Annotated in this window: 53 protein-coding genes and 3 tRNA genes (1 of these 56 only partly in view); 33 read left to right on the top strand and 23 right to left on the bottom strand. The window is 43.3% G+C overall.

All coding sequences use genetic code 11. The annotated features are described in order from the left end of the window. Positions 1-3: 3 nt before the first annotated feature. The 4 genes from msrB to HCZ91_RS04050 all read left to right on the top strand — a co-directional run bounded on the left by msrB (position 4) and on the right by HCZ91_RS04050 (position 1,466). Positions 4-429 (top strand): peptide-methionine (R)-S-oxide reductase MsrB, encoded by a 426-nt coding sequence (gene msrB, locus HCZ91_RS04065; RefSeq protein WP_057760931.1) that lies wholly within the window; start codon positions 4-6, stop codon positions 427-429. A 137-nt stretch (positions 430-566) separates the two neighbouring features. Further along, positions 567-1,052, top strand: coding sequence for a glutathione peroxidase (locus HCZ91_RS04060; RefSeq protein WP_179798348.1), 486 nt, complete (start codon positions 567-569; stop codon positions 1,050-1,052). A gap of 224 nt (positions 1,053-1,276) precedes the next feature. Beyond that, positions 1,277-1,352, top strand: a tRNA-Val gene (locus HCZ91_RS04055). 37 nt (positions 1,353-1,389) lie between these two features. Continuing rightward, a tRNA-Asp gene (locus HCZ91_RS04050) sits at positions 1,390-1,466 on the top strand. A 340-nt stretch (positions 1,467-1,806) separates the two neighbouring features. Here HCZ91_RS04050 and HCZ91_RS13905 read toward each other — a convergent pair. Together HCZ91_RS13905 and HCZ91_RS13900 are read right to left on the bottom strand one after the other, a co-directional pair. After that, positions 1,807-2,241, bottom strand: a complete 435-nt coding sequence (locus HCZ91_RS13905) for a rhodanese-like domain-containing protein (RefSeq protein ID WP_257019965.1) — start codon at positions 2,239-2,241, stop codon at positions 1,807-1,809. 13 nt (positions 2,242-2,254) lie between these two features. Beyond that, positions 2,255-2,683, bottom strand: a complete 429-nt coding sequence (locus HCZ91_RS13900; protein WP_238050731.1) for an MBL fold metallo-hydrolase — start codon at positions 2,681-2,683, stop codon at positions 2,255-2,257. Between the two features lie 356 nt (positions 2,684-3,039). Between HCZ91_RS13900 and HCZ91_RS04040 the strand changes: the two genes are divergently transcribed. From HCZ91_RS04040 to HCZ91_RS04025, 4 genes are all read left to right on the top strand, one after another. After that, positions 3,040-3,402, top strand: a complete 363-nt coding sequence (locus HCZ91_RS04040; RefSeq protein ID WP_179798346.1) for a winged helix-turn-helix domain-containing protein — start codon at positions 3,040-3,042, stop codon at positions 3,400-3,402. A gap of 44 nt (positions 3,403-3,446) precedes the next feature. Further along, a complete protein-coding gene (gene arsC / locus HCZ91_RS04035; RefSeq protein ID WP_179798344.1) occupies positions 3,447-3,854 on the top strand; it encodes an arsenate reductase (glutaredoxin) in 408 nt (135 codons plus the stop codon). Next, positions 3,841-4,614: an arsenical resistance protein ArsH gene (gene arsH / locus HCZ91_RS04030; RefSeq protein ID WP_179798342.1), complete on the top strand. Its 774-nt coding sequence runs from the start codon at positions 3,841-3,843 to the stop codon at positions 4,612-4,614. Before arsC ends, arsH begins: the two co-directional genes overlap by 14 nt. A 67-nt stretch (positions 4,615-4,681) precedes the next feature. Continuing rightward, positions 4,682-5,989, top strand: coding sequence for an arsenic transporter (locus tag HCZ91_RS04025; protein ID WP_179798341.1), 1,308 nt, complete (start codon positions 4,682-4,684; stop codon positions 5,987-5,989). 558 nt (positions 5,990-6,547) lie between these two features. Here HCZ91_RS04025 and HCZ91_RS04020 read toward each other — a convergent pair. Further along, positions 6,548-6,623 (bottom strand) — tRNA-Asn (locus HCZ91_RS04020). Between the two features lie 256 nt (positions 6,624-6,879). Continuing rightward, the gene (locus HCZ91_RS04015; RefSeq protein WP_057760918.1) at positions 6,880-8,082 is read right to left on the bottom strand and encodes a pyridoxal phosphate-dependent aminotransferase; all 1,203 of its coding nucleotides are present in this window, start codon (positions 8,080-8,082) and stop codon (positions 6,880-6,882) included. A gap of 563 nt (positions 8,083-8,645) precedes the next feature. On the opposite strand from HCZ91_RS04015, the gene HCZ91_RS04010 reads away from it, so the two are divergent. The 4 genes from HCZ91_RS04010 to HCZ91_RS03995 all read left to right on the top strand — a co-directional run bounded on the left by HCZ91_RS04010 (position 8,646) and on the right by HCZ91_RS03995 (position 13,851). Then, on the top strand, positions 8,646-9,383 hold the full coding sequence (locus HCZ91_RS04010; protein ID WP_179798340.1) for an SDR family NAD(P)-dependent oxidoreductase: 738 nt from the start codon (positions 8,646-8,648) through the stop codon (positions 9,381-9,383). Positions 9,384-9,445: 62 nt separating this feature from the next. Next, on the top strand, positions 9,446-11,170 hold the full coding sequence (locus HCZ91_RS04005) for an FAD-dependent oxidoreductase (protein ID WP_179798339.1): 1,725 nt from the start codon (positions 9,446-9,448) through the stop codon (positions 11,168-11,170). A gap of 84 nt (positions 11,171-11,254) precedes the next feature. Further along, a complete protein-coding gene (locus tag HCZ91_RS04000) occupies positions 11,255-12,274 on the top strand; it encodes a DUF1365 family protein (protein WP_179798338.1) in 1,020 nt (339 codons plus the stop codon). Between the two features lie 122 nt (positions 12,275-12,396). Next, positions 12,397-13,851 (top strand): cyclopropane-fatty-acyl-phospholipid synthase family protein, encoded by a 1,455-nt coding sequence (locus HCZ91_RS03995; RefSeq protein ID WP_179798337.1) that lies wholly within the window; start codon positions 12,397-12,399, stop codon positions 13,849-13,851. 116 nt (positions 13,852-13,967) lie between these two features. Here the strand turns inward: HCZ91_RS03995 and HCZ91_RS03990 are convergent, their stop codons facing one another. After that, entirely contained in the window at positions 13,968-15,140 is a 1,173-nt protein-coding gene (locus tag HCZ91_RS03990; protein WP_179798336.1) for an MFS transporter, read from the bottom strand. Between the two features lie 105 nt (positions 15,141-15,245). Here HCZ91_RS03990 and HCZ91_RS03985 point away from each other — a divergent pair, with 105 nt between their 5' ends. The 4 genes from HCZ91_RS03985 to HCZ91_RS03970 all read left to right on the top strand — a co-directional run bounded on the left by HCZ91_RS03985 (position 15,246) and on the right by HCZ91_RS03970 (position 18,610). Further along, positions 15,246-16,151: a LysR family transcriptional regulator gene (locus tag HCZ91_RS03985; protein WP_257019964.1), complete on the top strand. Its 906-nt coding sequence runs from the start codon at positions 15,246-15,248 to the stop codon at positions 16,149-16,151. Between the two features lie 39 nt (positions 16,152-16,190). Next, positions 16,191-16,601, top strand: coding sequence for a DUF2177 family protein (locus HCZ91_RS03980; protein ID WP_057760908.1), 411 nt, complete (start codon positions 16,191-16,193; stop codon positions 16,599-16,601). A 151-nt stretch (positions 16,602-16,752) separates the two neighbouring features. Then, entirely contained in the window at positions 16,753-17,313 is a 561-nt protein-coding gene (locus HCZ91_RS03975) for an acyl-CoA thioesterase (RefSeq protein ID WP_179798335.1), read from the top strand. A gap of 208 nt (positions 17,314-17,521) precedes the next feature. Next, positions 17,522-18,610, top strand: a complete 1,089-nt coding sequence (locus HCZ91_RS03970) for a cation diffusion facilitator family transporter (RefSeq protein WP_179798333.1) — start codon at positions 17,522-17,524, stop codon at positions 18,608-18,610. Between the two features lie 171 nt (positions 18,611-18,781). On the opposite strand, the gene dps is transcribed toward HCZ91_RS03970, so the two are convergent. Then, positions 18,782-19,264, bottom strand: a complete 483-nt coding sequence (dps, locus tag HCZ91_RS03965; protein ID WP_057760902.1) for a DNA starvation/stationary phase protection protein Dps — start codon at positions 19,262-19,264, stop codon at positions 18,782-18,784. Between the two features lie 482 nt (positions 19,265-19,746). Between dps and uvrB the strand changes: the two genes are divergently transcribed. From uvrB to HCZ91_RS03950, 3 genes are all read left to right on the top strand, one after another. Next, entirely contained in the window at positions 19,747-21,858 is a 2,112-nt protein-coding gene (gene uvrB / locus HCZ91_RS03960) for an excinuclease ABC subunit UvrB (RefSeq protein WP_101206411.1), read from the top strand. 311 nt (positions 21,859-22,169) lie between these two features. Next, entirely contained in the window at positions 22,170-23,222 is a 1,053-nt protein-coding gene (locus HCZ91_RS03955; RefSeq protein ID WP_346342179.1) for a histidinol-phosphate transaminase, read from the top strand. Positions 23,223-23,522: 300 nt separating this feature from the next. Continuing rightward, positions 23,523-23,900: a hypothetical protein gene (locus tag HCZ91_RS03950; protein ID WP_101206413.1), complete on the top strand. Its 378-nt coding sequence runs from the start codon at positions 23,523-23,525 to the stop codon at positions 23,898-23,900. A 98-nt stretch (positions 23,901-23,998) separates the two neighbouring features. On the opposite strand, the gene HCZ91_RS03945 is transcribed toward HCZ91_RS03950, so the two are convergent. Both HCZ91_RS03945 and HCZ91_RS03940 read right to left on the bottom strand, forming a co-directional pair. Further along, entirely contained in the window at positions 23,999-24,388 is a 390-nt protein-coding gene (locus HCZ91_RS03945) for a hypothetical protein (protein ID WP_101206414.1), read from the bottom strand. Positions 24,389-24,572: 184 nt separating this feature from the next. Further along, positions 24,573-25,088, bottom strand: a complete 516-nt coding sequence (locus HCZ91_RS03940; RefSeq protein WP_101206415.1) for a hypothetical protein — start codon at positions 25,086-25,088, stop codon at positions 24,573-24,575. Between the two features lie 317 nt (positions 25,089-25,405). Here HCZ91_RS03940 and recJ point away from each other — a divergent pair, with 317 nt between their 5' ends. Then, the gene (recJ, locus tag HCZ91_RS03935; protein WP_179798331.1) at positions 25,406-27,280 is read left to right on the top strand and encodes a single-stranded-DNA-specific exonuclease RecJ; all 1,875 of its coding nucleotides are present in this window, start codon (positions 25,406-25,408) and stop codon (positions 27,278-27,280) included. An 82-nt stretch (positions 27,281-27,362) separates the two neighbouring features. On the opposite strand, the gene HCZ91_RS03930 is transcribed toward recJ, so the two are convergent. From HCZ91_RS03930 to HCZ91_RS03905, 6 genes are all read right to left on the bottom strand, one after another. Then, positions 27,363-28,028, bottom strand: a complete 666-nt coding sequence (locus HCZ91_RS03930) for a trimeric intracellular cation channel family protein (RefSeq protein ID WP_057760888.1) — start codon at positions 28,026-28,028, stop codon at positions 27,363-27,365. 71 nt (positions 28,029-28,099) lie between these two features. Next, the gene (locus tag HCZ91_RS03925; RefSeq protein ID WP_179798329.1) at positions 28,100-28,735 is read right to left on the bottom strand and encodes a trimeric intracellular cation channel family protein; all 636 of its coding nucleotides are present in this window, start codon (positions 28,733-28,735) and stop codon (positions 28,100-28,102) included. Positions 28,736-28,827: 92 nt separating this feature from the next. Further along, positions 28,828-29,985 carry a multidrug resistance efflux transporter family protein gene (locus HCZ91_RS03920; protein WP_179798327.1) on the bottom strand — a complete coding sequence of 386 codons (1,158 nt, stop codon included), beginning with the start codon at positions 29,983-29,985 and terminating at the stop codon, positions 28,828-28,830. Between the two features lie 75 nt (positions 29,986-30,060). Then, a complete protein-coding gene (gene queE / locus HCZ91_RS03915; RefSeq protein WP_179798325.1) occupies positions 30,061-30,792 on the bottom strand; it encodes a 7-carboxy-7-deazaguanine synthase QueE in 732 nt (243 codons plus the stop codon). 225 nt (positions 30,793-31,017) lie between these two features. Then, the gene (gene dapD / locus HCZ91_RS03910) at positions 31,018-31,839 is read right to left on the bottom strand and encodes a 2,3,4,5-tetrahydropyridine-2,6-dicarboxylate N-succinyltransferase (protein WP_179798323.1); all 822 of its coding nucleotides are present in this window, start codon (positions 31,837-31,839) and stop codon (positions 31,018-31,020) included. A 224-nt stretch (positions 31,840-32,063) separates the two neighbouring features. Then, complete coding sequence (locus tag HCZ91_RS03905) at positions 32,064-33,020, bottom strand: alpha/beta fold hydrolase (RefSeq protein WP_102092363.1); 957 nt, start codon at positions 33,018-33,020, stop codon at positions 32,064-32,066. A 368-nt stretch (positions 33,021-33,388) separates the two neighbouring features. Between HCZ91_RS03905 and HCZ91_RS03900 the strand changes: the two genes are divergently transcribed. From HCZ91_RS03900 to HCZ91_RS03875, 6 genes are all read left to right on the top strand, one after another. Beyond that, positions 33,389-34,579, top strand: a complete 1,191-nt coding sequence (locus HCZ91_RS03900; protein WP_179798321.1) for an FAD-dependent oxidoreductase — start codon at positions 33,389-33,391, stop codon at positions 34,577-34,579. A gap of 250 nt (positions 34,580-34,829) precedes the next feature. After that, positions 34,830-35,822: an arsenosugar biosynthesis radical SAM (seleno)protein ArsS gene (gene arsS / locus HCZ91_RS03895; RefSeq protein WP_179798319.1), complete on the top strand. Its 993-nt coding sequence runs from the start codon at positions 34,830-34,832 to the stop codon at positions 35,820-35,822. 150 nt (positions 35,823-35,972) lie between these two features. Next, complete coding sequence (locus tag HCZ91_RS03890; RefSeq protein ID WP_179798317.1) at positions 35,973-36,794, top strand: DUF547 domain-containing protein; 822 nt, start codon at positions 35,973-35,975, stop codon at positions 36,792-36,794. A gap of 45 nt (positions 36,795-36,839) precedes the next feature. Beyond that, complete coding sequence (locus tag HCZ91_RS03885; RefSeq protein ID WP_257019963.1) at positions 36,840-37,544, top strand: TIGR04283 family arsenosugar biosynthesis glycosyltransferase; 705 nt, start codon at positions 36,840-36,842, stop codon at positions 37,542-37,544. Between the two features lie 84 nt (positions 37,545-37,628). Next, positions 37,629-38,264, top strand: coding sequence for a TIGR04282 family arsenosugar biosynthesis glycosyltransferase (locus HCZ91_RS03880; RefSeq protein ID WP_179798313.1), 636 nt, complete (start codon positions 37,629-37,631; stop codon positions 38,262-38,264). 135 nt (positions 38,265-38,399) lie between these two features. Then, positions 38,400-39,443, top strand: a complete 1,044-nt coding sequence (locus tag HCZ91_RS03875) for a methyltransferase domain-containing protein (protein WP_179798311.1) — start codon at positions 38,400-38,402, stop codon at positions 39,441-39,443. 161 nt (positions 39,444-39,604) lie between these two features. Here HCZ91_RS03875 and mtnP read toward each other — a convergent pair whose 3' ends face one another. Continuing rightward, the gene (gene mtnP, locus HCZ91_RS03870) at positions 39,605-40,498 is read right to left on the bottom strand and encodes an S-methyl-5'-thioadenosine phosphorylase (RefSeq protein ID WP_179798309.1); all 894 of its coding nucleotides are present in this window, start codon (positions 40,496-40,498) and stop codon (positions 39,605-39,607) included. Positions 40,499-40,983: 485 nt separating this feature from the next. Between mtnP and HCZ91_RS03865 the strand changes: the two genes are divergently transcribed. The 3 genes from HCZ91_RS03865 to HCZ91_RS03855 are packed head-to-tail and all read left to right on the top strand — an operon-like array spanning position 40,984 to position 44,558. Continuing rightward, a complete protein-coding gene (locus HCZ91_RS03865; protein ID WP_057760864.1) occupies positions 40,984-42,003 on the top strand; it encodes a TAXI family TRAP transporter solute-binding subunit in 1,020 nt (339 codons plus the stop codon). Then, positions 41,981-42,544, top strand: coding sequence for a DUF1850 domain-containing protein (locus HCZ91_RS03860; protein WP_102092890.1), 564 nt, complete (start codon positions 41,981-41,983; stop codon positions 42,542-42,544). Before HCZ91_RS03865 ends, HCZ91_RS03860 begins: the two co-directional genes overlap by 23 nt. Before the next feature lie 10 nt (positions 42,545-42,554). Then, positions 42,555-44,558 carry a TRAP transporter permease gene (locus HCZ91_RS03855; protein WP_102092388.1) on the top strand — a complete coding sequence of 668 codons (2,004 nt, stop codon included), beginning with the start codon at positions 42,555-42,557 and terminating at the stop codon, positions 44,556-44,558. Positions 44,559-44,702: 144 nt separating this feature from the next. Here HCZ91_RS03855 and lipA read toward each other — a convergent pair whose 3' ends face one another. Continuing rightward, complete coding sequence (gene lipA, locus HCZ91_RS03850) at positions 44,703-45,746, bottom strand: lipoyl synthase (RefSeq protein ID WP_057760861.1); 1,044 nt, start codon at positions 45,744-45,746, stop codon at positions 44,703-44,705. 148 nt (positions 45,747-45,894) lie between these two features. Continuing rightward, positions 45,895-46,305, bottom strand: a complete 411-nt coding sequence (locus HCZ91_RS03845) for a carboxymuconolactone decarboxylase family protein (protein ID WP_179798307.1) — start codon at positions 46,303-46,305, stop codon at positions 45,895-45,897. Positions 46,306-46,725: 420 nt separating this feature from the next. Here HCZ91_RS03845 and acnB point away from each other — a divergent pair, with 420 nt between their 5' ends. From acnB to HCZ91_RS03830, 3 genes are all read left to right on the top strand, one after another. Beyond that, positions 46,726-49,329, top strand: coding sequence for a bifunctional aconitate hydratase 2/2-methylisocitrate dehydratase (gene acnB, locus HCZ91_RS03840; protein WP_057760857.1), 2,604 nt, complete (start codon positions 46,726-46,728; stop codon positions 49,327-49,329). A 216-nt stretch (positions 49,330-49,545) separates the two neighbouring features. Then, positions 49,546-49,989, top strand: a complete 444-nt coding sequence (locus HCZ91_RS03835) for a DUF805 domain-containing protein (protein ID WP_257019962.1) — start codon at positions 49,546-49,548, stop codon at positions 49,987-49,989. 206 nt (positions 49,990-50,195) lie between these two features. Beyond that, the gene (locus HCZ91_RS03830; protein ID WP_179798306.1) at positions 50,196-50,636 is read left to right on the top strand and encodes a PACE efflux transporter; all 441 of its coding nucleotides are present in this window, start codon (positions 50,196-50,198) and stop codon (positions 50,634-50,636) included. A 70-nt stretch (positions 50,637-50,706) separates the two neighbouring features. Here HCZ91_RS03830 and HCZ91_RS03825 read toward each other — a convergent pair whose 3' ends face one another. Continuing rightward, on the bottom strand, positions 50,707-51,504 hold the full coding sequence (locus tag HCZ91_RS03825) for an enoyl-CoA hydratase-related protein (protein WP_179798304.1): 798 nt from the start codon (positions 51,502-51,504) through the stop codon (positions 50,707-50,709). A gap of 339 nt (positions 51,505-51,843) precedes the next feature. On the opposite strand from HCZ91_RS03825, the gene HCZ91_RS03820 reads away from it, so the two are divergent. Continuing rightward, positions 51,844-52,656: an alpha/beta fold hydrolase gene (locus tag HCZ91_RS03820; RefSeq protein WP_179798302.1), complete on the top strand. Its 813-nt coding sequence runs from the start codon at positions 51,844-51,846 to the stop codon at positions 52,654-52,656. 152 nt (positions 52,657-52,808) lie between these two features. Here HCZ91_RS03820 and HCZ91_RS03815 read toward each other — a convergent pair whose 3' ends face one another. The 5 genes from HCZ91_RS03815 to HCZ91_RS03795 all read right to left on the bottom strand — a co-directional run. After that, on the bottom strand, positions 52,809-53,873 hold the full coding sequence (locus tag HCZ91_RS03815; protein ID WP_257019961.1) for an HpcH/HpaI aldolase/citrate lyase family protein: 1,065 nt from the start codon (positions 53,871-53,873) through the stop codon (positions 52,809-52,811). A gap of 56 nt (positions 53,874-53,929) precedes the next feature. Next, the gene (locus tag HCZ91_RS03810; RefSeq protein WP_179798300.1) at positions 53,930-55,111 is read right to left on the bottom strand and encodes a cysteine protease StiP domain-containing protein; all 1,182 of its coding nucleotides are present in this window, start codon (positions 55,109-55,111) and stop codon (positions 53,930-53,932) included. 65 nt (positions 55,112-55,176) lie between these two features. Then, entirely contained in the window at positions 55,177-56,007 is an 831-nt protein-coding gene (locus HCZ91_RS03805) for an HAD hydrolase family protein (RefSeq protein WP_179798298.1), read from the bottom strand. Between the two features lie 42 nt (positions 56,008-56,049). Next, complete coding sequence (locus tag HCZ91_RS03800; RefSeq protein ID WP_179798296.1) at positions 56,050-57,351, bottom strand: phosphoribosyltransferase domain-containing protein; 1,302 nt, start codon at positions 57,349-57,351, stop codon at positions 56,050-56,052. A 42-nt stretch (positions 57,352-57,393) separates the two neighbouring features. Further along, a protein-coding gene (locus HCZ91_RS03795; RefSeq protein ID WP_179798294.1) for a serine protease crosses the window boundary here: on the bottom strand, positions 57,394-57,671 show its 3' end. Its footprint extends 949 nt past the window's final position; only the last 278 of its 1,227 coding nucleotides appear in the window; its start codon lies beyond the right edge, outside the window; it ends in the stop codon at positions 57,394-57,396.

Below are 57,671 nucleotides of genomic sequence, written 5' to 3'. Positions count from 1 at the left end.
ATTATGCAAGACAACCAACTAAGCAAAGAAGAAATCAGCCAGTTGACTGAAGCTGACTGGAAAGAGCGTTTAACCGCTGATGAGTATCATATTATGCGTGAGAAGGGCACTGAACGCCCATTTACAGGTGTATATAATGATGCGACAGATGATGGCGTTTACCGCTGTAAGGGCTGCGGTGCAAGCTTATTTGACTCAAGCAATAAATTTGATGCTAGCTGTGGCTGGCCAAGTTTTGACCAAGGTATCGATAACAGCGCGATTGAAGAGCACGTCGATAACTCGCTAGGCATGACTCGTACTGAAGTCACTTGCAGTAACTGCGGCGCACATTTGGGTCATGTATTCCCTGATGGCCCTACTGAGACAACAGGCATGCGCTATTGCATCAACTCAGTATCTATCGATTTAGATAAGTCTGAGAAGTAAGTAGGCTAAGTAGTATTAGAAATGTGAAAGGGAAGTACAAGGTGCTTCCCTTTCAATAGTTTTATTAGGTGTATGATAGAAAAAGAAGTAGCGCATAAACACCCAAAACAATAAAAACCTCAATTTAAGGATAAATAATGAGCACAATTTATGATTTTACGGCTGAGCGCATGGATGGTAACTCACAAGCATTTTCAGATTACCAAGATAAAGTATTATTAATCGTCAATACCGCAAGCAAATGTGGATTTACGCCGCAGTTCGAAGGTTTAGAGTCACTATATCAACAATATAAGAATCAAGGACTGGTGGTTATCGGTTTTCCTTGTAATCAATTTGGTAGCCAAGATCCAGGTAGTAATGATGAGATTGGTGCGTTTTGCCAAAAGAACTATGGTGTCAGTTTTCCAATGATGGCAAAGACTGATGTCAATGGCGCAAATGCTCATCCTATCTATGAATGGCTAAAAGAACAAAAGGGTGGCGTGCTGACAGATGGTATCAAGTGGAATTTCACCAAGTTCCTAGTCGATAGTAAAGGTCAGGTTATTGACCGTTATGCACCAACGACCAAGCCAGAAGCCATTAAAAATGACATCGAGCAAGCATTAGCCAATAAATAAGCATTAAATCTAAAAAACATTGATTTTATATGAAAATATAAAATCAATAAAAACAAATGCTTGCTAGATATTCTAATAAAAATCGAAAAAATATCTAAAAAAGTGGTAAATACTGTTTGACACCCAACAGTAAATCTATATAATACACTCCCACAGCAACGGAGCTTAGTGACAAACTTAAGAGCTCAGTTGCTGTTGAATAAATTGCATAGCAGTTATTCGAAGGGTGATTAGCTCAGTTGGTAGAGCGTCTGCCTTACACGCAGAATGTCGGCGGTTCGAATCCGTCATCACCCACCACTTCTTAGCAAGTGGCTAAACAAGCTAAGAGACCTAAGCAGCGGTAGTTCAGTTGGTTAGAATACCGGCCTGTCACGCCGGGGGTCGCGGGTTCGAGTCCCGTCCGCTGCGCCATATTCAAAACGAATTTAAACGGTTAAGTTTAAGCAAGTTTCGCCTCAAGCATTAGGTTGTTTGGGGTTTTTTTGTATCTATGTTTTATGAGTGATAAGTCAGATAAGGAAATAAAGTAAGAGTTAGAGTCTAGTATTATGACTGATATTTACTTAATTCATATCGCTTAAAGGTCAGCTAAAACGACGACCCTTCTTTTATATCAGTCTTATACTGAGTAAAAGAAGGGTCGTTGTATTTATCCTAGTTATAGCACTTTAAAATGTCTTTGCTTAAAACTCATTGTTTAAAACTTGAGACGCGTTTTAGCTCATTGCAAATTTTATCTACGAATAAAGGGTTAGTCATGCGTTGCTTGCCATGCACCCATTGACCCTAAATAGATATCAATGTGCTCAAAACCTCGACTAGCAAGCCATCCTGCTGCTATTGTTGCCCGAGCACCACTGGCACACATCAAGGTATAGTGACGACTTTGGTCAAGCTCATGCCAACGCTCATTCAGGTGACCAACATAGATATGCTGTGACCCTTCGATCGCATTGGTATTCCTCTCATCGATATCGCGTACATCGAGCAATGTCCAATTTTGAGCACTATTAAGGCGACTCTCTACCTCAGTTGTATCGATCATAGGGGTTTGCTGCATCTGTTCCCCTTTGGCAGCGGCAGGGACGACACCCACATAGCCACCGACAATATTATCAAAAGCAATACGTACCAGATGCTCCATCGCAGTCGCCAGTTGATCTTCATCAGAGGCAATCAGTGCCAAGCTTTGTCCTTCTTCAATCACCTACAAAGAGCGCATCACCGGTAAAAACGCCAACCGCCTTATCTGGGTACGCCGTGTCAAACAGCGCATAAGCAAGATGATCATCGGTATGACCAGGCGTTTCTAAGACATGAATTTCTAATTGGCCAATTGGAAAACAATCACCATTACGTGCGGTCTCAGCGTAGACAACAGGTTGTTCTGGATTGGGTCCATGCAAAACTGTTGCCCCTGTCATTGCAGCCAAGATAGATGCGCCAGAAACCAAATCCTCATTACGATGTGTTTCAAAAATATGAGTAATTTCAAGTCCTGCTGCACGCGCTTTTTCTACATATATCGCACAGTCACGACGTGGATCAATTACCGCTGCTTGACCGCCAGAGCCTACCAAATAGGATAAGTGCGAAAGTCCAGGTGTCTTAATTTTCTCTAGTAGCATGGTCATTTCCTTATTGTTGTTTTAATCATAATAGTTATTTTAATCAGGTTTATTGGCAGTACAGAGCGAGAGCTACCAGCCAAATCTAGTTTTACTCTTGCATAAACTTGCATTCAATCTAGCATGAACTTCTAAGTATCATCAATATACAATAACATATATTAAACTTGTTATTTACATAAGGCCAAACGTAGAGAATTTTAGGTTGAAAAGGTGGGGTGATCATTATTTCCACTATTTGGTTAATCGCTTTTACTCGTTGATGTATATAGTTTAATTACACAGATATATCTTTTTTAGATTAAAAATATCTGTCAAACATTGAATTATTTTAATATGTCTATATTATCGGACATATGGAAATAACTAATGCTATCGCAAGCTTTGCTGCGCTCTCTCAAGATACTCGTTTAAAGGCTTTTAAGCTGCTAGTCAGCCATGAGCCTGAAGGCCTACCTGCGGGCGAAATAGCCCGTCAGCTCTCTGTCCCTCATAATACAATGTCAGCCCACCTATCGGTGCTGGCACGGGCAGGGTGGGTGGTCTCACAGCGTCATAGCCGACAGATTATCTATCGGGCCGCGCTATCACATATGGATAACGTCATTCAGTTCCTGTTGCAAGATTGCTGTGCGGGACATCCAGAACTGTGTGCGTCACTCATGGATAGCCTGAGTGGCTGCAGAGTAAATGAGTCTGCTGAGCAAAGTAATGATTAAACCAATTATCAATTCAATAAATACATAAAATAGGTGTAAATACTATGAAGCCATTAATCTTTCATAATCCTAAATGTGGTACATCTCGTAACACACTTGCCATTATTAAGGCGTCAGGTGAAGAGCCAGAAATGGTGGAATATCTGAAAAATACACCAACGCGCGACCGTTTAGTGGAGCTGTTGGCACAAATGCAGATTTCGCCTAGAGAGCTGTTAAGAAGCAAAGAAGCTATCAATGATGAGCTTGGTCTGGATAATCCTGAGTTGTCTGACGACCAAATTATCGATGCCATGATTGCGCATCCTATTTTAATCAACCGTCCTATCGTAGTGACTGATAAAGGCGCTGCTCTATGCCGTCCGTCAGAGCGTGTGTTTGAGTTGTTAGCAAATCCAGTAAGTAGCTTTACAAAAGAAGACGGCGAGGTTGTTACTCATGACAAACACTGAGGTTGACCAAATAGTAGCAGTTGATCCTACTGTTTCGCCAGAATTTAGCTTAGACGATTTGCCCAATATTGATATAGATAATCTTCAGCCTATCGACATTGATTCTTTGGTTGCGCCAAATGACTCACGTCATCCACCGAAAATATTAGTGCTATACGGTTCTGTCCGTGCGCGCTCGTTTTCTAGATTGGCCGCTGAAGAGTCTAGCCGATTGCTACGTTGGTATGGTTGTGAAGTAAAAATGTTTGATCCATCCGGCTTGCCGTTGCCTGACGATGTAGACGCAGACCATCCCAAAGTGCAAGAGTTACGGGAGCTGGCGCAGTGGTCAGAAGGCATGCTGTGGGTGAGTCCAGAGCGTCACGGCAGTATTACCAGTATCATGAAAGCGCAAATCGACTGGATACCGCTGTCACTAGGTGGCGTGCGTCCAACTCAAGGTAAAACCCTAGCACTGATGCAAGTCAGCGGCGGTAGTCAGAGCTTTAATACAGTTAATCAAATGCGTATTCTCGGGCGCTGGATGCGGATGATTACTATCCCCAACCAATCTTCGATACCCAAAGCGTTCTTAGAGTTCAACGACGACAATCGCATGGATATGTCTCCGTTATATCTGCGTCTTGTCGATGTCTGTGAAGAACTAGTGAAGTTTACCTGGCTCACACGCGGACGTTCAGATTATCTCACTGATCGTTATTCAGAACGCGTTGAGAGTGCTGAAGAAGTATCGAGCCGCGTCAATCAAAAATCGATCTAACCTCCTAATCGATCTAATTTCCTATATTAAATCGCCTGAATAAAATCAGCTTAAGTAAGGTTGTACAATGCTTGCATTTGCTATTTTTGTGGTCACTTTAGTCTTAGTTATTTGGCAACCTAAAGGATTGGGCATCGGTTGGAGCGCCATGGGTGGTGCTTTAGTCGCGTTAGCGCTTGGCGTCGTGCAGTTATCAGATGTGGGTATCGTCTGGAATATTGTCTGGGATGCGACCTTTACTTTTGTAGCGCTGATCATCATCTCGCTTATCTTAGATCGGGCAGGGTTTTTTGGCTGGGCTGCATTACATGTGGCACGCCTTGGCAATGGACAAGGGCGCTTATTGTTTCCGATGATTGTCGTGCTCGGCGCCTTTATTTCTGCCTTTTTTGCCAATGATGGTGCTGCGCTACTACTGACCCCGATTGTCATCGCTATCTTGCTACGTCTGAAATTTTCGCCACCATCAGCGCTGGCATTTATCATAGCGACTGGTTTTATCGCTGATACGGCAAGTCTGCCATTGGTCACCTCAAATTTAGTCAATATCGTCAGTGCCAATTATTTTGATATTGGTTTCGGTCGTTATGCGGCTGTGATGGTACCAGTCAATATAATGTCTGTATTAGCGACGCTACTGGTGTTGTGGATTGTCTATGCACGTCATATTCCAAAAACCTACTCGACTAGCGAGCTAAGCGCTCCAGAGTCTGCCATTACCGATCCATTGGTATTCCGAGCTGCCTTTCCGTTATTAGGTTTGCTACTGGTCGCCTACTTTGCAACAGAGCCGTTGGGGCTACCTATTTCACTGGTCACGGGCATCGCTGCTGTTGCATTAATGGCAATCGCTGGTCGTATATGGCAAGGCGGGCGAGGTTCCGTGGTCTCTGTGAGCGATGTAGTACGTAAAGCACCTTGGCAAATCGTACTATTTTCAATCGGCATGTATTTGGTGGTATATGGTCTGGGTAATGCAGGACTTACTGCCTATGGTGTGCAGGTACTTAACTGGTTAGGACAACAAGGCGCAGTCATTGCTACCGTTGGGACTGGGTTTTTATCAGCGATAGTTGCTTCTGTTATGAATAATATGCCAGCAACCTTAGTCGGCGCGCTTGCGATTGATCAAGCACAAGTGCCTGCCGCAACGCGAGAGCTAATGATTTATGCCAACGTCATCGGTAATGATTTGGGCCCTAAATTTACGCCGATTGGTAGTCTTGCTACTTTACTATGGTTACATGTGTTGGCAGAAAAGGACTACAAAATTAGCTGGGGACAGTACATAAAAATTGGTCTACTGATCACGCCACCTGTGTTGTTAGTGACACTGTTAGCATTGGTATTCTGGCTACCACTATTGCCAAGCTAACTGATGAAAAACTTACTACAGTAATATCCTATCGTGACAATGATATTCATTTTTAAATATTATGGTCATAATCAAGTATGAGACAAAGTAGTGATTAGCGCTTATCAAAGCGGCAAAATAGATAAACAATATTAGGGTCTGTTGAACATTCAAATATTAGGACTGCTGATCGCGAAAATCGCATCAAACTAGGCGTAAACCGACGATAATGTCGAGACCTTAACTAGGCTTACAACAACGTTTGAGGTGATTTTAGCATCAGCCTTGAGAACGGATCGAGTAAAGCACTGCTTTGCCCGTTTGCAAGACGAGAGCTGTGCTCGAGTGGAGGACAGGGCTGTTTTTTGCCAATATATGGCGAAATTGTCTAACCTAGAACGACTAGGCGTCAAAAATTTCACTGCGTATTGTCTAAAAAATAGTCACTGCCAGTACCACATTTGAATGTTCAACAGACCCTAAATGATACGCATAAAAAAACCCTCATCAAATTGATGAGGGTTTTGGCAAATGCCATAATTGAATCAAAATTGACTCAAGAAATTTACTACTAAAATGTGGCTCTCCAACCTGGGCTCGAACCAGGGACACACGGATTAACAGTCCGTTGCTCTACCAACTGAGCTATTGGAGAATAGGCTGTAAGTGTTTAATCGCTTACAACGAGCCTTAGAAGTCTCTAACGAGTTCTTGCTAAGTGGGGCGTATTCTAGCAAAGTTAAAAAATACGTCAAGCCTTTTTTTGCATAATTAGTAAAAATTATCATTTTAATGATGAGATAGCGTGTTTTTCCTAGTTATGCCCAAGACTCGCGTAAAAAAAGACGCCCTATAGAATGTATATGGCGTCTTTTTTATGAACAGCGGTAAGACTCGTTGCTTTTTAAAATTTATTCAGCAACGTCTAAGTCAGCCACTGCTTTTTCGATACGCGATAGGGCATCTTTCAATGTTGCCTCATCAGTAGCGTACGAGATACGCATATAGCCGCCAAGACCGAATGCATCGCCAGGTACAACTGCTACGCCTACTTTGTCCAATAACCATGCTGAGAATTCAGTACATGACGACAGGCCAGCTGCTTTGATTAGCGGTACGATATTTGGGTATACATAGAATGCGCCATCAGGACGTAAACAAGTAATGCCTTTGATGGCATTTAGACCATCTACGACTAGGTCACAGCGTTTCTCAAAAGCGGCTACCATTGGCTCTAGTACACTTTGATCACCACTGATAGCAACTTCGGCAGCTACTTGGCTGATTGACGTTGGGCAAGAGGTAGATTGTGACTGCACCTTTTTCATGGCGCCGATTAGCTTAGCAGGGCCACCCGCATAGCCGATACGCCAGCCTGTCATTGCATATGCTTTAGACACACCGTTCAAGATGATGGCGCGATCTTTTAGCTCAGGTGCCGCGTTTAAGATATTGTAGAACTTATCACCTGTCCAGCGGATGTGCTCGTACATATCGTCTGAAGCTACATAGACTTGTGGATGCTTTTTCAATACTTCAGCGATGGCCTTTAGCTCATCTAATGTATAAATCATACCTGTTGGGTTAGATGGGCTATTTAATACCAACAATTTAGTCTTGTCAGTGATGGCTTCTTCTAGCTGCTCAGGGGTGATTTTGAAGTCTTGTTCAGCTGGGCATTTGACGATGACTGGCACGCCTTCTGCGATGATAACCATGTCAGGATAGCTGACCCAGTATGGTGCTGGGATGATGACTTCGTCGCCAGGATTGATAAATGCCTGGGCAAGGTTAAAGAATGACTGCTTACCACCGACTGATACTAGGATTTCGTTTGGCTCATAGCTGATGTCGTTGTCGCGCTTGAATTTCTCGATGATGGCTGTTTTTAGCTCTGGCGTACCATCGACAGCCGTATATTTAGTGAAGCCATCATTGATTGCATCGATTGCTGCTTTTTTGATGTGTTCAGGGGTATCAAAATCAGGTTCACCAGCGCCCAAACCGATAATATCTTTACCAGCTGCTTTTAGCTCTTTGGCTTTATTGGTAATCGCTAGCGTAGGTGATGGTTGGATGTTGTTGACGCGGTCAGACAGTTGCAACTCGCTCATGAGAGATCCTTTTTTATATGAGTGTGGGGTTGGTGAAAATCTGATATTAATTATATAACGTTTTCATTGCTATCAGGATAAGATGTCAGATAGTTTAAGAAAAGATAGCGTCATCTTACCGTGGTACGGCGCTCATTCGATTATAGATGATGCTGATGATGCTTCGGCAAACGACGCGATTGCTAGTTTTTGCATTAGTTTTTGCATTGTAGCATGCTGATATTGAGCTGTCTTATGACGCTAGTAACAGAATATTGTGTTGTTGCTTGTGATAGCAGGGTACTTGTGGAAATGACAAATAACACGCTGAGCTTAAGCTTAAGCCCATATGATTGCGAAGACACAACAATAAACCTATAGCTGACCACTACAATTATTTAGATTTGTTAAATAAAATGGCTTATAGCTTAATGAAATGCGACCAATGATATCTGCCAAGAATAACGATAATAGATAGCTGTTATCAAAGGTTTGATTTTTTATTAAGCAATCAGTTCAAATGCACTAATTCCATATTATGAAAATACTTAAAAAGATAAGAATACTCAAAAAGGATATTTACGATGACAGATTCTACTGAAAAATTACATATTCTCATTACTGGGGCAACGTCAGGCATTGGTAAGCAGTTGGCAAAAGACTATCTGCTAGCAGATCATTATGTATATGCGGTCGGCCGTGACAATGAAGCGTTGGCAGAGCTTCAGGCGTTAGGCGCAGATACGATTGATTTAGACCTCATGGATCGAGAAAAGGTCATCGAAGCTTTTGAAAAAATCGACAATGTCGATCTAGCTATTTGCGGCGCTGGCATGTGCGAGTACTTAGATATGCCGAACTTTGATAGCAGTGTGTTTATGAAAGTCATGTCAGTCAATATGGGAACGTTGTCTCATGCGATCGAAGGAGTGCTGCCAAAGCTAATCGCTTCAAAAGGTCGCTTGGTCGGTATCGGTTCAGCATCTGCTTATGTGCCTTTTGCGCGCGCTGAAGCTTATGGTAGCTCAAAAGCTGCTATCCATTATCTGATGAAGACCTTACAGATTAGCCTTGCTCCGCATGATGTGTCAGTTAGCTTAGTCGTACCTGGTTTTGTTGAGACACCGATGACCAAACAGAATGACTTTCCGATGCCATTTATCCAGACGCCAGCGCAGGCAAGTCAAGCCATACGTGACGGTATCGAAAGCGGGCATGAGGTGATTGAATTCCCAAAGAAATTAACTATGCCATTAAAAGCCTTAGGTACGTTGCCTGATTTGGTCTGGCAGCAAGTTAGTGAAAAACTTAATAAAAAATAATCTACTATCAGTAGAACTCTCAGCCATCATATCGACAGAAAAATACAGAAGGGAATGCTTTTATGCCGTTTACTCGTTTCAAGCGTGCAAGTAACCAAAAAAATGCTACCGATGCTGCAACAGATTCTGACCATCAGACTGCCCAAAAACGTATTGCTATCATCGGCTCAGGTGTATCAGGACTGACATGCGCCCATTATTTAGGTACGCAACATGATGTGACGGTATTTGAAGCCAATGATTATATCGGCGGGCATGTAAACACGATTGATGTGGTGCTACAAGACGGTAGAAAAGCAAAGAGTAGCAATGTAGAGAGTAGTGCGATAGATACAGGATTTATTGTTTTTAATGAGCGCACATACCCGAACTTCTTTCGTTTGCTTCATGAGTTACAGGTGCCTTTTCAGGCAACGGACATGAGCTTTTCTGTCAAAAACACTGCACGTCATTTTGAATACAATGGGCATACGCTCAACACCTTATTATCGCAGCGCAAAAACGTACTCAATCCGAAATTTTGGCAATTTATCAAAGATATCTTGCAGTTTAATAAGCACATTAAGCAGCTACGTCAAGATTATGATAATGCGCGTGCTGCGGGGCAAGACATTAGCGGACTTACTGAGCAGACACTCGGTGGTTATCTAGCACAAAAAAACTATGGTCAGCTATTGACCAATAATTATCTGCTACCGATGGTCTCAGCCATTTGGTCAACCAGTCTGGATGAAGTACCAGATTTCCCATTGGTGTTTTTTGCGCAATTCTTTGACAATCATGGCTTGCTCGATGTGGTCAATCGTCCGCAATGGTTTACGATCAAAGGTGGCTCAAAACAATACGTTAATAAACTGATCCCACGCTTTATCAAAGCGGGCGGTAAAGTGCGAGTTAACAGTCCAGTACAGTCTGTGACGCGTGATGGTGAGCAAGTGATTTTGACAGTACAGAATGCTTTGACAGTGCAGGATAAAGGTAACGCTGACAATCGTAGCGAAAATCTTGTATTCGATGAAGTCATTTTTGCCTGCCATGCAGACACCGCATTGAAGATTCTAAAAGATGCCAGTACCGATGAGTCAGAGGTGCTGAGTCACTTCCGCTTTACCAAAAACACGGCAGTATTGCACACCGATACGAGTGTCTTACCTAAGAAGCCACTGGCATGGGCAAGCTGGAATTACCTTATCGATGAAAAAACTTCAGCCAATGTGACAGACAAGAATCAAGCTGGCGTAAATACACAACCACCTGAAAAACCAGTGCTAACGTATCATATGAATATCTTGCAGCGTCTGACCAAGAAGCATAATTATTTGGTTACGCTTAATCATGAAGTCGATGATAAGCAAATCGTCAAAAGCATTGATTATAGTCATCCAGTGTTCGATCTAAAGATGATTGAGGCGCAAACCAAATGGTCAAGCATCTCTGGCGCTGGGTTGCACACGCATTTTTGCGGGGCATATTGGTTTAATGGCTTTCATGAAGATGGCGTACGCAGCGGTCTACGTGTATGTCAGGCGCTCGGCCATGATATCGATATAAAAGATGAGGTTGATCCAGCGCATTTGCCTAATACGGATAGTGCACATACGCCGTTTCGTTATAAAGACTTGCCGATAAAGGCTGACACAAAGGCACGCAAACTTGATAAGCGTCAAATTATCACTGCGACTACTAATCAGGAGCTGGTTGAGTATGCTAATCGTTTGCAGAGTTCAACTGCTGAGACGAGCCGATATAAGAAACGTGGCTTATTCGGTCGCCGTAAAACCAAATAATATGACGATTAACGCCATTATGTATTCTAAGTGTTTTGAAAGATTCGCCATACGAAAAGCACACCGTTACCCAAGAGACTATTTATGACCACGCCCGCTCAAGATACCAATACTATGCCAAGTCATGAGTATTCTTATGATACAAATGCATTGCCGCATCAGCTGTTTGAGGGTACGACATGGCACAGTCGGCTGCTACCTAGTGTAAATAAATTCGTTTACCCTTATCGCTATTGGGGCGTTAATATTAGCGTGCTTGCGAAAGGGAAGGAGCTTCCTGAAATTAGCACGGTGTCATTTGACGAGAGTAAGTTTTTAGAAAAATTACCATTGCGTAAAGTATTACCGAAAAAGCTACTAGCGCAAGGTCTGCCTCTATTTTCAACAAAGAAAAAGGCGCTACAACGATTCTGTCCTAATGATTATCTACAGCATACTGACATACAGAGTAATAATAGCCTAAGCAATGATAAAAAACTTGATAGTAATGTAGAGTCTGTTCAAACGCTGAAAAAACGTCTAAGCCAGGCATTTGAAAAACATGCAGGTAGCGCACCTGAAGGCGATATGTTGGGATTGCTCGTCTGCCGTAATGCTGGCATGTACTTTAGCCCAGTCAATTTTTACTTGGGGTTTAATGCGCAGCAAACGCCCACTCATCTATTAGCTGAGGTGTCTAATACGCCATGGGACAAGCGTCATTACTACGGGTTTCTGTTAGAAGGAGAGAATACTGAGTTCTGTCGTGACAAGGACTTTCACGTATCACCTTTTAACCCTATTGACCAGCTGTACCGCTGGCAGGTTACGGTAAAAGGTACTAAAACGGATGAGCTGCCTAATACTGGCTTACAAGTGCGTATCGCTATCAATATCAGCGATGAGCGCGGTGAAGTTCTAAAAACTGGTATAAAGATATCAGGCGTACCGATGACAGAAGAGGCTGTTCGTCATAGCTTGCGAAAAAACCCTTTGATGAATATGACATCATTAACCCGTATTTATTGGCACGCGTTCAAGCTCTATGCGATAAAAAAAGTGCCATATATCAACTACGATGAAAAATTGGCCGACAGTCAACAGAAAAGCAGCCAGCAGTCTTGATCGCAAAAAGATGTCTTACAGTTACAGCAATTTTCAAATATCAACAATCCAAAAATTTTGTCAATGTAATACTAAAAATGAATCACTAAAAAACAAAGCATTTAAACAAGGATAAATACACGATGCCAGCACGACCGACCGATCGAGCACCAGTCACAAAACTAGAAAAATTAACTGCTCGTGTGAGCAAAGTGGTTAATGAAAGTGCTGTACTACAGCCAGTCAGCAATAGTGTGAATAACTTAGCGAGAAAGCTTATATTTCGTGCGTTACAGCATGTTCAGTTTGGTAGCCTCACGCTGATTGAAACGTTTGACGAGCAGGAACCTAAGACAAGAAGTTTTGGTAAAGTAGCTACTAACGATGCTAGTAGCTCGGCGGTTGGTCGCCATTCGCTACATGTGACGCTACAGATTCATGATAGCGCTGTCTATCGTCAGCTATTACTTGGTGGCTCTATCGCGCTAGCAGACAGTTATATCAATGGTGAATGGGATACGGATGATCTAACAGGTTTGATTCGTTTGGCGGCTCGTAACTTAGCAGTGCTCAATAAACTAGAAAATCGTTTTGCTGGTATTAGTAAAGCATTTGAAAAAGCGAAGCATCAGCTTCGTAGCAATGACAAATCTGGCTCCAAATCCAATATCCTAGCGCATTATGATTTGGGTAATGACATGTATGAGCGGTTTTTGGACGATACGATGATGTATTCATCAGCAGTCTATCCTACGCCTGACGTGACGCTTAGCGATGCTCAGCAGCACAAACTGTCGCTTATATGCCAACGTTTACAGCTTAGTGCTGATGATAATGTGATCGAAATTGGTACAGGGTGGGGCGGCTTTGCTATCTTTGCGGCCAAGCATTACGGCTGCCATGTGACTACCACGACTATCTCTGATGCCCAGTATGATGAAGCACAGCGACGAGTCGAGGCGGCAGGTCTGTCTGACAAGATTACATTGCTTAAGCAAGATTACCGCGAGCTGACAGGTCAATATGACAAGTTAGTCAGTATCGAGATGATTGAAGCGGTGGGGCATGAGTACTTACCGACTTTCTTTGCTAAGTGTAATAGCTTACTCAAGCCGACAGGTCTTATGGTATTACAGGCCATCACCTTTAACGATCAGAATTATCAAGACTATATCGATTCAGTCGATTTTATCCAAACGCATATTTTCCCAGGTGGTTGTCTGCTCTCAAACCAAGAGCTGACGACACAGTTTACTAAGCAGACCGATATGGTCGTAAAGCAATTACATGATTATGGCTTTGATTATGCGTACACGCTGCGTGACTGGCGTGCTGCGTTTATGGCGCAGCGTGCAGAGATTCAAGCGCTTGGCTATGACGATGCCTTTATCCGCCTATGGGAGTTTTACTTTTGCTATTGCGAAGGTGGGTTTTTGGAGCGCACGATCGGTGTGGTACAAGTTACAGCGGTGAAGCCTAACAACATTGATACGCTACATTTTTCTGATCTGCCATCTGCCGTCTTAAATCATAAAACGGTTTTGAACGATGAGACTGTCTTCAACGATGCAGATACGTTAGACACAGCATCGGTATAAGTTAGGTGATATAGATATGGTTTGTTTATAACCTTCATAGGATTTCATACTGCACTAACAGTTTGAGACCCATATGTTGAGAGGTTGTACATCGAAAGGTTATATATTGAAAAGTTCTATGATGTTTGTAGGGCACGCTTATCACGCAGACCGGAGTAGCGTGTTACCGCCAGTGCCATTAAAGAGATAACAGCACCGATCCAAGCCGTGTCTTGCAATGACATATTTTCAACCACGCTACCACCGATGATTGAGCCTAGTGCAATACCGATATTAAATGCAGCAATGTTCAATCCAGAAGCAACATCGACAGCGTTTGGCGTATATTTTTCAGCTTGTTTGACCACGTAGATTTGTAGACCTGGTACATTACCAAAGGCGAAAGCACCCCATACCAAAATAGTCAGCACAGCAGCAATCTTGGACTGCATAGTAAAGGTGAACAGTAAAAGAATGACACTTAAGGCGCTAAATATAATGCTAAGCGCACTAATAGGGCCGCGTTTATCTGCAAGTTTTCCGCCCCAGATATTACCAATAGCAACGGACACGCCATATACGAGCATGATAAGCCCAATGGCTGATGGTGCAAATTTGGTCTGCTGTTCTAAGATAGGGGCTAGATAGGTAAATGCCGTAAACGTACCGCCATAGCCAAGGATAGTCATTAGATAAACTACCAGTAGTTGTGGTTTTACAATGACTTGTAATTGTTCTTTGAACGTTGCAGGGATAGATTTCTTAAGGTTTTTCGGTACCAATATTGCGCTACCGATTAAAGCGATTAAACCCAGTACTGAGACGACCAAAAACGTAGCGCGCCAACCGAAATGCTGTCCAATCCATGTACCAAGGGGTACGCCAGTGACGAGCGCCACGGTAAGCCCAGTAAACATAATGGCAATCGCGCTGGCTTCTTTTTCTTTACTGACAAGGCTGGTAGCAATCATGGAACCAATAGAGAAAAACACACCATGCGCCAGACCGGTCAAGATACGGGCAAGTATTAAGGTTTCATAACTTGGGGCTTGCCAAGCCAGCAAGTTGCCGATGACAAACAGACCCATTAGGCTCATCAGTACTATTTTGCGATTCCAGCGGCCAGTGAGTGCGGTAAGTATAGGGGCACCGATGGCAACACCGACAGCATATAGGCTAACGAGTAACCCTGCTGAAGGTAAGCTCACGCCTAGATCTGCGGCAATAGTTGGTACCAGACCAACGATGACAAATTCGGTTGTCCCAATTGCAAATGCGCTTAGAGTAAGCGCCCATAAAGCGAGTGGCATAACGACATCCTAATAATTAAATGATGCGCGTAGTTTGACGGATTTATAGTTTGCAAAAAACAGCACAAATGACAAAATACCTTTGTCGATTTTGTAAAGGTAATCATGATGATGGGACATGCTAAAACAGAAGACATAGAGATATTTTTGACGGTAGTAGACACGGGTAGCTTTACTGGCGCTGCCAACTTACTGAATCAGCAGGTTGCCAAAGTATCTCGTGCGGTGTCCAGACTCGAAGACACGCTGCAATGCACGCTGCTAAATAGAACGACACGGCGCTTGGAGCTGACGGAGGAAGGGCATGTCTTTATAAGATATGCGCGTGAGAGTTTAAATACGTTATATACCGGTGAAGAAGCGATTAAGCTGTTAAAACAAGCGCCGAGTGGGCATTTACGGATTGACGCCGCGAGCCCGTTTGTCTTTCATCAACTGACGCCTTTGGTTGGTGATTTTGTGGCGCAGTATCCACATATCACTCTCGACCTTACCTCGCATGACAATATTATTGATTTGCTTGAGCATAAGACGGATCTAGCTATCAGAATTGGCGACTTAAAAGACTCAAATTTGCATGCACGTCTATTAGGTAAAAGTAAGCTGCGGCTAGTAGCCAGTCCTGAATACTTACACCAGCATAATGAAGTGACTCATATTGATAATTTGAATGTTGATGATTTAAGCACTCATAAATTAATTGGCTTTAACGATGCGTCAAAACTAAATAGCTGGCCACTAAAAACTCCAGTTAAACTGAATTTTCATATGACTGGCAGTAGCGGCGAGACCTTACGTCAGCTATGTTTGAATCATCAAGGTATTGCTTTATTGTCACATTTTATGATTGGTGAAGATTTGGAATCTGGACGATTGGTTGAAGTATTGCCTGAGGCGATAGTCAGACCAAACAACCGTGAAGCCATACAGGCAGTATATTATAAAAACAGTGCTGTATCTTCGCGTATTCTGGCATTTTTAGACTTTATTCAACCACGACTGACATTATAACTTTTATACGTTTTTATTCATTTTATAAGGGATGACATCATGGGTTACGTTTTTATTTATCTCGCTGCTGTGGTTATCTTTTTGGGTGTCGATGCTGTATGGCTGACGACCATGAAAGGCGCCTTTTATGAGTCGCGTATAGGGCATCTATTGGCTGATGAGCCAAACATGATGGCCGCTGGCGTGTTTTATATGTTTTATATATTGGCACTTTGTATTTTGGTTCTGTATCCGCAAATCAAAGCTGGCGCATCCGTTGGTCATATCTTCTTGCTTGGTGGTCTGATTGGCTTGATGGCTTATGGCACATACGACTTTACCAATTTAGCACTGTATAAGGGCTTTACGCTAGATACAGCGTTGGTTGACTTTGTATGGGGTGGTATTTTGACCGGTTCGGTTAGCGCCATAGTAGCGTGGCTTGCGTATCGCTTTCACTGGTTAAGCTAATGCTTATATCTTGGCCTATATAACGCTGTTTAAATAGCCCTGATTTACACAATTTAGACTGTCTAATGACAGAGGTCTGTTTGTGCTATACGGCGACCTGCTGTATAAATGGTAGACATAATAAATAAGTGTCAAACCATTAAGGAATATTATGCCGCAATACAATACCAGCTCCACTGCCAAAAAAGCCCCATTAAACCATGAGCTATACATGTCAGTACTGATGACGCCTGATATGGCGAATTTCATTGGCAATGTGCATGGTGGGGATTTGCTCAAGATGCTTGATCAGGTCGCTTATGCTTGTGCCAGTCGCTATAGTGGTAACTATGTGGTGACACTGTCTGTCGATCAGGTGATGTTCCGTGAGCCGATATATGTGGGCGAGCTGGTTACTTTTGCAGCCAGTGTCAATTATGTTGGTAATACCTCAATGGAAGTAGGTATCCGCGTCGAAGCAGAAGATGTGCGGGGTCGTACTGTTCGTCATACCAATAGCTGTTACTTTACGATGGTGGCTATCGATGACAACGGTAAACCAACCTCTGCACCACCACTCGATATCAAAAACAAGATGCAGCAGTGTCGAGCTGATGCAGCCAAAGAACGAAAGAAACTGCGTATGGAAAGCTCACATCGTCCTAGTTGTGACTTCGAAGAGATTAATAAGCAGTTTGGCGAGAACGAAGAAGATGCCGAGGTGGAAAAGTAGCCCAAGTTATTCAAAGCTATCTAAAGTTATTTAAAACTATCTAAAATTGTATAAAGTTATCTAGGTTTATTGAATTAATAATTTATACAACGACTCACTAAAAAGACACTGATATTGTAGAGCGCTTATTTTAAGCTGATATATATTTCAAGCCATTCATCTACGGCGAAAAATTCTACTATCAATACCTTATTTCAGTGAGTCTAGCATGAGTCTAAAGCCATCTATTGCTAATCCCCAGCGTCATTTACCAGCCTCTCCTAAGGCGCAAACACCTCGCGCGCGTGGGGCGGGCAATCCTAAAATTCCAAATGACCCTGAATTAAAACATACCCTTAATCAAAGCCCTGAAACCAATGATGAGCATTCAGGCTCACTGATCACTGTGTTAATTGCAGTCGGGGCCAATCTAGTTATTGCAATCGCAAAAACCGTTGCCGCCTTTATGACAGGCTCAGCCTCCATGATTGCAGAGGCAGCTCACTCATGGGCAGATGCTGGTAATGGTACTTTGCTCATCGTCGCAGAAAAAAAATCTATCAAACCTGCTGATAAAAGCCATCCGTTAGGCTACGGCAAAGAGTCTTATGTTTGGTCGATGATTGCGGCTTTCGGTGTATTTACGGCAGGTTCGATTGTCTCTATCTATACCGGTATTAAGGAATGGAACGCTACTGAGTCTGAGGCTAACTATACGATTGGCTTTATCGTATTGGCAGTAGCGTTTGTGCTCGAAGGGATCTCATTGATTCAGGCATACAGACAAAGTAAAAAGCATGGTGAAGCGCTCGATATCAGTGCACTTGGCTATGTCGTAGATACGTCCAACCCAACGTTGCGCGGCGTATTCTTTGAAGATTTAGCAGCAGTCATCGGTTTGGTGATTGCCGCTGCTGCTATGGGTATGCACGCTTATACGGGCGAACCATATTGGGATGCGTTAGGGTCTATCATTGTCGGTCTACTATTGGGCGTCGTCGCGATATTCTTGATTAGTCGTAACCGAGATTTCTTAGTCGGGCATAGAGTCACTGACCGGATGCACGAATACGTTTTGAGCGAGCTGCTGAATCATCCAGATATCGATAGTGTGTCTTACCTGCACTTAGAGTGGGTCGGCCCAAAAAAGATATTTATGGTGGCGGCAGTAGATATCGCAGGCAATCAAAAAGAAGAGCATATCGCTCAGAAGTTTGAAGAGATTGAAAATTTATTTAGAGGTAACCCAGTCTTTCAAGAGGCTATCTTGACGCTGTCCGAACCTAACGCTGAGCTGCTAAGTTTAGAGAATATTTAATCTGGGGGTTTGATGGATTGAATATGTAATATGTATGTCATATCGAATGCTTTTAAGTACGTTTGCTAAATTCAAAAACCTAGACACGAAAAAGCCGTCAACTATGACGGCTTTTTTTATAACTCTAGTGCTTAGTGCTTAGTGCTTAGTGACTAGTCAAATTGAATGCTATTATTTCTTTGGTGCGTTTGCACCGATGAACCATGCGTCTTTATCAACGATACGGCTAGCTTCTGTAAATAAGTCAGCGGTGTCTTCATCACCTGCATCGCCAGCTGTGGCAATTGCTTCACGCAATGTCTCTGCGACTTTTTTATAGCGGCTAGTTAGCTCACGCACATGCTGATCTACTTCAGTGATGTCAGTTGGATAATCATCTAAGATAGACTCTTTGACTACGCGACTTGCCAAACCGTTTGGTTGACCCCCTAAAATCACAATGCGCTCTGCGATAGTATCTGATACTTCGAGGATACGATCTGATGTCTCATCTAATAATTGATGCACACCGATAAAGCCAGTGCCTTGTAGATTCCAATGGCACTGTTTGCCATCTAAGGTTAAATCAATAACGTTTGCTAGGTTAGCGTTTAGCAAATCAATCATTTTTTTCGCAGTTTCGTCTGAAATACCACTTGCGTAACGTTCTCTCATATTTTACTCCGTCATTTATTTAAAATTATTATATTGAATGAAAGTTCAATGTATTTTTATTGGTCTTCTATTCGATGACAATCAAGTTAAAGCTAATGATACGAATTGCTATAAAGCTATTTATTCACTAGTACTGCTCACTAATACTCAAAAGTCATCAACTTGTTAATTCAAGAACGATAATAGCAGCTTAACTCAGTGTTGGAACCCTTGAGTGTTAGGCTTTGTTGAGTGGTCGTGTAACGAGTTTGTTAACCGTGAAAAGCTTTGTAAATTTATCGAATACTGTGTGCGTTTTTTATAACGATGTAAGTTTTATCCGCTAATATTAGGCTTTAACTTTTGATAAATTGTACATTTATATACTTATATTTTGGGCAGCGAGAGAGCGTTTCGACTATAGGATAAGACTCCTTATTCTCCTTTAAAAACTGCTGCTCAGACCCCATATTGTTATAAACCTTAAGAAGAAGAAAGCCATTATGCGAATGCCTGAACCGCGCTCATCGCGTCAGTTAAATCAATTGGCCACTCAGCTCCAAGGCGAAGCTGAAATTAGTGGTGTTAATGCGTCAGGGACGCAAATATCAAGTCGTGCCTTTGAGATGGTGACTGACTTTGAGCCAGCAGGCGACCAGCCGCAAGCCATCAAAAAGCTAGTTAACGGTATCAATTCGGACATGGACGAGCAGTTGCTACTAGGTGTGACTGGCTCTGGTAAGACCTATACCATGGCGAAGGTCATCGCTGAAACTCAGCGTCCGACCATTATCATGGCGCACAACAAAACGTTAGCGGCTCAGCTATATGGTGAGTTCAAATCGTTCTTTCCTAATAATGCGGTCGAATATTTTGTCAGCTATTATGATTATTATCAGCCAGAAGCGTATGTCGCTGCTAGTGATACCTTTATCGAAAAAGACAGCGCCATCAATGATCATATTGATCAGATGCGCCTGTCAGCCACGCGTGCTTTGCTAGAACGCCGTGATGCGATTATCGTCGCTTCGGTATCATGCATTTATGGTCTGGGTGATCCAGAGAGCTATCTAAAAATGCTATTGCATGTCGTTGTAGGCGATAACATCGATCGTACAGCGACTATCAAGCGTTTGGTTGAGATGCAGTACACACGTAACGAGCTAGATTTTGGCCGTGGTACGTATCGCTTGCGTGGAGAGCTATTAGATATCTATCCTGCTGAGTCTGAGCAGCTAGCCGTACGTGTGCATTTATTCGATAACGAAGTTGAAAAGATTACGTGGTTTGATCCTTTAACGGGTAAGACGGTGCGCAGTGTGCCACGTATTACCATTTATCCAAAGTCGCACTATGTGACGCCGCGTAATAAGCTAGAAGCTGCTAGCCATACTATTCGTGCTGAGTTAGAGCCGCGTTTAGAGTACTTCCGTGACAACAACAAACTTATTGAAGCACAGCGTCTCAAAGAGCGTACTCAATATGACTTGGAGATGATTCAGCAGCTTGGTTACTGTAACGGTATCGAAAACTACTCACAGCATCTCTCTGGTCGTCCATCAGGAGAAGCGCCGCCGACGTTGTTTGATTATATTCCAGAAGATGCCTTGTTGTTCCTTGATGAATCACATGTGACGGTTTCACAGATTGGCGCGATGTATAAAGGCGATAGATCGCGTAAAGAAAACTTGGTCAATTATGGTTTTAGACTACCCAGTGCGATGAATAACCGCCCGATGAAGTTTGAAGAGTGGGAACGTATTAAGCCCAAAACTATTTATGTGAGTGCCACGCCAGCATTGTATGAGCTTGAGCATAGCGAGCAAGTCGTAGAGCAGGTCGTCCGTCCGACGGGTCTGATTGATCCTGAGATTGAGATACGTCCAGTCTTGACGCAAGTCGATGATGTGCTATCAGAGATTACCAAACGCCGTGAAAAGGACGAGCGTGTACTGATTACCACATTGACTAAGCGTATGTCGGAAGATCTGACCAGTTATCTGAAAGAATACGATGTCAAAGTCGCCTATCTACATTCGGACATCGATACTGTTGAGCGTATGCAGATTATCCATGAGCTCCGTACTGGCGTGCATGATGTGCTGGTCGGTATCAACTTATTACGTGAAGGCTTGGATATGCCAGAGGTATCATTGGTAGCGATATTTGATGCTGATAAAGAAGGCTTTTTGCGTTCAGAGCGTTCACTTATTCAGACCATTGGTCGTGCAGCGCGTCACTTAAATGGTAAAGCCATTCTCTATGCCGATCGCATTACGCCAAGTATGCAAAAGGCAATAGATGAGACGGATCGCCGCCGTGATAAGCAGATTGCCTTTAACCTTGAGCATAACATCACGCCAAAAGGTGCTCGCCGTAGTATCACGGACAAGATTGATACGGGCGAAAGCTTGGATGCCAATGACAATCAAGCTATCCCAGTTAAGAGTAATCTACCTGATGTCGATATCAATATCTTACGTAGTCCTGACTTACTTGCCAAAGAAATCAAACGTCTAGAGAAGCAAATGCAGCAAATGTCGCGTGATTTGAAGTTTGAAGAAGCAGCAAAAACGCGTGATAAAGTGCTGGAGTTAAAAGCACATTTAATCTGATAGCGTAGGTCGAATATTGAAGCTAAAAAGAGGCTAAGTAATATCGAAGGTGGGGTGCTTTTTGAGTACCCCACTTTTTTATGGTTTATTCAATATCGGAATGTGTAGAATACTTGTAATACACCGCATTGCCACTTACCATATCCGCATAAACCTCACCATCCATATAATATTTCAAAAATTTAAGGCACAAGCTAATAAGCCGAGTACGTGTAATGTTCTTGGTAGGCTAGGCTTACTGTTTTTATAGCTCACATTATCAACACAGACTAAATTTTTGGAATGGACATAATCTAGGCGTATTATTCACTGTGCTTACCAATAACTTAATAGAATTAAACTCTAACGAAAACTCACTCGGCATGTCAGATGCTGCCAAACAAGCGGTTATCGACTCTCTAGACATCGGCTTTCGTTATCCCGATGACCAACGTGCGGCTCTGATTACCAAAGTCGCTGAGATAAACGGTGTGACAGAGAGTCAAATTTCACTGGGCAGTGGCTCTAGTGAAAATATTCGTACTGTCGTCCAAATGCTACAAAATCAAGCATTGGTAGCAGGCAAAAAATTCCAAGTTATTGTGCCGCATCCAACCTTTGCCTATGCTGAGTTATATGCAACATCTATCGATGTACCTGTGGTAAAAGTACCGCTGATGACTGAAAATTACGCCTTTGACTTGCAAAGTATGCAAAAAGTGGCTGATGACTTTGACGGTATTAGCTTGTTTTATCTGTGCAATCCAAACAACCCAACGTCGACTATTACTGACACAGTAAAGCTCAAAGAATGGGTAGGAAATGCACCAAGTAACCATTACTTTTTATTAGATGAAGCTTATTCGGAGTATGTGACTGATCCAAGTTTTGAGAGTGGTGTCGCATGGATACGAGAGGAGTACTCAGAAAATATCGTTGTGGTGCGTACTTTTTCAAAACTATGTGCACTCGCTGGCATGCGTGTCGGCTATGCAGTTGCTAGCCCGCAAATGATAGGCAAACTAGAGGCTTTCATCTCGATTGATAATACCAACTTGGCAGGTGCCGTGGCTGCATTAGCGACTCTTGATGATGAAGATTTTCTAGCATTGAGCTTACGTACGGCCAATCAATCGCGTCAGCTGGTTGAGCAAATATTAGATGAGCTTGGCTTACGCTACTTGCCATCGCAGGCAAGCTTTATATTCCATGAAATAAAAGGCGATGTGCAAACCTATATCGATAGAATGCGCGAACATGGTATTGCGGTCGGGCGTGAGTTTGCGCCAATCACTGGCTTTAATCGCTTAACACTTGGCAGACCTGATGAGATGGCAGTATTTGTACAAGTGCTTAAATCATTTCGTGAAAAGGGTTGGGTTTAATTAAGTTAGTTCATGCAGTTCTATAATATAGAAGGGAAGTTGCTTATTGGCAGCTTCCTTTTTTGTTGGGTCTGTTTTTCTGAGCCTGTTTTGCTAGGCCTATATTGAAGCCATGATGAATCGCACATTTTTACCAACATCAAACGCAGTTTTACATATCGCACCTTAAATAATCTAACGCTATCTTATAGGATAACTGAGTAAAGCATGACCCGTTAATCACGTAGATTAATACGGGGTAACAGTCACAGTGCTCGGCATGCTCACGTATCTTATAATTATAAAGTTAGGGATGTACCTATGTTCGATATCAAATCATTTTTTAAACGAGAAGTAGAGAAAAAGCTTATCAATGTAGATGACTATATTTTTATGCCAGAACGCGTAGAGATGGAAATTGAAGGTGGACTATTAAATTGTGTGTTGAATAGTGATGGTCGCGTAGATATTTTTTATAGTAAAGACGGTGTCACTGAGGTGGGTTCAGCGTCGCGCAAGCACCCATTTACAGCATTTGAAAAAGAGCTATATCATGGTATTTATGATGATGTAATCAATGATTTAATTAAGGAAGTAGATAAAATTATAGATAGCACCTCGAAGTATTTCCGTCGCAGCCAATCATTACCTTTTACGGCTTCTATAACGTCTCAAGCATCTGACACAAATAAATTTTAGGCTAATTAATTTAACCAATCTATTAGCAATAAAAAGGGTGCATTATGTATAACGCACCCTTTTTATTATTTTTTATTCTAATAAATAACTTAATTGTTCTATTGAACAAAGCTTGTATAGCAGCTCTGTAGAGATTTGGCGACGACTTGTGCGACTAACTGAGTACGGTACTGAGAGTCAATCGCGGCATTGCCCAGCTCAACAATCGTTACTTGCTGCGGTGCTTGCTCACTGACACAGCCACAAACATTGGTTTTAACAGATTCTTGCTGTGCTTCTGTCATGGCGACGCTTGCAACACGCCATGCGTTTTGTTTTTCAATTTGGCTACGGCATTGGTTGTCGATCGCAGCTCTAAAAACATTCATGCCGATCTCGTTTGCGGTACCGATTGCTGTACCTGTACCGTTGTTTGTAGTACCTGTTGAGGTACATCCCGCCAAGGCAAAAGTCGCTAGCATCATCGTTGAAGCCAAGATTTTTTTCATAAGTTAGCCCTTTAAGGTGTCTGTCATAAATAAAGCTGTATTTTATCAGTAAAACCTAGCAATGACATCATTAACCACAGGCGCATTTTATTTTAGAACTCTATAACCTATATGTATTAACCACAAAAAAGCCAGCTAAGTAATCACTTAACTGGCTTGATATAGACTAAGCTATTCGGCTTATTTATACGTTTTTGCCGTGTTCTTTTTGCTGAATATCTTTCGCCAATTTATAGCATTCGTTGATATGGTCATTAGCGATTTTCTTAAAAATCGTATAGCCCATAGTCGCAGCAACTAATTGACCGCCAAGTGGGATAAACTTAGTCACTTGTTTGGCAGCGATACGACCACCGAAACCTTGAATGGTTTTCTTAACGATACCGCGTGTTGCCATGAGTCCAGCGAAATCTACAGTACGATCTTTTACTGCGCTCCAATGCACTTCGCGAGATTCCAAGTTAATGGCTGATTGACGGTCTTCAATGAGACCAAAACGCTCACTAATCTCTGGAATCAACTGCGTCAACATCCCCGCGTCAACTGCCACATCAAAAAATGGTACTGGCACAACCGCTACACCAGCAGAAACTCTAGCGCGTCTTTTTACCATTCCCTGACATTCTTTTTTAACCTTCTCAAGGTCTAGGTTAGGGTCGATCGTATTTGGAAGTTTTTCAGCAAGTGGCGTGGTTTTCATAAAGTGTCCTTATAAATAATTAAAATATAAATGATAAAAAGTTCAATAAACAACAAATTCTTCAGTTGCTTACTATTTTATGGATTTATGCGTGGCTTACAATCATTGCTTTGTAGCAAAATGAATGAAATTACTCATACTATGCACCTTTTTTGTAAGTGATTAAACGAAGGCAGTTTACATGAGCTATAAAAATGGCAGTATCAATTATTGCTAATTTACAGGCATTATTCATCAGGTTGCACAATGCCTAATGATACACAGAGGTAGTATAAATTGTCATTGTGAGCCTCTGCTAAAGCCAGTAGAATACGCTCATGCTAAATTTAACCCCCCGTTATACCAGCACTCGCATCGACGAGTTGCCCGCCGCGCTGCAACCATTTGCCGCTCAATCATTCACGCTTGCCCGTCTGTATGCAGGGCGAGGTATCACTGCGCCTGATGAGCTGGAGACTAGCCTGTCAGGTCTATTGCCTGCTGAGGCCCTGCACGGTGTCACTGAAGCCGTGCGCTTATTAGATGTGGCCATTGATGAGCGTCAGCGCATCTTGATCGTTGGTGACTTTGACTGTGACGGTGCCACCAGTACAGCCTTAATGATGCGTGCGCTCACAAAGATGGGTGCGGTCGTTGATTTCCTAGTACCAGATCGTTTTAAGTACGGTTATGGCCTGACGCCAGAGATTGTCGAGTTAGGCATTGAGACTTTTCAGCCAGATATGATAGTGACGGTTGATAATGGCATCTCAAGTCATGAAGGGGTAGCGCGAGCCCAAGCTGATGGTATCACGGTGATTATCACTGACCATCATCTCACGACCAAAGAGACGCCACCTGCGGAAGCGGTAGTCAATCCCAATCAGCTAGGTTGTGACTTTGCCAGTAAAGCACTGGTCGGAGTTGGAGTCGCGTTTTATGTGCTCGGACGCTTAGCAAAGCTGCGCCGCGAAGCTGGCAAGTCTACGGTACAGGTTAGCCAATATTTGGATTTGGTCGCACTTGGGACGATTGCAGACGTTGGGGTACTCGATAAAAACAACCGTATCTTGGTATATCATGGATTATCGGCTATTCGTCAAGGCCGCTGCTGTATGGGAATATTAGCATTGCTTGAGCAAGCGGGCCGTAATCCCAAGCAGCTTCATGCGCAGGATTTCGGTTTTGTATTAGGCCCACGTATCAATGCAGCTGGGCGCATGGACAATATGCGCATCGGTATCGAGTGCTTATTAACTGAAGACTGGAGCACCGCACAACGTTTGGCACAAGAGCTTGAACAGCTGAACCGTACGCGTCGTCATGTAGAGGGCGAGATGCGTGCGCAAGCTGATAGTATCGTACAAGCATTGGCTAATAAAGATGATAGCGACGAGAGTGTGAGTGGCGATATCAAGGATAATGATAATACTAGTAACGATGACACAATTACTCAAGCGCTTGTTACTCAGAATATGGCTACTCAAGCTGTCTCTACTGCTAAAGCCAGCAATGCAGGCGCGCGTAGTATTATCCTGTATCAAGATGACTGGCATCAAGGAGTCATTGGCATTGTCGCTGGTCGCTTAAAAGAAAGCCATTATTTACCCAGTATCGTATTTGCACCAGCAGATACTGAACAAACCGATGAAGATAGTGCCATTAAAGGCTCTGCACGTTCTATCGCTGGCGTACATATCCGTGATGCGATTGAACAAGTTGCTGAGCGTTATCCAGACTTAATCAGTCATTTCGGCGGGCATGCGATGGCAGCAGGCCTGACCCTCAAGCGCCGTAACTTTGAGGCATTTGTCACCGCTTTTAATGAAGTGATGGCTCAGATGGATGATGAGGTATTTGCAGAGCAAAAATTCACCGATGGACCTTTGCAAGCGAGTGACTTTAGCTTATGGTTTGCTGAGCATTTAGCCGATGCCAGTATCTGGGGTCATGGGTTTGCGCCACCGATATTTGACGGTGTGTTTGAGGTATTGAGCTTTAAGATTTTAAAAGACAAACATCTTAAGTTATCGCTGCGTTATCCAGACGTTCAATATCCGATAGAGGCAATTTGCTTTAACTTCGATAATGAGGCGTGGGATTACCGTGCTAAGCAAGTCCATTTGTTATTTCAGCTAGACATCAATGAATGGAATGGCAAACAAAGCTTACAGCTGATGGTCAAGGATTTGGCTGTGGTAGAGCAAGGGTAAAGCGACAATGTCAAACCGATAATACTAAACGCGCTCAAATATGGGCGCGTTGGTATTTTTGAAATGAAGACACGCCCTAGTATTAGTATTTCCACTCTAATGTGGGGAACTGCCAATCGTAACGAATAGCCAGCATACGCAAAGTAAAAATCGTACTCATCGTAGAGATGTCAGCTACCCAATCTGTCACGCCTAAATTCTTTAGAGCAAAGTACAGAACCCCACCTGTCAACGCTGCGGTGATATAAATCTCTTGCTGTAGTACCAATGGAATCTCATTGCAAATCATATCGCGAATGATGCCACCAACCACGATGGTAATCACACCTAACAATAGTGCTACAGGCACATTGGCACCCATACTATCAGCGACTTTGATACCGATCAGCGTAAATGCTGACAAGCCAATGGTGTCAGATAGTTTGAGGAATTTATCCACTCGTCTGGAGTTTGGATGAAAAAATATCTGCATCGCTAGCGATGAAATCGTAATGAGGGTCAGATAGCTCATATCTACCATCCAAAATAACGGATGGCGATCCAGAATGACATCACGTACCGTACCGCCACCGATAGCAGTGACAATAGACACGAGCAGACAGCCGAAGACGTCAAAGTTTTTGTGCTTGGCAAGTATCGTTCCGGAGACGCTACAGGCGATGATGCCAATCATATCGAAGAAATATATCAAAGAGCGCGGGTCAAAAGTAGTGATCAGTACGGTAGGGTCCAATACGATAGCCAACATGGGCAGTTCTCACTATTTTCAATTATTGTCAGTCAAACAAAGGCTATCTCAGCAGAGTCTTGCTCAATTAATCAGTTTACGAGCCGAATAGAAGGCAGATGCCAGTCGAATCTGAGCGCGAGCATACGTACCGCGAAGATGACAAACAGCATAATAAATTCGTTGAGACTGGCGCCCACCCCAAAATACTGTAAGCATAAATAGGTCACAGACCCTGCGATACTGGCAGTAATATAAATCTCACGCTGTAGTACCAGCGGAATCTCATTACAAATGATATCACGTAGCAAACCACCAATGATGGCAGTCCAGACGCCCATCATAATAGCAATGAGGGGAGACGTATCTAGGGTTAAGGCCACCTTAAAACCAATGACACTGAAGGCAGCCAGCCCAATAGCATCAAAGAGCTTTAACGCATTATCAATCTTATGATAAAGGTGAAAGAATATTTGTAAGATAAGGGAGGTCACCGTGATAACGATCACGTAATTAAGATCAGTCATCCAAAATAGAGGATGACGGTCGAGAGCCATATCACGCAATGTTCCACCGCCGATGGCATTGACCATCGCCACTAGAATACACCCAGCGATATCAAAGCCTTTATGCTGCGCAAGCAAAGTCCCTGCAATCGCGCAGGCAACAATGCCAACCATGTCCAATAAATATAATAGAATATCAGGAAAAATCAAAGCATTACCCATGGTTATATTGCCAAATCGAGATCATCAAAGTGATAGGTGTTTTTTAGGTGGCTATTCAATGTATAAATTTGACGAAATAGGCGTAGTGTTATTTAGCCATCTTTTGCAAATAATATCAGCCCTACAATAATTAGCCCTATACCGAACAGTCCCATCGCCGAAGGTATGGCGTTATCTAATAATAATATACCCCCAATCAAAGCAAAGATAACTTCACTGGCTTGGGTTGAGTCAACGCCTGCAACCTCGCTTGAAGTAACAGCTTGCTCGCGCGCATACAGAAATATAGTGGTCGCTGCCACGCCTGCCAATAGAGCAACGAGCAACGTATTGATTATTTGTGAGGGGTGGGGCTGGTCAGGGCGCACTATAATGCCCAAAAACAGCCAAAATGGCAAACACCCAAGAGTCATTAGCCACACTTTGTTAAAGGCATTTTGCAGTAGCGTGGTTTCGATAGAAGGAATACGAGCAATTAGATTTTGTAGGGATGAGGTTGCCGCAGTGTTGTTACTTTGAAGTACGCTATCGAGGTCGGTAGCATCATATGTCGTAGCTGGCAAATCATAAGCTTCGGATATGAGTGGTTCATTCTGCTCACTGATATCAATACTAATACTGATGCTAGCTTTTTGATCGTTAAACTCTGCTGCCTTCTGTAATTCAGTATTGCGCTGGCGGGCATTATGAGAAGCCTGCCAAACCAGCTGGTTGCCAATTGGGTAGCTAAAAGCAGCGATAAGAGCAGGTAGCGCACCGTAAAGCAGCATGTCAGACAAGGGGACGGCGTCAGTTATAGAGGCAGCACGCAGACCTTCACTGATATTGACGAGTGCTACACCGATAAAGACAATGACAGCATATACGATGAATTTTTTGTCAAAACGTTGACCAAATGCCGATAGCACAAGCAAACTGGTGACGACGGTAAACATAAAGGTAGCTGCTACTACCCATCCCGCAACATGATCTGCGGCATAGCAAATACCAGTATAAAACAGTCCAAACCCAATACTGCCAGTAATGCACCAAAAGCCCCAATGCTGAAGAAAAATTCTCATTAGCGCTTTAACACGACCAAAGCCATGTTGCATCGTAATAACGGCGGTGATAATCAATAGCATAAAGACATAGCGTAGACTTGCTGACCAAAACCAATGTCCACCTGCGCTACTCATAAGCTCATTTAAGATAAATGTCGAGCTAAAAAACGCACCTGCTAACAAGCCCAATAAAATGAGTTTGATCATACCGCTACCTTATCCATGGCACTCAACGTGTTCATACTTTTTGTTTGTTACTTGCTGATAATTACTTGCTGATAGTTACTTGCCTTTGGCATCTGCCCAGATGATCTTATGCAATTGCAGCTGAAAGCGAACTGGCAAGGCATCAGCCAACATCCATTCTGCTAGCTCGCGCGCCAGTACAGGTACTTCAGGGCTAAGCTGTTCATCGACATCATCTGCGACATTAAACATCGGAGAGAACCACACCGTACCGACCAATTCGTTTAGCTTATACTCGGTCAATTTAGTTTTTGCCCAGTCGTAATCTGTACGATTCATAATGACAAACTTGATCTGGTCGTGCTGAGTGAGATAGTCGAGGTTTGACCATAGATTTTTATCGACTTCGCCTGAGCTTGGCGTTTTGAGATCCATTACCTTACTGACTGCTGTTGGCACGTTTTCTACCGTGAGCGCGCCTGCGGTTTCAAGGGATATCTCATACCCATCGCTCAGCAAACGTTTCATCAATTCAATGGCATTTGGCTGTGCTAACGGCTCACCGCCAGTCAGACAGATGCGCTTGCACGGATAACCTTTGATGGTTTCTATGATGGTTTCTAATGATTGACGTTCGCCGCCAGTAAAAGCATATTCGGTATCACAATAGACGCAGCGCAGCGGACAGCCTGTTAGACGCACAAATATCGTCGGCAAGCCTGAAGTGATTGCCTCACCTTGTAAGGAATAAAAAATCTCAGTCAGACGCAACCCTGCTTCAGGGTCAGTGACAGGGATAGCGGCGGTGCGTAATGATGATTCACTCATAATATTTCAAATACAGTTAAAGGTCGATAAGACGATGAAGCGCTTATCAATCGTAATAAAAAGGCAGGGGATGGTACGAATGATTTTGTGTTTGTATAAAGACAAACTAAAAGAGGATTATAACGTAACGCGTTATATTAAGCTGCAAAAAAGATGCTGGAGTCATCCTCCAGCATCTTCATATAAAACAATATTATGTACCAAATAATGGTACGTACTAAGTATTTAGGCTAGGCGTAATAGCTCGTTTACTGATGTTTTTGCACGAGTTTGCGCGTCAACTTTTTTCACAATGATAGCAGCGTACAAGCTGTGAGTGCCGTCTTCTGACGGTAAGCTACCTGGTACAACAACAGAACCTGCTGGTACACGGCCACGATGAATCTCGCCAGTCTCGCGATCATAGATGCGCGTCGATTGACCGATGTAGACACCCATAGAGATGACAGCGCCTTCTTCAACGATAACGCCTTCAACGATTTCAGAGCGCGCACCGATGAAGCAGTTGTCTTCAATGATAGTAGGGTTTGCTTGCAATGGCTCTAATACACCACCGATGCCAACGCCGCCTGATAAATGCACGTTTTTACCGATTTGAGCACATGAACCAACAGTCGCCCATGTATCAACCATTGCGCCTTGATCGACATAGGCACCGATGTTGACGTATGACGGCATCAATACTGCGCCTGCTGCGATGAATGAACCTCTACGCGCGACAGCTGGTGGTACAACGCGTACGCCTGCTTCTTTAAACTGTGCTTCTGTCCAGTTAGCAAATTTAGTCGGTACTTTGTCATAGAACTGTACGTGTTCGCCAGCGGCTTGGACGTAGTTGTCGTTTAGACGGAAAGACAATAGTACGGCTTTTTTGGCCCACTGATTGACGACCCATTCGCCATCTTTCTTTTCTGCTACGCGCAGGCTACCGTTATCTAGTTTCTCAAGTACTTGATTGATAGCATCACGCACATCTTGTGGCATATTAGCTGGGCTGTATTCGTTGCGATTTTCAAATGCTTGTTCGATGGTTTGTTGTAATGACATAAAGGTTCCTAAAATGAATGAAAGGGAGGGTGATCTTAATGTTATGGTTAAAGACTTATATGACCCAGCCTAAAGAAAATTCAAGGTATGGCTTGGCCCAAAAACTTGCTTGCCGTATTGTCGCTAATTTGACCACTTTTAGCAAACGCGTTGAGGGTCTTATTATGACAATATTGAATGAGTTGTTTTCAGGTATCCTCTCAAAACAACTCATTTATCATGATTTAATCGTCTGTCGTGTTGGTCTCTATCCACTCTAAAATATCTTGATACACAGTCTGCTTATCCTTTTCGTGCAGCACTTCATGGCGCATATTAGGATACAGCTGAATATCGACATGACTGAAATGACGCTTGTCCAAACGTGTGACAACCCTACGTATACCGCGACCCATTTCACCAATCGGATCATCTTCACCGCTAATAAACAGCATCGGGAAGTTTTTGGCGATAGTGGTAGCCCAATTTTTATTCAGCCCAGTATCCATGAGCGTAAACAATGTCATAAAGCCATTATTGGTAAAGTCAAAACCAGTCTTAGGATCGGCTTCATAGGCTTCAATGTTTGCAGTATTTTCACTCAGCCAGGCAAACTGTGAGGACGAATTGCGATCAGATAGTTGGCTGTTCAGGACTTTATTCATTACCTTGGCAAAAACTGTATTCGGTTGTCGTGGGGCGACTCTGGCCAGTAGTTTGTTAATAGGTAACAAAACCTTAGCCAGTGGGTTGGCGTCTGCGGAACCCATTAAGATGGCGCCTGTGAAATTATGCGCATGATGCTTAAGTACATTACGCACGATAAATGAGCCCATCGAGTGACCCATCACAAAATGCGGAACGTCTGGATGACGATCTTTTAGGCTATCGGCCATCACAATCACGTCTTTCAAAAGCGACTGTACCGGATGCTCTTCACCGAAAAATCCGAGATCGGCCTCAGTTTTGATAGTCTGTCCATGACCCAAATGATCGTAAGTGGCCACAGCGATACCATTGTCTGCCAAAAACTGTGCAAAATCGCTATAGCGACCGCTGTGCTCTGCCATGCCATGCACAATCAGTAAAGTTGCGCTAATCTCGACGTCTTTGCTACTTGGTTCAAAAAAGTCATGGTGCAAGTAGTGAATATTGTCAGAAGACAAAATGTGATCGTTACTGGTATCGATATTGGTACTCATGTAATGTTCCTTGATTACTTATAATTTTCATTAACGGTTTTGACGATATTTCTCAAATAATGAGTCAAGTAGCGCAATTTATCCTGCGGCTCTTATACTGTCCTATTGTACTGGGCGATGATAAATAATTTCACCTTATTTTATGATTTTAATTCAGTTATACAAGGTATCGCTCTAACAATAACGGTTAAAGCAGTGACTATCGCTGAGTCTGTATAAACCACATAAGCCATTTACGCTCTTACTGTTCATCCGCAACAGACTGGTCTTATTTATATGATACTTTTAAATGAGTTTTTAAAGTCATTTATATTAATCAACATTCGATCAAACACTAACAGCAACCAACCGCCTTGATAAAATCATCTATGACAAAATTTCCATCGAAAAAGACACTACTATTGGCAGGCGCAGGTCACGCTCACATTGGCATGTTACGCCGACTTAGCACAGCGCGTTTGAAGAATACCGATACGACAGATACAGACATTCACTTAATTAGTGAGCAACCGCAAACCATCTATTCTGGCATGTTACCGGGTTGGATGGCAGGGCATTATCAATTGCATGATATCAGTATCGATATCAAATCGCTTTGTATGCGAGCAGGCGTGCGATTCGTGCAGCAGTCACTTGTGCAAGTAAATGCAGTGTCAAACAAGGTGGTTACGAAAGGAGATGAACAAACGGTTTTTAACTACGATGTCTTGTCTCTAAATACGGGCGCAGATACAGACATGCGTTGGCTATACAATCACAATGATCACAGAAGCGACAGTGATGTTGATGTTGGCGCTGTTAATGCCCATGCTAATACTGACGTGATTGCCATACGACCGTTATCAACATTTATCACCCAATGGCAGCGGATTTTGAAGGATGCCCAGTCATCTGAAAGGTATCAATTGGCTATTATTGGGGCAGGCGCTGCGGCAATAGAGTTGGTGATGGCCGCTCAAGTCGCGCTACGGAACATCAATCGTAATCATCAGGTGACATTAGTATGCGGTGAGAATCTATTGTCAGGGTTTAATTCAGGCTTTCGACAACGGGTCATTAAGCAGTTACATCGTCATGGCATTACGATAATTCGAGAACGAGCGACCGATTATCGTGACGGTAAATTATCGACCACCCATAAATCATTGCCCATAAATGCTGTCATCGCTGCGACTGGCGTCATAGGCTCGGCATGGACGGCTTCTACGGATTTGGAGATAGAAGGTGATGGGTTTGTCGCGGTAAACGATAAGCAACAGAGCGTCTCTCATTCTAATGTGTTTGCGGTTGGTGATGTGGCGACACGAATCGATAAATACGTGGCGCATTCGGGGGTTCACTCAGTGCATGGCGGTGCTGTCGAAGCCGATAATTTGTTGGCTTATCTACAAGAGAGCGTAATGAAGAGTTATCAGCCAAAATCACGCACGCTATATCTACTGTCTTGCGGCGATAAATACGCCATTGGTAGTTGGGGTAATGTAAATCTACAAGGCCGCTGGGTATGGCATCTCAAGAAGTATATCGATAAGCGTTTTATCGAAGTTAATAAGAATTGACGAAGCTGATAAGAACTAACGAAGGTTAATGCTCATTTAGAATAAACCATAAAATCCATATGATTAGTTGTCAATGCTTATTGATAATCAGGTATGATTGATTAGATAAACCGTAAAGTGAGCAATAAGGTTTTACGTTGTAAACCTTATAAATAAACAGTAAAAGCAATGCGCTATCTGTGTTTTCTAATCTTTAATGTCACGTTGCTATCCTTTTTTAGTTGTACTGCTAACAGGATTTTAGACCACCATGAAATCAACTATCGAGTTACTTGAGCATACTGATTTTCCAGCGATAAAACGACGTCAATTGACGATATTGCAAGTCAATATGGGCTACTTATGTAATATGTCCTGCGTGCACTGTCATGTGGCTGCAAGCCCTTATCGTACCGAGATGATGTCACGTGAGTTGGTTGAGCTGATACCGAAGGTATTACAAGCACAAAACATCGATACGCTTGATTTGACGGGCGGTGCGCCTGAGATGCATGAGGATTTTAAGTATTTGGTCAATGCCGCTCGGGCATTAGGTGTCAAAGTAATAGACCGCTGTAATCTGACCATTCTGATGGAAGAGGGTTATGAGGATATGGCGCAGTTTTTAGCAGACAATCAAGTGGAAGTGGTGGCTTCTTTGCCTTGCTATTCCCTAGAAAATGTCGATAAGCAGCGGGGTAAAGGTGCGTTTGATGACAGTATATTGGGATTGCAAAAGCTCAATCAGTTGGGGTATGGCAAGCCTAGTTCAGATTTGACATTAAACTTGGTTTTCAATCCGCAAGGCGCGACGCTACCGCCTAATCAACAACAGCTTGAAGCAGACTATAAGCGTGAGTTAAAAGCGCACTTTGATATTGAGTTTAATCATTTATTTGCCCTAACAAATATGCCCATTCAGCGTTTTGGGGCGGTGCTATTGGCAAAAAACCAGTTCCACCCGTATATGGATTTGCTCAAAGCCAATTATATGGCTGCCAATTTAGCTGAGGTCATGTGCCGTTCGACCATTAGTGTCAACTGGTTGGGTGAGCTGTTTGATTGTGATTTCAATCAGCAGTTAGAGATACCTGTCCCCAACAAGTCACGGCGACACCTAAGTGATTTGTTAACGCAAAACCCTTCTGGTGATGACATCGCCATTGCTGACCACTGTTATGGCTGTACAGCAGGACAAGGCAGTAGTTGTGGTGGCGCGTTAGAAGAAGAGACAGTAGAGCCAGTGCTAGTGGACATGCCTTAGCCGTTCTAATGCAAGTGATTTTAATATAAGCACTTTCAATATAAGCACTTTAAACATAGATTCTTTAAGCCTAAGCACTTTAAACATAAGTGCTTTTAGCATACATAAAAATTTAGGTAAAAAACAATCAGTGTAAACGGAGTAAGTCCTATGTCAGTATTTAACTTTGCTGCGAAGACGTTTTTCGCCCAACCAGTGATTGCCACGACTATTTTATTAGCAAGCGTGGCTGCTCATGCTGACTTCAACCATCAGAGCTGGGATAGCTTATTAAATAAGCATGTGACCATGACCAACGGTGGCAAAGCTTCAGTAGTCAATTATGCTGGTATGAAAGCAGATCAAAGTAAGCTGACAAGCTATCTAGAAGCGACGAGCAAGGTATCTCAATCAGAGTTTAATCGTTGGAGTAAAAATGAGCAGTTGGCATTTTTAATCAACGTTTATAACGCTGGTACGGTAGATTTGGTATTGACGAAATATCCAAACGTCAAATCTATCAAAGATATTGGCGGACTGTTTGGGTCACCATGGAAGCAAGAGTTTGTTTCGCTACTTGGTAAGACGCGCTCACTTGATGATATCGAGCATAACCTGATTCGTGGTTCTAAACGCTACAACGATCCGCGCATTCACTTTGCGGTCAATTGTGCCAGTATTGGTTGCCCTGCACTGCAAGATGATGCCTTTACTGGCAAGCGTTTAGACAGTCAGTTAGAGCAGGCAACGTCTAAGTTTTTAGCAGACAGTAGCCGCAACAGTCTCAAAGGCGATACGCTTAAAGTATCACCAATTTTTAAATGGTATAAAGAGGATTTTGCAACCAACTGGCGCGGCACAAAAGATTTAGCAGGGTTTCTAGGTCGTTATAGCTCGTCACTAGGATTGAGTAAAGCTCAGACAGCGGATCTCAAACAAGGCAAGATAAAAATAAGCTATAACGATTACAACTGGAATTTGAATAAAAAATAAGCCAGTTTTTAATCTTGCTCGCTGATTAACGTGACGGTATATCCATTGAAACTTTCCATCATCATTCCGATATTAAATGAAGCGGATAACTTGCCTGAGCTTATGGCTCAGATTGTCAGTCTCGCTCCGGCACCGCAGCAAGTGATATTGGTCGATGGTGGTTCAGTGGATGGTTCAGTTACTGTCGCCAAAGAGATGCTCAAAAGTATAGAGACTGCTCAATCAATCATTGATTGGCATGTTATCGACTCTACCATAGGACGCGCTCAGCAAATGAATGCGGGCGCTATGTTGGCAACAGGTGATGTACTGCTATTTTTACATGCTGATACCGAGCTGCCAGCTGACGCGATAGATAACGTTCAGCAGGCAGTAGCTCAGTACGATTGGGGACGTTTTAATGTGCGTTTAGATAGTCATGAGCCATTGTTAAACATCGTCGGATTAATGATAAATCAACGCTCGCGCTTAATGGATATAGCCACTGGTGATCAAGCAATATTTATCAAAAAGTCTTTGTTCGAGCAGATTGGTGGCTATCCTGATCAGCCACTGATGGAAGATATAGAACTGTGTAAACGGCTAAAGAAAATTTCTCGACCAGCTTGTCTAAAAAGCAAAGTCACGACCTCAGCGCGGCGTTGGCAGCAGCATGGCACATGGCGGACGATTTTCTTGATGTGGCATTTACGCTTTGATTATTGGCGCGGTGTATCGCCTAAAGTTTTAAAGCAACGCTACCATAAGTAGTGAGATTGTTTGATTTATAAACATGATAGACAACAGAAGAAAGAGTTCGTCCTTGTACATTTGACTAATTGAGAGACCGTTATAGTGACAGCTGATTCATCTGCAAGACAGCAAGATACCTGCATCATTCTGTTTGCAAAATATCCAGCACGCAACAAGGCAAAAACCCGTTTGCAGCCAGCGCTAGGGGTAGATGGCGCTGCACGTATGGCAAGGCAACTATTATTGCATAGTATTGAGCATGCCGTTGATACGGGCTTTGCTGTTGAGCTATGTGTGAGTCCAGCACCAATAGATCCATGTTGGCAGGCGCTTGATTTGCCTGACTCATTACGTTGGTCTGCGCAGGCCGACGGTGATTTGGGTTTGCGTATGTTGATAGCCAGTCAGCTCGCATTGCAACGTTTTGACAAGGTTGTATTAATTGGTACGGATTGCCCTAGTCTTACGACAGCACGTATTCAGACAGCGGTACAGCAGCTAGATCAACACGATGCGGTCATGCTTCCAGCGACTGATGGTGGGTATGTGTTGTTAGGATTTAAACAAGTTAATGACAGCATGTTTTCGGACATTGTTTGGAGTACGCCTAGTGTTGCTGCTGTCACCAAGCAACGCATGGCGGCATTAGGCTGGACACTGGCACTATTCGACCCTTTACATGATATTGATGAGCCTAAAGATCTAAAGCATTTACCGTCAGGCTGGCCAGACTTTTAACTCAATATCAAAGTGGATAACTACTGATAACCGATAAGTGACAACTAGGTTGATAAACTCACTAATGTAGTTGCATATTCTAAGATGATTCACTAAGAATTTTAACTGGATGGCACATTCAATAAGGATATTGTTATGCATGACGTCGTGCAAAATTACTATGGAAAAGAGTTACAGGGTACCAATGATCTAAAGACCTCGGCTTGTTGTGATATCAGCAATATGCCTGAGTGGCTCAAGCCATTACTCGCAAATATTCATGATGAAGTATTGAATCGCTATTACGGCTGTGGTCTGGTGTGTCCAGCACTGCTTGAAGGCTGTCGAATTTTAGATTTGGGCAGTGGCTCAGGCCGAGATGTCTATGCATTAGCGCAACTGGTGGGCGAGAGTGGGCACGTAGTCGGTGTGGATATGACTGATGAGCAGCTAGCCGTGGCCAGACAGCATCAAGCCTATCATGTCGATAAGTTTGGTTATGATAATGTGACATTTTTGCATGGCTATATCGAGAAACTAGATGAACTAGACCTTGAGGCTAATAGCTTTGATATTATCGTCTCAAACTGCGTTATCAATCTATCACCAGATAAAGCTGCGGTCATGGCCAGTGTGCAGCGCTTACTGAAACCTGGTGGAGAGTTTTATTTTTCTGATGTCTATGCTGATCGCCGTATCCCGCAACATCTGATCGATGACCCAGTCTTATATGGAGAGTGTTTGAGCGGCGCATTGTATTGGAAGGATTTTAACCGTTTGTCACGAGATGCAGGATTCTTAGACATACGTTTGGTTGAAGATCGCCCACTTGAGATTACAGATCCTGCTTTGGCGGCTAAAATCGGTGATATTCAGTTTTTCTCTGCAACTTACCGCTTATTTAAAATCGACTCGCTTGAGGATGCTTGCGAAGATCACGGACAAGCGGTGATATATAAAGGCTCTATCGAGCAGTCCCCGCATCGGTTTGATTTAGATAAACATCATGCTATCGAAGCTGGTCGGGTATTCCCAGTATGTGGCAATACGTTTCGAATGCTGCAAGAATCGCGCTTTGCGCCGCATTTTGAGTTTATCGGTGATGACAGTCGCCACTACGGTATTTTTGCAGGTTGCGGTGAATTAATGCCATTTAATCAACCTATGATGCTGGCATCTGGTGCAGGTGGTTGTTGCTAACATTAAAGTGGTGTATTTAGCATAAATTTAAATATACATGCTTAATTATAAAAAAGGCCATTATTTTAGATAATGGCCTTTTTTGATTCAATGGGAAACAGCACGATTAAAATTAGACCGATTAGCAGTAGTCAGTTTAAGATGGAAAATAAGTATCAAGATTACGTTAGCAAGGCGGCCAGTCTGATCTTGGTATGTTCGTCCATCGCATCTATAGGTGTGACCAATGCTTGTGCAAGAGCATTATGGGCGATTGAATCAGGTAGTTCAGCAGCAATCAAAGCCACGGCTTTCTGTATCACTTTTTGAGCATTGTCCGCATTTTTCATTAGGTTCTTTATCGCATAGTCGGCACTGACGGCTTCTTCCGTTGGATGCCAACAGTCGAAATCTGTCACCAGAGCTAACGTGGCATAAGCAATACTGGCTTCACGTGCCAATTTGGCTTCTGGCATATTGGTCATGCCAATAACATCTGCCTGCATCTGACGATACCATTCTGACTCTGCCCGAGTTGAGAATTGAGGCCCTTCGATACAGACATAAGTCGCCTGTGGGTGACTAGTGCCTTCTGTAATATCCGCTTTGTCATAAGCGCGCGTCAAGAGTTCTGCTAGGGCAGGGCATAGTGGGTCTGCCATCGACACATGGGCGACGGCACCTTCACCGAAGAACGTACTCACTCGCTGCTTGGTCATATCAATCATTTGATCAGGCACGACCATATCTAATGGCTTAAGATGCGCTTGCAATGAGCCAACTGCTGATACGGAGACGATATAGCGTACCCCAAGCGTTTTTAGCGCATAGATATTGGCTCGATAAGGTACTTCGGACGGCGTCAGTCTATGTCCCTGACCATGCCTCGTCAAAAAAGCAACGGTCACTCCCTCAAGCTCACCTAAGACAATATCATCAGATGGACTGCCATAAGGCGTCTGTATCGTCACACTGCGTTTGTTGGTCAGTGATGACATTTGGTAGAGACCGCTGCCACCGATGATAGCAATATCAGCAGATAATGTTGCTAGTACTTCCGTGTGAGGTATGGTCATAAGGACTATCCGAATGGGTTAATAAAAGAGAGACACAGACTAGTGCCATGTAATATCCTGAACCAAAAAATAGCTCAGATAAAATATAGCAGAACTTTTGTCCTTATAGTTATAAATTGAGATAGTTATAAATAGAGAATTCTCATTAATTTGCTATATCTAAAGATTCCTAAGAAATAATGCGATATGACAATATTTTTCAGATATCGATAAAGGTTTACAATAGCGACAATTTTTGTTTTAATATTTATTAAATGAAACTTTGTTTCGCATAGCAAAACATACATATATATATTAGTACAATTGATGAATGACCTATATTTTCTCTAATAGCTTTAAATATAAGGTATTGAAAGAAAAATAGAAAGTAAGCTAAGGTTTATTTATTGACAGAATTACTATATTATTACTCGTCTGTAACGTATTTATGTATAAATACGGATATTGTTAAACGTATAAAACCGATTACTTCAAGGATGAATTCAATGCTTAATTCTTTAAAATCCCCATTACTTTTGTCAGCTATGTTGAGTGCTGCGCTAGGTCTAACCGCATGCTCATCTCCAAGCTCAGAGGGCAGTGATACTGCATCTGCAGATAGCGCGGCAACGGATACTGCAGCAGATAAGCTTGATACTAAGTTTTTGACCATCGCTACTGGCGGTGCATCTGGCCCTTACAACATCATTGGTACTTCATTGTCTGAAGTCTATGTCAAAACTTTTGGTGTAAACTCAAAAACTCAAACCACTGGCGCATCGGTTGAAAACGTCAATCTATTAACCCAAGGCAAGGTCGACATGGTCTTGGCACTAAGTGACGTGGTGACGGATGCTGTCGAAGGTAAAAACAACTTTGAGCAGCCAATCACCAACATTCAGCAGATTGCTGTTTTGTACCCTAATGTGGTGCAAATCGTGACCTCGAAAAAATCTGGTATCAAAAACATTGAAGATTTACGAGGCAAGCGTATTGCTGTAGGCGATCAAGGTTCTGGTACAGAAGTGAATGCTCGTACTTTACTTGAAGGGTTTGGTATCACATATGATGATGTCACCGTTGATTATCTAGGCTTTGCTGAAGCTGCTGATGGTATGAAAGCAGGTAAGATCGAAGCGGCATTCTTTAGTAGTGGCCTACCAAACTCATCTTTGATGGAGTTAGAGCAAGGTTTAGATTTACAGATTGTCACTATCAATCAAGACAAGCTAAAAGAAATCATCGCGACCAAGCCTTACTTCAAAACCTTTGAGATTCCTGCTGGCACTTATGGCAACGAAACAGCCGTACCAACTGCAGCAATTATGAATGCACTATTGGTTAGCTCTGATCTGTCTGAAGCGGATGGTTATAAACTAACCAAAGCATTATTTGATAATTTAGATGGTCTAAAAACAGCTCACCAAGCGGCCAATGATATCAGTCTAGAAACCGCTCGTGATGGCATGGTAGCCCCAATCCATCCTGGAGCTAAAAAGTACTATGACGAACAAGCAGCCAAGTAATTCATTATGGTTATCAACTGGCGCGGCATTTATTGCAGCGCTGGTTTTTTTTACGCTATGGTTAGGCTCTACGCTTCAGTCTGTCGTTGAAGTGCGAGTCGCAGGCGTAGACGGTGCTGATGATAAGGTCTGCTATTTCACGGAGCCTGACTTTCAGCTACGTTGGATACATTCTGTAGAAAAACAGTGGTGGGAAGAGCAGTATCAACGCATAGACGGCAGCAGTACAGAAGGTGCGGAGCTGTTACTGACCACGACCTATTTTGAAGCGTTCGGTGCGGGGACACCCTCCACCGAAATGCTCGCTCCTATACAAAAGCCTGGCTATCTGGGTTATCAAATCAACGAAAAACTGCCTCGCCTTAATTGGGTCGTATCTAGACTGACCAAAGGTGAAATGGATTATGGTGGTCATCGTTTCTTGATTCACCAGTGGGTGCCAGACTATTCTGAAGTGGTGATCATGCCTAAGACGTATGATTTAATTGATAGATTTAAAAAGGACTTTTGTCATGAACTCCCAAGTGACGGATCAAGGTAGTGTGACTACCATGCCAGATGCTCAAGTTGATAACGATGCTGAGGCGGATGCGGTCAACCGAGCAGTATTGGAAAAATATGACCGAGAGTCAATCACGCGTCATATCACTCAAGGACCAGTAAAATATTTTATTGCTGGCATTTGTATACTCTATTCACTGTTTCATTTATATATTACTTTTAATCCAATGCCAGCACTGTTACAGCGCTCTGTACACGTGGGTGTTGGTTTTGCATTGATATTCCTAATTTTTCCAGCCAGCAAAAAAAGCAGTCGCAAGCGAGTGGCATGGTATGACTGGATTTGGTTTGCCCTGTCTCTATCCGGTATGGGCTATCTCATCTATGAATATCAAGATATCGTGACCTCGCGTGGCGGCATGGCCAATCAGGTCGATGTGATATTTTCCTTGATTACGGTAGTCTGCGTACTAGAAGGCAGCCGCCGTATCACTGGTTGGATTTTGCCAATCTTGGCAGGCATATTTTTGGCCTATCCATTTGTCAGTCATTTAGATTTTATGCCCGATAGGCTACTGACTCGTCCTTATGATATGGGTGATATCTTTGGTCAATTATTCTTAAAAACAGAAGGTTTGTACTCTGTTGCGATTGGTGCATCGGTCACCTTTATCTTCTTATTCATTCTCTTCGGTGCATTCTTAGCCCGTTCGGGAATGGGGCAGTTGTTTAATGATTTGGCATTGGCCATCGCTGGTCATAAGAAGGGCGGGCCTGCAAAAGTAGCAGTCATCTCTAGTGGCTTTATGGGTAGTATCAATGGCTCAGCTTTATCAAATGTGGTTAGTACGGGTGCCTTTACCATTCCATTGATGAAAAAAGTCGGCTATCACAAAGATTTCGCAGGTGCAGTTGAAGCCAGTGCTTCGGTCGGTGGACAGATTTTGCCACCGATTATGGGTGCCAGTGCCTTTATTATGGCGGAGACCACAGGCTTGCCGTATAGCACGATTGCTTTAGCAGCATTATTGCCAGCGATATTGTACTATTTAGGCGTCATTGCGCAGGTGCATTTCCGTGCTGGACGTCGTGATCTAAAAGGTATTGCTAAAGAAAATCTACCAGCGGTCAAAGAAGTATTGAAAGCCCGCGGTCATATGCTATTACCAATTGTCTTTTTGATTTTCTTATTGATCAGAAACGTACCTGTGGGATATGCAGCAGCTTATACCATTGGTTTTACCGTTGTGATCAGTATGCTACGTGCCGAAACGCGCATGAGCTTTTCTGATATTCTGGGTGCATTGGAAGATGGTGCGCGCCAGTCGCTAGCGGTTATGGCTGCTTGTGCGGTCGTTGGTATTATCATTGGGGTGGTGAGTCTGACCAGTTTTGGTACGGTGATGACGTCATCTATCGTCACGTTAGGTGCAGGATCATTATTCTTTACGCTTATCTTAACGATGTTGGCATCAATGGTCTTGGGCATGGGATTACCATCTATTCCTGCCTATATCATTACGGCGACCATGGCTGCACCAGCATTGGCCGGTTTTGATATTCCAATCTTGTCAGCGCACATGTTTGTTTTCTATTTTGGTATCTTTGCCAATATTACACCGCCTGTGTGTCTCGCAGCCTTTGCGGGTGCAGGTATATCCGGTGGTGATCCGATGAAGACAGGGTTCTTGTCCCTCAAACTTGCCCTCGCAGGATTCATCGTGCCGTTTATGTTTATTTATAATCCAACGATGTTGATGATAGATCCAACTGGCCTAGCAGTTACGGCAAAAGATTTTCCGCTGCCACCTATTGTAGATATCATTACAGTGGTAGTGACTTCGGTGACGGGTGTTATTGCGCTGAGCTCGGCACTTGAAGGGTATTTCAGAGGTGGTATGAATACGGTGACTCGTTTCATCTTAGCTATTGGCGCTTTATTATTGATTTATCCTGAGATTACGACTGGTATCGCAGGTGGTGTGATCGTCCTTGGTATTGCTGCATTCAATATAAAAACAGCTGGAAAGCCGACGCCAACTTTAACCGTGTAAAGCGTTAGGTTTAATCATTCTTAAATCTAACAAAGCTCAAAAAAAGGGTGAATAACAAATTTGTTATTCACCCTTTTTAATATTCTTAAGAAATGTTTTAGCGACTGCTGTTCACAATTACTTTCATCTCACTTGATTGCTAAATTAGCAGCCAAGTTTGCCTTCAGCTTCTAGCGCTTTTTTGCTACGGATAGGTGCTGGGCAGTCTTCGCCGTAGTACTGACGATCTGCAAAGTAGCTTGAGCGTACCATTGGGCCTGCCCAAATGCTAAAGAAGCCGATTTTTTTGCCGTAGTCCATATAGCGTTGGAACTCATCTGGATGGACATAACGATCAACAGGGGCGTGGTTTTTACTAGGCTGTAGATACTGACCAATCGTGATCATATCCACGTCATGCGCTTTTAGATCATCAAGTAGCGCATAGATCTCTTCTTCTGTCTCACCAAGACCAACCATAAAGCCGCACTTGGTGGCGATATCAGGACGACGCTCTTTATAAATCTTAAGCAAATCTAGCGAATGCTGATAATCAGAACCCGGACGGAAAGCTTTGTATAGACGTGGCACCGTTTCGATATTGTGGTTAAACACATCTGGTGCAGTCTCTGTCAATAAATCCAATGCAATATCCATACGGCCACGGAAATCTGGTACTAGGATTTCAATCAAGCAGTTTGGGCTAAGTGCTCTTGACTCGTTTAGCACTTCCACAAAATGTCCCGCACCGCCGTCTTTTAGATCATCGCGATCGACAGAGGTGATTACGGCATACTTAAGTTGTAGACCTTGAATGGTCTCAGCGGTATGACGCGGCTCATCCTTGTCTAGCTCATTAGGACGACCATGACCTACATCACAGAACGGGCAGCGACGCGTACAGATATCACCCATGATCATAAAGGTGGCTGTACCATCAGCGAAGCACTGTGGCAGGTTAGGGCAGGCTGCTTCTTCACAGACGGTATAAAGCTTTTGCTCACGCAAGGTTGCTTTGATACGAGCGACTTCAGCAGGCGAGGACATTTTTACCCGAATCCAATCAGGCTTTTTCTTTGCCTCGACAGTCGGGATCACCTTAATTGGGATACGGGCAACTTTGTCATAGCCACGTAGCTTTTCGCCTTGGATGGCTTTTTTTGGTTTGGCCTTAGCAGCAGGTACATGTGTTTGTACGGCAGTTGTCATAATGGAGTTATCTCTTAACCCTTTATATTATAAGGGTTTATGGAATTATCAGAATGTTTTATGAGTGCAGATATTATAGCAGAAATTTGGTCGTCAATTTTTAAACAATATTGTTAAGATTACTATGATTGCTCGGACGACCATAGTTTTAAATATCTATATCGATTTCCAACTCATTCAGTATATCTATGGCAGCGCGAAACGCTTCTTGAGTAGCAGGTGCACCGCAGTACGGCAAGCTATGCATGAGCACTTCTCTAATCTCAGCAACACTGGCCCCATTGTTAATGGCACCGCGTATATGTCCTTTCAACTCGTTTGGGCTTTTTTGAGCAATTAAAAAGGCAATAGTGATTAATGAGCGATACTTGCGTGGTAATACTGAGTCATCTTGCCAAGTGCTGCCCCAAGCGTGTTCGATAATCCAGTCTTGCAGCGGTTGGGTAAATCCTGTGGCAGCATCAAGCGAGCGTTTGACATGCTGCTCACCCATCACCTCAGTGCGTACCTTGAGACCATTGTCATAGTTAGTATTGTTGTCCGTATTGCTATCAGTCATATCGTCGTCCTTAATGTTTACACCAAAATGTTTTTACCAAATCGACTGTTAATAAATCGGCTGCTAATATATCGATATTGCTACATTTTTTTAAGCGAAATTTTATCGAAGTTATTTCTTACAAAATCGTATATCAGTCATATGGTGTCTGCTCAGTCATAAAGCAAGTACTTATTGACAAGCGTAATCAGGCAAATGCCAGTTATAATGAGCGCTACAATCATATTATTGATGGCACTATTTTTATAATAAATGTTCAATATGGCCTTACTATGCGCCTTTTCAGAGCTGAGCCATTAACATTTAAAGCGTTTTAAGCTATGATTGCACGGATAATTATTTCATATAGTATATAGACGCAGGCAGTCATGCTGACTACCCACGTAATGTGCTACACCCCAACTGACGAGGACGACTATTGTGTTAGAAGCTTATCGTAAACATGTCGAAGAACGTGCTGAGCTAGGAACTGTACCCCTACCACTAAATGAAAAACAAGTAGTAGAGTTGGTTGAATTATTAAAGAACCCGCCTGCAGGCGAAGATGCGTTCTTGATGAACCTATTAGAAAACCGTATCCCTGCTGGTGTTGACCAAGCAGCATACGTTAAAGCGGCATTTTTGGCTGCTATCTTAAAGGGTGAAACATCATCACCACTTATCAGCAAGCAAAAAGCTGTTGAAATTCTAGGCACTATGCAAGGTGGCTACAACGTTCAGCCACTAGTTGCTGCACTAGATGATAGCGAAGTTGCACAAGACGCTGCTGAAGCACTAAAGAAAACTTTGCTAGTATTTGACGCGTTCAATGACGTGACTGAAAAAGCTGAAGCTGGCAACACTATTGCTAAAGAAGTGATTCAGTCTTGGGCTGACGCAGAATGGTTCTTGAACCGTGCTGAAGTACCAAAGAAAACCACTTACACGACGTTTAAAGTAACTGGCGAAACCAACACGGATGACTTGTCACCTGCGCAAGACGCATGGAGCCGTCCTGATATCCCATTGCATTCACTAGCCATGCACAAAAACTCTCGTGACGGCATCAATGCTGACGAAGAGGGCGTTGTTGGCCCAATGAAGCAAATCGAAGCACTGAAAGAAAAAGGCCATCCGCTAGCCTATGTTGGTGACGTTGTTGGTACTGGTTCTAGCCGTAAGTCTGCGACCAACTCAGTACTTTGGTTGATGGGTGAAGATATCCCTAACGTGCCAAACAAACGTGGCGGCGGTCTCGTACTTGGTAACAATATCGCTCCTATCTTCTTCAACACGATGGAAGATTCTGGCGCATTGCCAATCGAAAAAGTGGCAGTCGATAACCTAAACATGGGCGATGTATTTGACATCTATCCGTACGAAGGCAAAATCACTAAGCATGACTCTGATGAAGTACTATCAACGTTCTCACTAAACTCACCAACATTGCTTGATGAAGTTCGTGCTGGCGGCCGTATTCCATTAATCGTTGGTCGTGGTTTGACTAACCGTGCTCGTGAGTATATGGGTCTTGGTCATTCAGATATCTTTGCTAAGCCAGAAGAGCCAGCTGATACCGGTAAAGGCTTTACGCTTGCACAGAAAATGGTTGGTAAAGCGTGTGGCCTGACAGGCGTACGTCCAGGTATGTACTGTGAGCCTAAGATGACGACGGTCGGTTCTCAAGATACGACTGGTCCGATGACGCGTGATGAGCTAAAAGACTTAGCATGTTTAGGTTTCCAAGCGGATCTCGTGATGCAGTCATTCTGTCATACTGCTGCTTATCCAAAGCCAGTTGACGTTGAGACTCAGCATACACTACCTGACTTTATCATGAACCGTGGCGGCGTAAGCTTACGTCCAGGTGATGGTATCATTCACTCATGGTTGAACCGTATGCTACTTCCAGATACCGTTGGTACTGGTGGTGACTCGCATACTCGTTTCCCAATGGGTATCTCGTTCCCAGCGGGTTCTGGTCTAGTTGCTTTCGCAGCGGCAACTGGTGTAATGCCACTTGATATGCCTGAATCTGTTCGTGTTCGTTTTGTTGGTGAGCGTCAAGCTGGTATCACTCTACGTGACCTAGTACATGCTATCCCTTATCAAGCGATCAAAGAAGGTTACTTGACAGTTGATAAGAAAGGTAAAATCAACGAGTTCAACGGCCGTATTCTCGAAATCGAAGGTCTAGAAGACTTGACCGCTGAGCAAGCGTTTGAATTATCTGATGCCTCAGCTGAGCGTAGTGCTGCTGGTTGTACCATCACTTTGTCTGAAGCATCAGTGACTGAGTACCTAAACTCAAACATCACGCTGCTTAAGTGGATGATCTCAGAAGGCTATGGCGATGCACGTACGATCAGCCGCCGTGTTGAGCAAATGCAAGAGTGGTTGGCTAACCCAAGCCTCATGCGTGCTGATGACGATGCTGAATACGCGATCGACATCACTATCGATATGAGCGAAATCAAAGAGCCGATCCTTTGCTGCCCGAACGATCCAGATGATGCAAAAACGCTAGCAGACGTGGCTGGTGATACCATTGATGAAGTATTCATTGGTTCATGTATGACCAACATCGGTCACTTCCGTGCCGCTGGTAAATTGCTACAAGACGTACCAGCAGGAAGCCTGAAGACTCGCCTATGGATTGCGCCACCTACTAAGATGGATGCACGTCAGTTGATGGAAGAGGGTTACTACAACATCTATGCACAAGCCGGCGCTCGTACTGAAATGCCAGGTTGTTCACTATGTATGGGTAACCAAGCACGTATCGCACCGAAATCTACTGCGGTATCGACCTCAACTCGTAACTTCCCGAACCGTCTAGGTCAAGGCGCTAACGTATACCTAGCTTCTGCAGAGCTTGCAGCAGTCGCAGCGGTACTTGGTAAATTGCCGACTAACGATGAGTATCAGCAGTATGCTGGTATGCTAAACAGCATGGGTGATGAAGTCTATCAATACATGAACTTCGACCGTATGGAAGACTATACTGAAGAAGCAGACAAGATTAACGTTGCTCAGTTGACCTAATCTTGAGTATATAAGCTTTTAAAATTAGAGGCTTTATACTAAAAACTTTATACATAAAAAATAACCCCGTATCGTCATGATGCGGGGTTTTTTATTAATGACTCTAAGAAAACTAGTATTCATTTACAAACTTTTATTGAGTATCTATAATCAAAGCCAATTGTTGATAATTTTCACTGACGATTTCTACTTTTCACGACCGAGATAAAAAGCCCTATGGAAAATAATATTAAGCTTGATAAAGCGACTCCGCCGCCACTGCCCAGATCTACGATGGCTAACAATCATAATGCTGAAGCAAATTATGGAATCATTGATTGGTTCAAAAAGTGCATGAGAAATTATGTCAATTTCTCTGGTCGGGCACGCCGTAAAGAGTTTTGGTATTTTTCTTTGGTATATATGATCTTGGCAATTTTTGCGATGATAATAGATGCAATTATTTTTGACGCAGAAACAGGGCCTGTTTATATAGTTGTAGCGCTTGGTCTTGCTTTACCCAGTATTGCTGTTGGTATTCGCAGGTTACATGATACGGGTCGCTCAGGATGGTGGTTTTTAATATCCTTAATACCACTGATAGGCGGCATTGTGTTTCTTGTATTTTGTGCTAATGATACTAAGCCTGAAACCAATCAATGGGGCCCGCCAGCAAAATAGTCTGGCCTAGGATAAAGTCGGTTTTTGATAAATCTGTTTACGTCTGTATAAATGTACTGGCTGATTTTCTACGCTATGTTATGTATAATATAGGGGCAGGCGGAAACCGTGGCTCTGCACTTTATTTATCTTTTCTAACTCGGGACGGACCGATACTTTGACATGCACCTTGCTGTTTAAATACAGGTGCTTTGGAGTCTTGGTTGATGACCTTATCACCGCTTAAACGTCGCTTAATTTATGTGACCGCCTTCGAAATTATCGCGATTATCTTATCTACCCTTATATTGATGAAACTCAGTCACAGTGATGCATCAGAATCTTTACCAATCGCCGTAATGATGTCGGTAGCAGCCGTCGTTTGGAACTTTATATATAATACCGCTTTTGAAGCGTGGGAACGCCGCAGACGTATTGTACGTCGCACGTTATGGATACGCAGTGTTCATGCTTTTGGTTTTGAAGGCGGGCTAGTGTTGATCTGCTTGCCACTTTATATGATTTGGTACGATGTTGGTCTAGTAAAAGCCTTTATGATGGAAGTGGCGCTACTGCTATTTTTCTTAGTTTATACGTTTACCTTTACTCTGATTTTTGACAAGATATTTACTTTACCTTATCATTCTAAACTAGCGTCCGCTTCTTAATTAAAGGCGTTGACAAAAAAAGGGCTACCATATTGGCAGCCCTTTTTTGATGGTATCATTGTTTATCTTGTTATTTACCTTGATATACAGGCTTACGCTTTGCTATAAAGGCGCTAACCCCTTCGATAAAGTCATCGGTTTTTGCCATTACGGTCTGCTGCTCTACTTCCGTATCTAAAGCTGCGCTCAAACCAGAGAAGGCGTGAACATTGAAGCTCTCTTTCATAGCGGCCAATGCTTTGCCTGGCAGTTGGCTCAATCGTAATGCCAATGCTTGTACGGTGGCTTCTAGCTCGTCAATACTTACTACGTTGTTCACTAGATTTAAACGTGCCATGTCTTCGGCTTTCAGTTTATCACCCAGCATCACAAGTTCAGTGGCTTTTGCTGCACCAACCAATTGGTTTAATAAGTAAATACCACCCGCATCTGGAACTAGGCCGATATTAACGAACGCTTGTACAAACTTTGCATTGTCTGCGGCAATTCGGAAGTCACAAGTAAGCGCCAAGTTCATGCCAGCACCTGCCACAGCACCTTCTAATTTGGCAATAATCGGCTTATGAATATGACGTAATTTTAAGCTGACTTCGCCTGCACCTTCTACCATGCCTCTTAATTTGTTTGAAACAATATCCTTGTCTAATCCTTCAGACAACATCTCTTTAATATCGCCGCCGCTTGAGAAGTTACCACCAGCCCCTTGCAAAATAATTACCCGTACTTGATCATCTGCAGCCGCTTTATCTAGCGCTATCAAGACTTGGTTTTTTAAGGGTGTGCCAAAGGCATTTAAGCTTTTTGGATCGTTAAAGGTAATAGTAGCAATGTGCTCTGCAACTTGATAATCGACGAGAGACTGTGACATTTGAGATTTCCTTATTTTAAATGACTGTTTTAATATTTTGTATCAATGACAATACTTTGAGATAAAGGTAAAAATGGTTCAATGCTGATTACTATAGCAGCTTGCTACGATTATAAAAGCGTGTTTTGTGGGCGCTTAAGACACATCTATATACTGGTAAACTTTCCTATTCTATCGTAAAAGCTGATGCTAACTAATGGGACAAAACGACTGGCTCGTAAAAAGGCTATGACCTAAGGGGCTAATGGATTATGCTAATATGCCAGGTTGAGCGTAAAAGAGTCGTAAAAGACACAAGGGTACGCTCGAACTTTTCATTGATCAAACAAGGATGTGGTTATGCCAACTATCACTGTAAGTAACGCTGATATTTATTACGAAGACAGTGCACCGAACGACACACAAAAGCCCGTTATCGTATTTGCTCACGGTCTACTGTGGAGCTCACAGATGTATGATAAGCAAGTAGAGCATTTTCAAACAGACTATCGTTGTATTGCTTTTGATTTTCGCGGGCAAGGTCAGTCGCAGGTTACTAAGTCTGGCTATGATATGGAGACGCTGACTGAAGATACGCTTGGCTTACTTGCAGCGCTTGGTATTGATAAATGTCACTTTGTTGGGCTATCTATGGGCGGGTTCGTGGCTCAACGTATCGCGCTCAAACGTCCTGAGTTGTTGTTGTCATTAACGCTGTTAGAAACCTCTGCTGACCCTGAAGATCCAAAAAATATCCCTCAGTATCGCAAGCTAGTGAAAGCGATTCGCTGGTTAGGTATGAAGCGTGTGAGTAATAAAGTGATGCCAATCATGTTTGGCAGTACGTTCTTGGCAGATAAGCTGCGTAAATCTGACCGTAAGCAGTGGCTAACGATGCTACAAAGCAATCGCAAGGGCGGCGTGGTCAAAGCAACAATGGGCGTGATTGAGCGTACAGGTACTTATGAGCAGCTGGGTGAGATTACAACGCCAACACTAATTGTGGTAGGTGACGAAGATGCCGCCACGCCTTATGCCAAATCTGAACGCATGCATTTTGCTATCGCTGGATCCAAGCTTGCCATTATCAAAGATGCGGGTCATACATCGACAGTAGAAGAGCCTGATCAAGTGAACCAAGTACTTCGTCAGTTTTTGGAAAGTTGTGCTTAATATAGATATTGTTCGAGAGCTTTGAAGCCTTATATCTATAGAAGTCCTAAGCAAATCTCTATATAAAAAAGCCGCTACCTGTATTTGATAGCGGCTTTTTTCATAGTGTGAGTTGTTAAATAGCAGACAACCATCTGTATCAGCGATGATAGCTACATTCGTGAGCTGTACTGGCTATGTCCATCGTCAATGGTTCCAAAGGCTTCTGCACGATTGACGATTTCAGTCGCCCAAGCACGGTGCGTCGCAGGCTCTAGCATCGTATTATTGTACTTAAATACCGCTTTGGCCTCAGAGTGAAGGATCGCTTGTGCTTCATCCAATGTACTCAATGGCACACAGTAAGCTTGCTGTACTAGGGCGATTTGGCTTGGATGAATGACAGTTTTGCCCACCATCCCTAAGCTGACATCTCGGTTTAGCTCTTGCATAAACAATGTCGGCTGGTCTAAATACTCAAATACTGGCGCGGTAAGATAAAAACCATGCGGCACAAAACAGCCCAGCATTTGATAAGCCAACGTACCGATAGGCGAGTCATAGACAATACTGTTTTTTGGGCGGCGTAAGCGCAATGCTGCAAACAAGTCATTACCGCCGATACGTAATGCAAAAACTGGCTGGCTAAATGCTTCTTTAAAAGCGATGGCAAGCTCCTGATTGTGATGCGGATTAAACAGCGCTGCGGTTTCGAGCGTCGGCATAAGTAGTTGATCTACTTTTAGGTTCTGACAAGCCATGCGCCAGTTAGATAGGCTATACATATCGACTTTTGGCATGACGAAACCATCGATAAGATCGATATGGGTATAATCAGCCAGTTGCTGTAGCATCATCGGGCTACGTGGACGTATAAAGACCAGCGGACGCGTCGGATACTGGGCATGAATCTTTGCCGATTTAGATGGCGCATTAATGCTATTCACATGCTCAGCCCAAGTATTCAGGAGGGTTCGCAAACGCTCAAGTGCCAACTCTACATCCTGCTGACTGACCGCATCCTCTAGACAGATAATAATACTATTGATCGTTGGTAGTTTATCTCGCTTGATGACTTGCCAAATATCTTGGCGAGTCGCAGGCATGTACAAGCTAGCACCAAGCTGATATGGATGGTGTGTGTGTGGTTTGACCATCGCATGACGCTCAGTGATCATATGCGCATAAGATTGGGTATCATTGTAAAGGTCTGACTCGGTTTTTAGCATATCTGACATAATTGGCATCATAAGTAGAGGGTATAAGAGAACGAAAAAGAATACATTTAATACTATTAAATGTCCTGGGAGCGCTGCTTGATAAGCGTGATGGCTTGATAAGGCAGTATTTTATCACCTAATACACTGATAGTGATATTTCGTTGTGCACATAAATGGCGTAGCAGTACGGTATCAGGGTGCTCAGCAGTGGCGAGCAATATACGCTCGGGATCACGGCGTAATATGGCACGTGTTGCCTCAGCAATCGTTGGTTTAATACGGTTGCGATTGATAATCTTATAGTCTGCTGCCAACGTCTCTATCAACGCCGCAGTCTGGTAGCGTGGCTGCTGGTAAATCGGTAAACGCGTTGGAGTTGCAACCAATGATCGTCTCACGGCATCGATACGCTCGACGAATGCCAGGCTGTGATCTACCTCAATCAAATCATCATAAAAGACACTGCGATGCAGGCCTGATGACGGCTCCGTGTATAGGCTACGCGAAATTAATCCCGATACGGTGCTATTTAATAAACCCGATGGGATCAACCAGTCTTCTTCACTTGCCGCGAGCCAAGCAACGCCAGCCGGATCAGCAAGGGTCAGTAACGGAATGACGTCAGCGCCTTGATGAAAAATGTTGGCAAAATTAACATGAGTAGAATCACTAAACGTCTCTAGACTGCGAGCCAACTCTTGATAAATAGCACCTTTACCTGTCCAACCATCGACGAATACAATCGGACTATTTGGATAAGCCTCCAGTAGCATTTGCAGGGCCACTGGATCAAGACCACGATCCCGAATGATACTGATGCCATAATGTACGCTTGGCAGGTGATAGCTACTGTCTGTATCCGACAGCGCACGCTGCAACAATACTCCGATCGGCAGACCTGCTCGTACCAAACTGACCAAAACCAGTGGATGTTCATCACTAACGCTGTGCTGAAAAACATGATGTAGTGTATGAGATAAATGAGCGATATCGGTCGCGGTTCTTGTTGACCCTTGCTCTAATGCCTGCTTGTATAGCTGCTCATGCATTGCAGTAGGTGCTTGCTCTAAAGTCAGCATGTCAGAGTAATGGCGTTGGCCGCTTTGGATAAGGGCTTCTTTTTGACTGACGGGCACATCGGCAACCGCGTCTTTATCCACCATATCGAGTAGGACAGTCACATCGCTTGCAAGATAGCTGCCTGAGCCATGGTTTTTTAAATCGGCTCTTTTGGTCTGTATATTAGGAAAAGTCATAGTATGAATAATAGCACTCGGAATGATAACAGTGGATTTGCGTGGCTGTTGTTTAAGCTGATGGTTTAGCCTGACGATTTAGACGGGTATTGCTCATGCAATTGGCCATGATTGGGCATACCGTACCAGTCTAATAACTGTAAGAAAGGCAGGTCAGCTAAGCTATCACCAAAACCAAAACTGGGACGCTGATGGTCTAAATGATGCTCTAATAAAAACTGTACCGCATGACGCTTATGAACCACATGGGGCAATATCGCTAGGTTATTGGCATTCACATGAACATAGAAATCTTGATCAAAATCACGTATCAGAGTGGGCAGTTTTTCAGCTAAATCTACGAGCGCTTGATGATCTTTCTGCGCATGTTTGACAGCCAGATAAATGGTTAGCTCTTCATCAACAGAACCATTGTTAAAGCTATCGATATGCGGTGTGAATACTAAATGACTTTGCTCGCTTTGACTATGACTGGCAAATAATTCGCTTAACTTAGTAAGCTTAACTTGCAATGGCGCGAGCTTACTATACATATGCTGCTGCCAACTGCTTAGCAGCGCTCCATCAGACGTTAAAATAATCGCCCCATGAGTTAATACTTGCCAACTATCAAAGGGCAGCTTAACGCGTTTGATTTCACTACGATCCCGTGCCGTCACTACAATTAATTCAGTGCTAGCAAGTAACCAATTAAAAAAGGTTGCTTGGCGCTGGCTCATAAAGCTCAAAGGCTCGTCTTGCTTATTGACTGTTGCACATACCAAAGATTCAGGCTCAGTAGTGAGCAAATCCCAAGCGTCGATTTTGCGCTGGGTTTGGAATAACGTATCATCCAAATCCATCAAGGCATAAGGCTTAATAATGTCTGGGTTGGCTTTAAAAAATGATGTAGTCATGGTGTCGTCCGTAAATAATAGGTTTGAAAGTTAGAGAGCAGTTTAAAGACTAGGGCTCACCACTAGCACGTTATCCAAACCTCGCCACATAGCATCCACACTATCAGCTGATGTTTCTATACACAACACAATCAAATCCCAATCACTAGGCTCAACGTTATAAGCAAAATTGGTCATACCAAGCCCGTAATTATCGCTAAAGCTCAGCATCGTGGTAATCGCCCCACCAAGCGCAATCGGTGAGCGGGTTAATGCGCTAAAATTGACAGTCGCAGCTGTATCTTCGTTGAGCTTGCCGGACTCTGTTTCAAGCCATTCAGCCAATAGAAACGGAAACCAAACAAACTCATTGCTGCCCAAGACTAAGATTTTTCTTGGTAGCTGAGTAACATCAAAGTTTTCTTGGCCATCGAAGCGCGTAAATGCAGTCTGAAAACTTGAAAGATAGTTAGCAAAACCCTCTGTACTGTCTAGCGTTGGAAAACGCCCCCAGTTGCCCGTATCACTGAGCGCCTGACTACCAGCGGCAGTAGTATCAACCGATGGCATTGTAATGGGTTCAGGATTAGGGGCATCTGTCCATTGCCATGCACCAGACAATAAATGATGGCGATGAAACTCAATACCAGCGAGACGATCGGCCATACGTGCAGGTTTAGCATCTGACTGTGGATTAGGTTTCTCTTGATCTAATGACCAGTCGACCAATGTCGTTAGATGCACTTGCTCTAACTGGGTCAGTCCTGCTTTACGTAGTGCAGTGACGACATTCACACAGGTATTGCCCGTTGAGGCTTCATCATCGACCATAATCAGTGTTTTACTGGCCAGTAGCTGCGCTTGAGTAACGCTATCTTTGCTTTGATAAATCAAATGCTGGCTGGCATGACTGTGATCTTCACAAAACGTCGTCAGTAAAGAGTCGGTACCATTGGCATCACTACTTTCATCGTGCTGTGCATGACGCGTAGAGTTTAATAGCAGAGCTTGAGGATAGCGCGTTTGCAATGCTTGATGGACGCCAGCAGATAGACCAACAGCGGTCTCTGCCATACCGATGACTAGTACTGGCTCAGGCAAGTCACTAGGCACTAAATCAGCCAAATCAGTAAATGCCTCTCGCATGGTGCTTGGCGCAACGGGAATATGACGACCTAGCACTTTTGAGACAAACAAAAACGCCCGTTTTGGATTAATACGCTGTGCAAATCCAAGTAAATCTTCTAACTGATAATGCTCGTGTTGTTCTGCGCCATTTTTATTGGTGGCTGAGTTGGTTTGGTAAGTTAGATCTAGCGTACCACGGGGTAGGGTGATGGTCGTACTGTGTTGCTCATTTAACATTCATATTCCTTGGCGCTTTTAATTATATGTCATCGTAGATTTTTAACCCTGACAGCCAACCAGCCATAAGGCACTGCGACTTTGCTTGCTTAGCTGAGGTGTTGTAAGAGGCGTAGCACTGGTCAAATCAGACGTGTTCTCCAAACTGATGCCAGCACTCGCCAGTAGGGCAGATAATAACTGAAATTTCACCGCATAGTTCATATTTTGTGCATGTTCATGAACCAGACTGGATGTGACCATGCCGACGACCTCTCCAGTCGGCAATAATAAAGGACTACCACTAGATCCAGGCTGAATGGGTGCTGTGAATTGCATAT

The organism is Psychrobacter sp. BI730, assembly GCF_013414195.1.
In the GTDB taxonomy this organism is placed as follows: Bacteria; Pseudomonadota; Gammaproteobacteria; order Pseudomonadales; family Moraxellaceae; genus Psychrobacter.
Note: the sequence above shows the minus strand (reverse complement) of the source record. Positions and strands in the feature narration are given on the sequence as shown.

Excerpts from the sequence above, each read along its gene's own strand:
- msrB (WP_057760931.1), top strand. The coding sequence starts at position 4 with ATGCAAGACAACCAACTAAGCAAAGAAGAAATCAGCCAGTTGACTGAA.
- HCZ91_RS04060 (WP_179798348.1), top strand. The coding sequence starts at position 567 with ATGAGCACAATTTATGATTTTACGGCTGAGCGCATGGATGGTAACTCA.
- HCZ91_RS13900 (WP_238050731.1), bottom strand. The coding sequence starts at position 2,683 with ATGCTACTAGAGAAAATTAAGACACCTGGACTTTCGCACTTATCCTAT.
- HCZ91_RS04040 (WP_179798346.1), top strand. The coding sequence starts at position 3,040 with ATGGAAATAACTAATGCTATCGCAAGCTTTGCTGCGCTCTCTCAAGAT.
- arsC (WP_179798344.1), top strand. The coding sequence starts at position 3,447 with ATGAAGCCATTAATCTTTCATAATCCTAAATGTGGTACATCTCGTAAC.
- arsH (WP_179798342.1), top strand. The coding sequence starts at position 3,841 with ATGACAAACACTGAGGTTGACCAAATAGTAGCAGTTGATCCTACTGTT.
- HCZ91_RS04025 (WP_179798341.1), top strand. The coding sequence starts at position 4,682 with ATGCTTGCATTTGCTATTTTTGTGGTCACTTTAGTCTTAGTTATTTGG.
- HCZ91_RS04015 (WP_057760918.1), bottom strand. The coding sequence starts at position 8,082 with ATGAGCGAGTTGCAACTGTCTGACCGCGTCAACAACATCCAACCATCA.
- HCZ91_RS04010 (WP_179798340.1), top strand. The coding sequence starts at position 8,646 with ATGACAGATTCTACTGAAAAATTACATATTCTCATTACTGGGGCAACG.
- HCZ91_RS04005 (WP_179798339.1), top strand. The coding sequence starts at position 9,446 with ATGCCGTTTACTCGTTTCAAGCGTGCAAGTAACCAAAAAAATGCTACC.
- HCZ91_RS04000 (WP_179798338.1), top strand. The coding sequence starts at position 11,255 with ATGACCACGCCCGCTCAAGATACCAATACTATGCCAAGTCATGAGTAT.
- HCZ91_RS03995 (WP_179798337.1), top strand. The coding sequence starts at position 12,397 with ATGCCAGCACGACCGACCGATCGAGCACCAGTCACAAAACTAGAAAAA.
- HCZ91_RS03990 (WP_179798336.1), bottom strand. The coding sequence starts at position 15,140 with ATGCCACTCGCTTTATGGGCGCTTACTCTAAGCGCATTTGCAATTGGG.
- HCZ91_RS03985 (WP_257019964.1), top strand. The coding sequence starts at position 15,246 with ATGATGATGGGACATGCTAAAACAGAAGACATAGAGATATTTTTGACG.
- HCZ91_RS03980 (WP_057760908.1), top strand. The coding sequence starts at position 16,191 with ATGGGTTACGTTTTTATTTATCTCGCTGCTGTGGTTATCTTTTTGGGT.
- HCZ91_RS03975 (WP_179798335.1), top strand. The coding sequence starts at position 16,753 with ATGCCGCAATACAATACCAGCTCCACTGCCAAAAAAGCCCCATTAAAC.
- HCZ91_RS03970 (WP_179798333.1), top strand. The coding sequence starts at position 17,522 with ATGAGTCTAAAGCCATCTATTGCTAATCCCCAGCGTCATTTACCAGCC.
- dps (WP_057760902.1), bottom strand. The coding sequence starts at position 19,264 with ATGAGAGAACGTTACGCAAGTGGTATTTCAGACGAAACTGCGAAAAAA.
- uvrB (WP_101206411.1), top strand. The coding sequence starts at position 19,747 with ATGCGAATGCCTGAACCGCGCTCATCGCGTCAGTTAAATCAATTGGCC.
- HCZ91_RS03950 (WP_101206413.1), top strand. The coding sequence starts at position 23,523 with ATGTTCGATATCAAATCATTTTTTAAACGAGAAGTAGAGAAAAAGCTT.
- HCZ91_RS03945 (WP_101206414.1), bottom strand. The coding sequence starts at position 24,388 with ATGAAAAAAATCTTGGCTTCAACGATGATGCTAGCGACTTTTGCCTTG.
- HCZ91_RS03940 (WP_101206415.1), bottom strand. The coding sequence starts at position 25,088 with ATGAAAACCACGCCACTTGCTGAAAAACTTCCAAATACGATCGACCCT.
- recJ (WP_179798331.1), top strand. The coding sequence starts at position 25,406 with ATGCTAAATTTAACCCCCCGTTATACCAGCACTCGCATCGACGAGTTG.
- HCZ91_RS03930 (WP_057760888.1), bottom strand. The coding sequence starts at position 28,028 with ATGTTGGCTATCGTATTGGACCCTACCGTACTGATCACTACTTTTGAC.
- HCZ91_RS03925 (WP_179798329.1), bottom strand. The coding sequence starts at position 28,735 with ATGGGTAATGCTTTGATTTTTCCTGATATTCTATTATATTTATTGGAC.
- HCZ91_RS03920 (WP_179798327.1), bottom strand. The coding sequence starts at position 29,985 with ATGATCAAACTCATTTTATTGGGCTTGTTAGCAGGTGCGTTTTTTAGC.
- queE (WP_179798325.1), bottom strand. The coding sequence starts at position 30,792 with ATGAGTGAATCATCATTACGCACCGCCGCTATCCCTGTCACTGACCCT.
- dapD (WP_179798323.1), bottom strand. The coding sequence starts at position 31,839 with ATGTCATTACAACAAACCATCGAACAAGCATTTGAAAATCGCAACGAA.
- HCZ91_RS03905 (WP_102092363.1), bottom strand. The coding sequence starts at position 33,020 with ATGAGTACCAATATCGATACCAGTAACGATCACATTTTGTCTTCTGAC.
- HCZ91_RS03900 (WP_179798321.1), top strand. The coding sequence starts at position 33,389 with ATGACAAAATTTCCATCGAAAAAGACACTACTATTGGCAGGCGCAGGT.
- arsS (WP_179798319.1), top strand. The coding sequence starts at position 34,830 with ATGAAATCAACTATCGAGTTACTTGAGCATACTGATTTTCCAGCGATA.
- HCZ91_RS03890 (WP_179798317.1), top strand. The coding sequence starts at position 35,973 with ATGTCAGTATTTAACTTTGCTGCGAAGACGTTTTTCGCCCAACCAGTG.
- HCZ91_RS03875 (WP_179798311.1), top strand. The coding sequence starts at position 38,400 with ATGCATGACGTCGTGCAAAATTACTATGGAAAAGAGTTACAGGGTACC.
- mtnP (WP_179798309.1), bottom strand. The coding sequence starts at position 40,498 with ATGACCATACCTCACACGGAAGTACTAGCAACATTATCTGCTGATATT.
- HCZ91_RS03865 (WP_057760864.1), top strand. The coding sequence starts at position 40,984 with ATGCTTAATTCTTTAAAATCCCCATTACTTTTGTCAGCTATGTTGAGT.
- HCZ91_RS03860 (WP_102092890.1), top strand. The coding sequence starts at position 41,981 with ATGACGAACAAGCAGCCAAGTAATTCATTATGGTTATCAACTGGCGCG.
- HCZ91_RS03855 (WP_102092388.1), top strand. The coding sequence starts at position 42,555 with ATGCCAGATGCTCAAGTTGATAACGATGCTGAGGCGGATGCGGTCAAC.
- lipA (WP_057760861.1), bottom strand. The coding sequence starts at position 45,746 with ATGACAACTGCCGTACAAACACATGTACCTGCTGCTAAGGCCAAACCA.
- HCZ91_RS03845 (WP_179798307.1), bottom strand. The coding sequence starts at position 46,305 with ATGACTGATAGCAATACGGACAACAATACTAACTATGACAATGGTCTC.
- HCZ91_RS03835 (WP_257019962.1), top strand. The coding sequence starts at position 49,546 with ATGGAAAATAATATTAAGCTTGATAAAGCGACTCCGCCGCCACTGCCC.
- HCZ91_RS03830 (WP_179798306.1), top strand. The coding sequence starts at position 50,196 with ATGACCTTATCACCGCTTAAACGTCGCTTAATTTATGTGACCGCCTTC.
- HCZ91_RS03825 (WP_179798304.1), bottom strand. The coding sequence starts at position 51,504 with ATGTCACAGTCTCTCGTCGATTATCAAGTTGCAGAGCACATTGCTACT.
- HCZ91_RS03820 (WP_179798302.1), top strand. The coding sequence starts at position 51,844 with ATGCCAACTATCACTGTAAGTAACGCTGATATTTATTACGAAGACAGT.
- HCZ91_RS03815 (WP_257019961.1), bottom strand. The coding sequence starts at position 53,873 with ATGTCAGATATGCTAAAAACCGAGTCAGACCTTTACAATGATACCCAA.
- HCZ91_RS03810 (WP_179798300.1), bottom strand. The coding sequence starts at position 55,111 with ATGACTTTTCCTAATATACAGACCAAAAGAGCCGATTTAAAAAACCAT.
- HCZ91_RS03805 (WP_179798298.1), bottom strand. The coding sequence starts at position 56,007 with ATGACTACATCATTTTTTAAAGCCAACCCAGACATTATTAAGCCTTAT.
- HCZ91_RS03800 (WP_179798296.1), bottom strand. The coding sequence starts at position 57,351 with ATGTTAAATGAGCAACACAGTACGACCATCACCCTACCCCGTGGTACG.